Here is a 57671-nt window from a genome sequence, read left to right as displayed (position 1 = left end):
ATGATTAATTGTAAGAGGGGTGAAGATGCCATGGAAAAAAATTATTCTAAAATTCTTGTAGCTGTAGATGGCTCAAAAGAAGCTAAAAAGGCATTAAAAAAAGCAATTGAAGTTGCAAAAAAGGAATCTGCAAAAATTTACATTGCCCACATCGTTGATACGAGAAGTTTTGCTACTGTTGAGCAGTATGACCGTGCTATCGTAACTCGTGCAGAGGAATATGCAAAAGACATGCTTAATGAATACAAAGAAGAGGCCGAAAAAGAAGGTATCGAAGCTGAAGTAGTATTAGATTTCGGGTCACCAAAGGTTAGAATATCTAAAGAAATTTCTAAGAAGTATGAGATAGATTTAATTATAACTGGTGCTACTGGATTGAATACTGTTGAACGATTACTAATCGGAAGTGTATCAGAGTATATTGCTAGAAGTGCCAATTGCGATGTATTAATTGTACGTAATCAATAAAGTTAAAATTATCGAAAGAAAAGGAGGCTGGGACAAAAGTGTCTGACACCACGTAAATCCTACTAAATATAGACGTAAAGGTTTATCATATGTCTATATTTGGTGTCTAGCGGTGTCTGACACTTTGTTTTGTCCCAGCCTCTTTTTTCTTAAACTTTTTTACTCAAAGCATCTCCAGCTTTAGTTAACGCTTCTTTTACTTGCTCAAACCCTGTTCCACCAGCACTGTTTCTTCTTGCAACGACAGTTTTAGGTTCAAGCACTTGGTAAATATCTTCTTCAAACAAATCACTCGCTTCTTTAAACTCCTCCATCGATAAGTCTAATAGAAACTTTCCATTTTGAATTGAATAAAGCACTAATTTTCCAACAACTTCATGTGCAGCACGGAACGGCATCCCTTTAGAAGCAAGATAATCTGCTAATTCCGTGGCATTAGAAAAATCTTCATTCGTCGCTTTCTCCATATTTCCACCAAGAACTTTTAAAGTTTCAATCATTCCTGCAAAAATTTGCAAGCTACCTTTTACAGTACGAACTGTATCAAACATACCTTCCTTATCTTCTTGCATATCTTTGTTATACGCTAACGGAAGCCCTTTTAAAACAGTTAGTAAGCTGAAGAGGTTGCCATAAACTCGACCAGTTTTTCCACGGATCAATTCAGCCATATCTGGATTTTTCTTTTGCGGCATTATACTACTACCTGTTGCAAAAGCATCATCGATTTCTACAAATTGAAACTCTTGACTCGACCAAAGAATAAGTTCTTCACAAAGCCTTGATAAGTGCATCATTAACACTGAAGAATTGCTTAAAAATTCAACGATAAAATCACGATCACTTACTGCATCCATACTATTTTCATAAATTCCATCGAATCCTAATAATTCTGCCGTATATTCACGATTAATGGGGAAGGTTGTTCCTGCCAAAGCACCTGCGCCTAGAGGTGATATATTAATACGTTTTACGCTATCTTCGTAGCGACCGTAATCACGCTCTAACATCCAAAAATACGTCATTAAATGATGGGCAAAAGAAACTGGTTGCGCACGTTGCAAGTGAGTATAGCCTGGAATAAGTGTTTCAACATGCTGTTTACTTTGTTCAAATATCGCTTCTTGAAGATTTTTAATCGAAACGAGAATTTCCTTTACTTCGTTTCGTAAATATAAATGCATATCGGTTGCGACTTGATCATTCCTACTCCTACCTGTGTGGAGTTTTCCACCTACTTCACCAATCTCATCAATGAGAAACTTTTCAATGTTTAAATGAATATCTTCATTTTCGACATTGTATTGCAACTTACCTTCAGTAGCCTTTTCTTTAATTACTTTTAGGCCAGAGATAATTTTCTCTACCTCTTCATTTGATACAATGCCACATTTCCCTAGCATTTTAACATGAGCGATACTACCTTCAATATCCTCATTTACTAATTGTTTATCAAAGTCGATCGATGCTCCAAAAGCATCGACCCAACTTTCTGCTCTTTTTGTAAAACGTCCACCCCACAGCTTTGAAGTCACTGTTGATTAACTCCCTTCTTCGTTACCATGCTATGAACTTTTGTCGGTAAGCCCCAAAGCTTAATAAATCCAACAGCAGCACTATGGTCGAATTCATCTTCATTCGTATATGTTGCAAGTTTTTCATCATATAATGAAAATTCTGATTTACGTCCTTCTACTATTGCATGACCTTTAAATAGTTTCACACGTACAGTTCCAGTGACCGTTTTTTGTGTTTCTTGTAAAAATGCTTGAAGCGCTGGCATTAATGGAGAGAACCAAAGACCTTCGTAAATCATTTCCGTAATCTTCTTTCCTACCACAGGCTTAAAATGAGCGACTTCTTTCGTTAATGTTAAATCTTCTAGTTCTTTATGTGCTTTAAGTAATGTAACTGCCCCAGGGCACTCATAAACTTCACGAGATTTAATTCCCACTAAACGATTTTCTACGTGGTCAATTCGCCCGACACCATGTTTTCCAGCGATAAAGTTAAGCTCTAAAATTAATTGATCAAGCTCATATGCTTTCCCGTTAATCGTTTTCGGTACGCCTTGTTCAAAACCAATTTCTAAAAATTCCGCTTCGTCCGGTGTTTGTTCTATAGGCGCTGTTAATTCATACGCTCCTTCAGGTGGTGTTGCCCAAGGATCTTCTAAAATACCACATTCATTACTTCTGCCCCAAAGATTTTGGTCGACAGAATATGGATTATCTAAGTTAACAGGAATTGGGATATTGTGTTTTTTTGCATATTCAATTTCCTCATCACGACTCCACGCCCATTCACGAACTGGTGCTAAAACATCAAGATCAGGGTTTAATGATTGAATCGACACTTCAAAACGAACTTGATCATTCCCTTTCCCTGTACAGCCATGAGCAATTGCATCTGCACCAACTTGATTGGCAATTTCCACTAATTTTTTCGAAATTAACGGACGAGATAGCGCAGAAACAAGCGGGTACTTTCCTTCGTACATTGCATGACTTTGTAAAGCAGGTAGAACGAATTGTTCTGCATATTCCTTTTTCGCATCAACTGTGTAAGATTGGATTGCCCCAACTTTCAATGCTTTTTCCTTAATAAATTGTAAATCCTTACCTTCACCAACATCTAAACATACGGCAATTACGTCATAACCTTGATCACTTAACCATTTTATAGCTACAGAAGTATCTAGCCCTCCTGAATACGCTAATACAATTTTCTTTTTACTCATTACTCATTCCCCCATCTTATGAATATTGATACTTGTTTTATTATAAATATACATTCGTTTTTAAAAATAAAAGAGGCTTGCTATAAGCACTCTCATATAGTGTCACTTAATTTATATTCACTACTTTAACAACAATCCAATCTTTTTGCAATACATATTCATGAAAAAATCTAAATATTTATTAATTTATCTCCTCCAGTATTCAAGAAGTTCGGACAAAAAAATGAATAAAGATGATGTAACACTGATATCGTATGCTCCTCCATCGGTAAATGTCCGCAATGTTCGATAATTGCTAGTGTAGAATTTTTTAAAGTTTCTTTTAGAAATATCCCTTCTTCTAATGTGACAACTTGATCTTCTCTTCCCCAAAGTAAATATGTTTTATGAGTAATCTTATTTAGTTCTTCTTCCTTCATATCATCTTCACGGTCTTTTCCTAGCTTCAATACAGCCTTAATAACTTCTCTTTTTTTACACATATCGATATACGGTTTTAAAACTGTATCCTCTAAGCCCATACCACCTGACAATACTTTTGCAACTGCAACATCGACAATTTCATCTTGAAAATAAAATTGGTACGCAGCCTCATCCATATAAGGGATATAACATAACAGTCTAGCTAACCAAAAGGGTCTGCTTCGCTTAGCGGATGCTGCAATCAAAAAGAGCTTGTCAAAAAAGTTGGGCTTTAACTTCACTGCTTGTAAAGCGATTTGTCCACCTAACGAATGACCTACTAAATGAACTTTTTTTAAATTTAATTTTTCTATTAATGCAATTGTCGTTTCTCCATAATGACTTAACGTATACTTATAGTGAATAGCTGCTTTTGTTTTACCAAATCCAGGAAGATCAAAGGCAATCACCCGAAAATGTTTTTTTAACTGGTTTATTAACGGGTGCCAACTCCATGAAGAGCTTATAAATCCGTGAATACAAACTAGTGCCTCTTTATTACCACCACTATCCTCATAATAAATTTTAGAACCATCTATATGAATATAATTTTTTTCCATAAAAAAACCCCTCATCGCTTTCTACCTTAATAGAATAAGCAATTAAAGGGCGGTTGATGTAATAATTTAAAATTTACAATTTAAAATTAAAATTACTTCAATTCTTTTCGAAGATGCATTGCACCTGAAAACTAAATTTATTTTTACCAATTTCATTTTACAATCATTCAAAACTCAAAATTTTGAAATAAATTGCCTGGTCGGTTTTACATACATTGAACTTTAATTTCATTGTGTTTTTAAATTTATATATGCTAATTTTGAATTTTGAATTGTAAATTATCAAAGGTGGATTTTAGCACTGACTTCTCCATGAGAGCGGAACCATAACCAAAGATCATTAATCGTTGAAGCTAGTTCTGCTATTTCTCGATTTAATTCACATGATTTTTTAAAATCATTCTCATTATTTAATAAAGCTTGCTTTCGATTAATTTCTTGTTCTAACTCTCTTACCCGATCAGGGATATTGCCTCTAATATTTTCCCATTTCATTAGTATTTCTTCTTGTGTTTTTTTATCGTACTTTCCCCAATCTTTTTGTAGCTCTGGTATTTCTATTCCTAATCGCCCATCAAATTCGAATGAATACAACTTAAGCACCCCCAATACGTAACTATAGTTTACATCATCTTGTCACTTTATTGAAGGGAATCGCTACCTGTCTCTTCTAATAAATATCGCTTTTCGTAAAAGCGATGGGCTATTTCTGACACTTGTTTCGCTAAAAAGTAATTGGAAGCCGCACCGACAGTTATACCGAAAATAGGCAAACCGTAGATTAATTTCTTTTTTAAAAGAAGTAGTGCCATTCCTTTAGCTAGCTGTTTAATCGGTTGTTGAAGCCATGCTGTCGATTTATCAATATTATTTTCATCGAATAATAACCATTGATCTTCATAAGCTTCAAGTTCTAGTAACAACTGCTTCCAACCTTCTTTTTGCATTGTTTTTGGTAATGTTGCAACATGAAAAACCTTCAGAGCTAACATCAGTTCATACGGTTTATTTAAATCATAACCGTAGGTCAGTGCCGTTAAGTGAATTGAGCGCATATTGATCGTTAACATTAATGGTAAGTCAAGTGCTACAAAGAAAATTCCCCCAAAACCGCTGACCCCACCTTGGGTCAGTGAAATTAAGCGTTGCTTTGCTAAATTTTGTTGACTTATATAGCGAAGTTGATCGATCGTTAATCGTTTCATATCTGAGATATTTTCAACATTGGCTTCGAAAACTCTTCCAAGGTTTAAAACTTTGTCAGTCATCTGTTTGTCATAAGTACTATTTTGAGCAATCGTATGTGTATGGAAAATAATACTATCAACGATTTGTAATAATTTTATTTGTAAGTCAGGTCGCCAAGTTTCAACGCTTTTGTTAAAATCAGCTTCTAATGAATAATATCGGTTTGCTTCACTATCGATAAAATATGACTGCTCCCACTTCTCAATTTCTTCCCATATAGTCTTTTTTCTGCCTGTTAAGCCCAATCTATGTCACTCCCCACTAAAAAAGCATATAATAAGTTATGTATTCATCATGATATACATAATTTCCTGCTATTATTTTATAAGGTTCTTTTTTAAAGAATGTTGATATTAGCTTTTTTCAATAGAAAAGAGGCTGGGACAAAAGTGTCTGACACCACGTGGATCCTACTAAATATAGACGTAAAGATTTATCTTATGTCTATATTCAGTGTCTAGCGGTGTCTGACACTTTGTTTTGTCCCAGCCTCTTTGTTAATTAATTTGTTAATCTTACCGTATCTCTAGCAATCATAACTTCTTCATTCGTTGGAATGATTATCACTTTTACTGGAGAATGTGGATAGTTTAAGAATGCTTCTTTTCCTCGTACTTGGTTTAATGAAGGATCCCAATAAATCCCCATAAACTCTAGCCCTTTTAAGACGCGAGCACGAATGACATCACTGTTTTCACCAATTCCTGCTGTGAAAATAACAGCATCAACGCCATGCATACGAGACGCATAAGAACCGATATATTTATGGATACGTGAAGTAAATACTTCTAACGCTAATTCTGCTCTTTCATTACCTTCTTCTGCCTGAGTTTCAATGTCACGCAAGTCACTTGAAAAACCAGATAAAGCAAGCATTCCACTCTTTTTATTTAGAACATCTAACACTTCTGTTGCAGTTTGTCCAGTCTTATCCATAATGTAAGGAATTAACGCTGGGTCAATGTTTCCAGAACGTGTTCCCATCGTTACCCCTGCAAGTGGTGTAAAGCCCATTGATGTATCAATCGATTTCCCGCCTTCAATTGCCGCAATACTAGCGCCATTTCCAAGGTGACAAGAAATTAAACGAAGTTGTTCGATTGGTCTACCTAGTAATTCTGCTGCACGTTCACTTACATATTTATGTGATGTTCCATGGAAGCCATATTTACGGATCCCAAAGTCTTCATAATACTCATAAGGTAAACTATATAAGAAAGATTGCTCCGGCATCGTTTGATGAAACGCTGTGTCAAATACCGCTACAGCTGGAACATTGGGTAATACTTCCATAAATGATTTGATTCCAACAATGTTTGCTGGATTGTGAAGTGGAGCTAATTCAGAAACCTCTTCGATCCCTTGTAATACTTCATCTGTAATTAATACAGAATCATTAAACTTTTCACCGCCATGAACCACACGGTGGCCAATTCCTTCTATTTCATCTAAAGAAGAAATGATTCCTAAATTTGTTAACTTATCTAATAATATTTTTACAGCTTGAGAATGATCGGTAATTTCGCGCGTTTCTTTTTGCTTTTCACCTTTCACCTCAATTTGGAAAATTGCGTCTCCTAAACCAATTCTTTCAACGATACCTTTTGTCACAACTGTTTCAGTTGGCATGTCTAAAAGCTGAAACTTTAATGACGAACTCCCCGCATTAATCGCCATAATTTTTGCCATTTCCTACATCTCCTTTAAAATAAGGGATACCCCTTAACTAAATCGAATTTTTCACCTTCTCTATTTAAACATTGTTATTACTATTTTTCAATAGCAAAAAGCAATTTTTATTGAAAATTACATGAATTTTTATGAAACAGTTAATATTAAAAAATAAAACACCCTTGATATATCAATGTTTTATAATAATACAGAAAAATCTGTACTATAATATAAGCTGTCGCTGTATTACAATAGTGCTAATAGTAAAAACCCCTTAGTGTCTGACACCTTTCGTGGACAATTTGCCATTTTGTCCGTGTGGTGTGGACAAATTATGCTCGTTCATTTTAGCTTACCAAGAGACCGAGTTATTTATTTACTTAAAATCTGGTAAGTATGACGGGGACCCAGTCACCATCCAAACTGTAAAATTAATGGGAGGGCGTAGTCTAACCAATAAAATAAACAACAAACCAACCGTTTTTCCAAACAAAAAGAGCTTTTACCTCCAAAGGCTACTCACTCTTTTAGAATTTATTCTGTTAAGTGTGCATCAAACCATTGATTAATACTTTTAATCATTTCCGTTAAAGCTTGTTTATTTGAAAATGATGGTAATTCACTTAAAAGTGCTTGGTTAGGAGCTTTTATATTTTCTCCTTTTTTCCTAATAATAAATATACTTTTTGCATGTTTTTCTTCTTTAAACATCGACTTCGGTAATTGAAGTAAACCATAAATATGAGCTTGTTCCTTTAGATATGTATGAAGTTGCTTCGCTTGATCAGATTCGAACATAAAATTAGGAATCATAAAGATTAAAAATCCGCCTGACTTCGTATAATTTAATGATTGTTCGATCATCAAGTGATGCGTGTACGACATCCCCTCTTTAGCTTTTAATTCATATTTATTGGCCACTTCTTCATTTGGATAGTACCCGATTGGCAAATCAGCAACAATTATATCTACAGGGTCAATAAATATTTCCGTTAAACTATCTTGATGGAAAAATTCTATATGATGTTGCTGCAAATTCGCACTAACATAGCCTAACTGAAGCAACGTTTCATCAGGCTCAATCGCAAAACTGGAAACATGTTTATTTGCTTGGTTTAAAATGGCTGTTAATAAGTTCCCTGACCCTACAGCCGGGTCTAAAATACGAAAACTTTCCTTTGTCTCCGTTAATTTATTAACTAAATAACTTATGAAAATGGCAACGGCATCTGGTGTCATTGCATGATGTGGTTGAGTAGCTTCTTTCATACCTTTTAAAATCGCTAATTGAAAGGCTTTTCGAATTTGTTCTTTAGATAATTTTTCTAGTTCTACATTTTCTAACGCGTTTTTTATTTTCTTTTTACATATTTCGCTCAACGGTTTTGAAACTTCATTTTCAAAAAGACATTCCCCGGCAAAAACTAAAGATTCTAAATAAGTGAGCTCACTTTCATTTTGAATGATCTGTGCACTCTCATCCAAGTTCGAAAATAAAACTTCAAAGTTATCGTTATTTTCCAAAATACTTCCTCTCCTTTCTCAACTTCTCATTCTATCATCTTTTATTCCTTTATGAGTAGAAAGTTATACATTCAATGGTGAAAACAATAACCACAAACAATCACATGCCGTTAATCAGTCAACATCTCATGTGGAAAAGGCGGGTGCTTTCCCTCACTTCACCTTGACCTTCTGACGAATTTCAGACGTTCGTTCGCAAAAGCACCTACCTTTTTTCATACAAAATCTTAATAACGATTTATCGATACCCTCTAACTTAACATGTAAAAGTAAGTGTTTTCCTTACCAACTAACCACAAACCAACTAACAAACAAAAAAAGCGCAAAACTTCTTAAAGCTTTGCGCCCCCATTATATGGTTTAACGATCTTCCAATATTAAGCTAATTGCTTGGCTGCCGCTAGTGCTGCTTCGTAATCTGGATGGTTTGTCGCTTCAGAAACATATTCTACGTACGCCACTTCACCTTGTTGATTGATAACAAATACTGCTCGAGCTAGTAGTCGTAATTCTTCTATAACAAGGCCGTACGCTTTTCCAAATGATAAATCTCGGTGATCTGATAATGTTTGAACTTTATCAATCCCTGCAGCACCACACCAACGTTTTTGTGCGAATGGTAAATCAACACTTATTGTTAAAACACTTACTCCATCAAGGCTGGCAGCCTCTTCATTAAACCTTCTCGTTTGTGCATCACAAACTCCTGTATCTAAAGAAGGAACAACACTTATGATTGTAACGTTCCCTTTAATATTTTCTACAGTAAATGGAGATAAGTCATTTGCTAAAACAGAAAAATCAGGTGCTACATCACCTACTTTTAGTTCTTTCCCTAATATTGTTACTGGGTTCCCCTTAAATGTTATATTAGCCATTCCAAAATTCCTCCTTATTTTTTAAACATGAATATAGTGTTAATATAGTTAAAAAATAATAAATATTCAAGAAATATGCTTATAAGAAAAGCGCAAGTGCCTTGGTCACGAGCGAAAGGCACTGGAAGGCCTTTGACAGAAGCCGCTTTTTGGCTTCCAAATCGTGCTCCTGCGGTTACTCGTCGCAAAACTTGCACTGTAGCAATATCAGTGAAGTGTCTTGGAGCTAGACAATAAAAAAAGCCAGTACCTTTAAGAGATCTCTCAAGATCTTCTTAAAGATACTGACTAATTTATACTTATAAATTTAAATCATTTTTTGGTGGAGGCGTTGTTGTCGTATTCATCTGCCCTGCTTGGTTTTGGTTTTGGTTTTGATTTTTATTTCCATTAATCATTTGTTGAATTTTCTCGACAACTTGAGGAGCAAAATCCATTAATTTTTCATAAAGGTGAGTGTTCTCATCTAAGTGAACCATTTTTACCCCTGTTGAATTAACAATTAAAAATGCGATTGGGGTTATTGAAACACCGCCACCACTACCACCACCAAAAGGGTGGTCTGTTTCTTTCGTTTCACCAGGCTTATCTACTACGAACTGGCTTCCCCCAGCAGCAAAGCCAAAACCTACTTTAGAAACGGGAATAATAACACTACCATCGGGAGTTTCCACCGGATCTCCGACAATGGTATTTACATCAACCATTTCTTTTATATTTTCCATTGCTGTTTTCATTAAGCCTTGAATTGGATGTTCTGACATAAAGTATACCCTCCTAACTTTGAATACCGTTCTGCTCATACAAATTTTCACTAACAAACTTTGGTCTTTTCTTCCAATGTTTGAGGATTTGTAATGCTGCGACTATAGCATGCCCTAGCCGAAAGGAAAACATACACGAAACTTCCGTATGAGATGTAAGTTGCTGAAAAGTTGGTTGAACTTCAATAATCGGTTCTGCTTTCAATTTCATATAATGAGAAACTACCCCTAAAGTGCTTCCTTTAATTCCCCAAACAGAGCCTACTAATGTTCCTGTAGCAGCTGCTTCACCAACCCCAAAACGGCTTTTCCATGAAAAATGATGAATGGAAATCTTTCTTAAAAAGCGTTTTACAATTTTATGAAAACCAATAACATGGCGTAAAAAATCTTTTATTTTTCGAATATCACGAATAATAATTTCCGGGGTAATTTTTTTCGTTTTTTCATTATCACTAACTGCCGAATGTTGTTCCTCTTCTACTATAATTGACGCTGAATTTTCATCTACTTTTAAGACGGGGACACTAACTTTATATGATGCCAAGCCAAAAAAGGTGGATATTTTTACGTTTAATTCATCATTATCTTGATCATGAAAATAAGTTAAATTTACTTTTAATTTTGCAAACGGAAGCAATATGAGAAAAGACGTTATTGATATTACTACCCACCAAATCCAATGCATGTCAAAATCTCCCTTCTCTCACCATTATCACCCCGGATAAATGAAAATAAACAATGTAAACTTAAAAAAGTAGAATGTACGAAGCATCAGCTCCCTCATTCTACTTGAGAATTTCGTTATTACCGAAATTTACCACTTCACACTGTATGTAGTTGCCAACGATTTAACGAACTACACATAGTTACTTAATGGCAAAAATATCGAATGATGAAATTCATTAACTTGAGTGAATTTCATCATTACCCAAAACGAGCCACATCTCACAATATATAGTTTGCGAATGGTTTTGACGCAACTATATATTGATCTTAGTGGCGAGAATCATGAATGATGAAATTCATTAACTTACATAAATTTATATTTCTTCATGAATGACATACGTTTCGCCAACCATATCATGTAGGCCTTGCTTTTCTTTTTGAAAGGCAACAATTAGATATAGTGTGTACGTTATTGTAAATGCTTGTAAAATATAGCGACCAATAACTTCACGAAAAACAACTGACGACCACGTCAACGCGCCCTCTTTCTTATTTATTACCTTTAGACCAAAGACTCTTTTCCCTATCGTTTGACCCCATTTTTTTGTTAATAGGACAAAGTATAGAAATGTAATCATAGCGATCAACAGCGCCTCGAGCGTCATAAAAGTAAAATTTATCTCTCTAATATTAGTCACCGCTACTAACGGAGTCACTATAATCCCGTTAATACTAGCAACGATCACTAAATCTAACAAGTACGCCCAAAACCTCATCCAAAAACCGGCAAATTTATATTTCTTTTCTTCTACAATGATTGATTCAGTTTTTTCATTTTCGTCTTGGTTAAATTGCTCTTCTTTATTCGTTTTTTCATCCATCATTTTTCACCACCTAATCTGCCTTATATAAATACATTAAAGTTGGTGAATTCGTTTGACGAACGAGTTGATTTAACCCAAGTGGATCTTGATGACGTGACATCAGATTTTGCGTTGTCATCGTTAAAAAAGATGGGAAACTAAAACGTGCCTCGTATTTCACGACATCGATTTCTCCTCGGCCAATTTCTTCACGCATAACATCAATTGCTTGATCTAAATTTCCTAACTCATCGACGAGGCCTAATTCCACGGCTTGTTTACCTGAATAAATTCTTCCATCAGCAATTGTTATTACTTTCTCTCTTTCCATCTGGCGACCGTTACTAATGACATCGACAAAAGACTCATAAGAATCATCAATAATAGATTGTAAAATTTGTCTTTCTTCGTCTGTCATTTCACGCATCGGAGACATTATATCTTTATGTACACCACTTTTTATCGTTTCAGATCGAATCCCGTATTTTTCAGCTAGTTCACTAATATTAATACTTTGCATAATGACACCCAGTGAGCCAGTAATTGTTGCTTCGTTAGCAAATATTTTATCGGCTGGTGCCGCTATATAATATCCTCCAGATGCCGCCAAACTTGCCATTGAAACGTATACAGGTTTACGAAATTCTTCTTGTATTTCTACAATTAAATCATGGATTTCAGCACTTTCTACGACACCACCACCCGGTGAATTAACTCTTATAATAATACCATCGACAAGATGATCTTCACTTGCATGACGTAACTTCGATATAAAATTTCTGTGGTTATACGTAACTGTTTCAAAGAGAGAAGGTGCATCATACCGCTCTTGAATAACACCATTTACATTTAATACAACAATTTTCCCTTGACCATTTCCCTTTTCAACTTTTTTCTCGACCCAAACATCCTCTTCATCAACTGCAAATAAACCTGTCCATTGTCCAGTGGCAGTTGAGCTGATAGCACTTATTCCAATTGAAAAAAGGAAAAGTGCAAATGCTAAACCAAGCGCAATCCACCGTTTACTGCTCATAAAAAACAACTCCTTTTCTTTTTTAAAATTAATGAATTTCGTAATTCATTATTCTCGCCACAAAGATCAATATATAGTTGCGTGAAGTGGCTCATTTTTGGTAATTATGAAATTCACTCAAATGATTAAATAAAATAAGCAGGATTTTCCTAAAATAATAAAGAAATAATAGTGATAGTATGACCAAACCTTGTACAACTTAAGATGAAGGAGAGATGAAAATGGCTGATCGTAGAAATGTTTTTTTATATTACCATCCAACAAACGAAGTAGAAGAAAAATTAGCTCCCCTAATTGAGGTAGCAAAACAATATAACTTCGATATCGTTTCCAACTACCAAGAAGCAAACATCATTATTAGTATAGGCGGAGATGGTACGTTTTTACAAGCACTTCGTAAAACCGAATTTCAAGAAGATTGTTTATACTTAGGAATTAATACTGGAGATCATATTGGGTTTTATACTGATTTCACACTCAACGATATCGATTCTATCGTCGCAGCAATGAAAAATGAACAAGTGGAAGTAAGAAAAAACAACCTCATCGAAGTCAGTGTTAATGGCGAAAAACCTTTTTATTGTTTCAATGAATGCTCTATCCGCTCAAACGTTATTCGAACATTTGTCATTGATGTATACATCGATGATATGCATTTTGAAACTTTCCGCGGAGACGGATTAATCGCCTCTACACCTACCGGTAGTACGGCTTATAATAAATCTCTCGGTGGCGCTGTCGTTGACCCTCGACTAAAAGCGATCCAATTAACAGAAATATCATCACTTAATAATAACGAATATCGAACTCTCGGAGCACCTTTAATTTTGAGTGGTGATAGCACTCTTACATTAAAAGTCGTTCAAGATGGAAATGATCATCCAATTATCGGTGCAGATAACGAAGCATTAAGCATCAGACATTGCCACGATATAAAAGTAAACATAGCAGATAAACAAGTAAAAATGTTAAAACTAAAAGACAACTCCTTCTTCCAAAGAGTCCAAAAAACCTTTTTGTAAGGAAGAAAAGCGGAGGCGCCTTGGGTAGGTCCGAAAAAAACTGGAGGACATCACTAAAAAGGCGCTTTTTACCTTTTCTAGTGATGTCTGAAGTTTTCGAGGACCTAGACGCCGCAGCTGGACAAAGAAAAGCGGAGGCGCCTCCGTAACAAAAAAGCAGACTAACACTTAAAAGTGCCGTCTGCTTTTTATTTATAAGTTTTCATAATGCTTATTTAGCCACATTAGGTATGTTAATGTAGCTATTTTATTGGTATTATGAATTTACTCATTCAATTAGCTTTTTAATGCTTGCTCTTGTTCTTTCTTTCTTAATTCCACACGACGAATTTTTCCTGAAATTGTTTTTGGTAGATCACTAACAAAATCTACTTTACGTGGATACTTGTAAGGAGCTGTTAACGTTTTAACATGCTCTTGAAGTTCCTTAATTAGAGTTTCTCCTGCGATATCAGGATTTCTTAACACAATAAACGCTTTTACGACATTACCACGTACTTCGTCAGGACTAGCAACAACTGCACACTCTTTAACAGCTGGGTGCTTTGTTAATGCATCTTCTACTTCAAATGGCCCAATTGTATACCCTGAGCTAATGATGATGTCATCATTACGTCCTTCAAACCAGAAATATCCGTCTTCATCCATTTTTGCTTGGTCACCTGTTACGTAGTAATCACCACGGAACGCCATCGCAGTTTTTTCTGGATCTTTATAATACTTTTTAAATAAAGCTGGTGCATCTTTATGAACGGCAATATCACCAACTTCACCTTGAGCAACAGGTTTGCCATCTTCATTAATGATCGCTACTTCATTACCAGGAGTTGGTTTCCCCATAGAACCTGCTTTAATTTCCATTCCTAAAAGTGTTCCTACTAAAAGTGTGTTTTCTGTTTGACCGTAACCATCACGGACATCTACATTGAATTCACGCTTAAACGTGTCAATTACTTCACGGTTTAGTGGCTCACCAGCCGATACTGAACTTCTTAATTTAGATAGGTTATAGTCACTAATATTATCTACCTTTGCCATTAAGCGATATTCTGTAGGTGTACAACATAATACATTTACATCGTTGTCTTGTAAGAGTTGTAAATATTTATTCGGGTCAAATTTACCTTGGTAAACGAGTGCAGTAGCCCCTAAGCCTAAAATTGATAGGAACGGACTCCAAATCCACTTTTGCCAACCTGGACCTGCAGTAGCCCAAACTACATCTCCTTCTTTTACATCTAACCACATTTTTGAAGCAACTTCGATATGAGCAAATCCCCAACCATGTGTATGTACAACACCTTTAGGGTTACCGGTTGTTCCTGATGTATAAGATAAAAAGGCCATGTCATCACGAGTTGTCTTCGCACATTCAAATTCTTTACTTTGCTCATTAGCAAGCTCGTCAAGTCTTAAATAACCATCAACATTGTCACCTACAACAAATTTATAAGCTAAAGTAGGAATGTCTTCGTTAATATTATCAACTTCCGATACATAAAGGTGGTAAGAAATAATTGCTTTTGCTTCCCCATGGTTAATTCTATATGCTAAATCTTTTGCTCTTAGCATTTCAGAACAAGGGATAACAACGATTCCAGCTTTTAAACATGCAAAATACGTAATGTAAGCTTCAATACTTCTTGGAAGCAGAACGAGCACTCGCTCACCTTCTTCGATGCCTTGAGCTTTTAAAGCGCTTGCAAACTGGTTCGCTCTTGCAGTTAGTTCTGAGTATGTGATGGAACTTTCCTCACCTTGCTCAGTTAAAAATTTTACTGCTAAACGATCTACTTTAGTAAACTTTTCGAACTCTTGCGAAATGTTGTATGTCTCCGGAGCAATTAATTGGTTTCGATCCATATTCTTCTCCCCCTCAATAAATTAGTACAATTCCTATTATACAGAATATAATGATTTTTTTGAATATTATTTTTTAGAAAAATTAAATTTTTTTAAAAAATACATGAAACCCGATTATCTATATTAATATTATGAAAAATCTTATATAGTTTTGGCTCGTTAAAGACGCTACTGCAAAATAATTTATCCCCAAAATAAATAGAGAGGTGACATAATTGTCACCTCTCACAGCCATTTTTATTTAATTATTGTTGTTGCCCACCCATTTGCTGCTCAGCCATTTGAACTAAGCGCTTAGTAATCTCACCACCAACAGATCCGTTAGCGCGAGAAGTTGCATCTGGTCCTAATTGAACTCCAAACTCAGAAGCGATCTCATATTTCATTTGATCTAGAGCTTGTTGTACACCAGGTACTACTAATTGGTTTGAACTATTGTTGTTTGGCACTGTATCTCACCTCCTTTGTAAACATATGATGTGTACTTAGGGATGAATCAATACTTCTTTTTTCTTGGTAATTTCAAGAAAAATCAACTACAATAATTCGTCGAATTGCTCTTCCACTTTTTTGCCTGGAATAATATCAATCACTTCAATATTTTCTACTGCTTCATTGACTAACGCCTCAATGTTTAACTTTTCTTCAAACTTATTAGCTTTTTCTCGTTGTGGCTTTGTTTTCGTTTCAGGTGGTAAAAAGATCGTACAGCAGTCTTCATAAGGAAGAATTGAAAGGTCATAAGTGCCAATCTTTTTAGCTACATCAATGACTTCGAGCTTATCCATCGTTACTAACGGACGGATGATCGGCATATTCGTTACTTCATTTATAGTATGCATGCTATGCAATGTTTGGCTAGCAACTTGTCCTAAACTTTCACCATTTGCAATTGCAAATGCTTTTTGTCTACTTGCAATTTCTTCACTTATGCGAAGCATCATTCTACGCATAATCGTCATTGTATAGTTTGCCGGTATTACTTTATGAATTTCCATTTGTGTTTTTGTAAAAGGAACGACATGAAGCCGAATTTTCCCACCATATTCAGTTAAAACTTTCGTTAAATCAATGACTTTTTGCTTCGCTCGTTCATTTGTATATGGAGGGCTATGGAAGTGAATCGCTTCGATTTTTACTCCACGCTTCATTGCTAAATACCCAGCCACAGGACTATCAATCCCACCAGATAGCATTAAGACTACTTTTCCACCTGTCCCTACCGGCAAGCCACCAGATCCTTTATATACAGCACATGTAATGTACGTATCTGTTTCTCGAACTTCGACTTTTACTTCGATATCCGGATTATGTACATCTACTTTCAATTGTTCTGTATTTCTTAAAATAAAGCTCCCCACTTCATAGTTTAACGTACTAGAACTTATAGGAAATCCTTTATTAGCACGTTTGGCAGAAACTTTAAACGTCTTTTTACCTTCGAGTATTTCATGAACTGCCCTAAGTGCTCCTTCACGAATTTTATCAAGGTCGTTTTCAACTTTAACCGCTAAACTAAACGAGTGAATCCCGAAAATTTTTGAAAGCTTATCGGCGATTTGCGTATGATCTTCACCATTTAGTTGAATAAACATTCTTCCAAATGTGCGTTCAATTTTTACATTTGGAAATGATTTAAGCGCGATTTTAATGTTCTCTTGTAAACGTCTTTCAAATGTAGAGCGATTTTTTCCTTTTAATGCTAACTCAGCGTAGCGAATAACAATATGATTATAGTTCATTTTTATTACCTCATTACTTCTTTTAATTGTAAAACTGTTTTTTTCAAAGCTGAAATAAAAGCGTCAACTTCCTCTATTGTATTATGATACGAAAAGCTTGCTCTTATTGCAGATTGTGCACGTTCTTCTCCTAAACCAGCTTCCATAAGCACTCTACTTGGCTCAGCTAATTTTGATGAGCAAGCTGATTTTGTCGATACATACATTTGCTGTTCTCCTAATGATTGAATAATAACCTCTGGTTTCAATGTCGGCAGTGAAAAATTTACGATATGCGGAGCTGCCGCTTCTTTAATAGGACTATTTAAAATAACTCCTTCTACCTCGTTAAGTGACTTTATAAAATAATCACGAAGTTGTTCGAGGTGACTTTTATTTTGAACATACTTCTCCATCGACATTCTTAACGCTTTAGCCAGACCGATAACCCCTGGAATATTTTCTGTTCCAGCTCTTAAATTATGTTCTTGTACACCACCAGTGAATAAAGAAAATAACTTTATACCTTCACGGACATACAGTACTCCCGTTCCTTTCGGGCCATGGAATTTATGGCCAGAGATTGTACATAAATCGATATGACAATGTTGCAAAGAAAGTGGTACTTTACTTATTCCTTGTACGTGATCAACATGAAAATAGGCCTTCGGGTACTTTTTAACAATATCTCCTATTTCTTTAATAGGTTGAATGGAACCTAGCTCATTGTTCACATGAATTACCGAAACAAGAATCGTGTCCTCGCGAAGAGAGCTTTTTAATTGCTCTAAAGATATAATTCCAAACTGATCAACATCTAAATATGTCACTTCAAAGCCTAGATTTTCTAGTTGCTGAAATGCTTCATAGTTAGAAGCATGTTCTATTTTTGTTGTGATTAGATGTTTTCCCCGACTTTGGTGTTGTAATGCCGTTCCTTTGATTGCTAAATTATTTCCTTCTGTTCCACCAGAAGTAAAAACAATTTCTTTTTTATTGGCTTGTAGAAGTTTAGCAATTTGATCTCTCCCTTGATCCAAAAGCTTTTCTGCTTCTTTCCCTAACGTATGTAAAGATGAGGGGTTACCAAAAAAAGCTTCTGAAACTTTCTGGTAAGTCTCAATGACTTCTTTATAAGGTTTTGTTGTGGCACTATTATCAAAGTAAATCATCACTAAACTCCTTTTTATTACCTTACTTGTACTTCTTTAGTGTCTAAAATATAATATCATAACTATTTTAGGAATTAAATAGCATCACAAATAACTTAAAAAGGCTTAGCACAATTGCTAAACCTTTTCTAAAGAATAAGAATTAATTTTTTCTACGACATTAGGATCGACTTGCTCGATGGCATTATAGGCAGTTTGTAGGGCTTCCTCATATTCGTATATACGAAAAAGTTCTTCTGCCTTTTGTAGTTCATTATGAATAAACGAATAACTACTTCTAAAACGGTTTCCGTATTGAATGACTCGCTCTGCAGCTAATGCTTGTTCAATCGTAAAAGTTATTATACCATGCATATCATTTACACTTTGTAACGCCTCTTCGATTGACGAGTTAACGTCCTCAATAACAAGGGGGATTTGCTCCATTTTCTCATTAGCAGCGACTAGACTAGTTTCTGCCTCTTCCATTTTAATGAGAAGTGAATGAGGAAGTCCTGGGATATTACTTTTTTTAATTAACCGTTGCCCTTCACGAACTTTCCCTTTTAACTCGTTTAATGTTTCTCTAGCCTTTAGTTCTTCTTTACGTAATGTATTTAAACTTTCTTTACATTCATCTAAAGTGCTACGTCGTTCTGCTAATTCTTCGGTAAATTGTTCGATCGCCTTTTTTATCGTTATATAAGATTGTTTTTTATTAGCTATACAATCGTCGATCACTTTTAATTTATTCGCTAATTCCTTCATTTGCTTTTCTAACTTCAAATGAAGTTTTATTTCCTCTTCAGGAATATGATAGCTCAATTTAACGGTTTCAACTTCTGTTTTTAATTCAATCATTTCGTTTTCGAATAAGGACATTTCATCTTTTATTGTTGGAATTTCGGTAATAACGTACTGCTTAGCTAAAACTTCTTGTTCGAGAGTATCATATATTTGGTCAATCTCTTTAAACATGTCGCCAATTGGTATCGCCGCCGCTTCGATTTTTCCTTCCTCAAGAAACGGTAACATTTTGTGTAATTGTTTTTTTAAGTTTCGAATATCATTTTTAAAAGAGAAATGCTCAAGGATATATCCATCTTCTTCCATTTCTCTAATTCCTTGTGAAATTTCTTCTATCTGTGAAGGAATTTCACTTTCTATGTGTACGAGTAGTTTGGGTACTTCGTCCATCTTCCACTTTTCATGGGAAATTTCTTCTTTCATCACCATCAAAATTTCTCGAGCTTCGAAGTAGTTTCCTTCTTTTGTGGCAGTTTCAAACTCTTGAAACGTTTGCTCAATTTCCTTCATTTTGGTCTCAAAGGCAAAGGCGGTCGTTCCTAATGTGCCTTTATTTTGTGAGTAATATGTTTTTAAATCTTTAAAAAGGGAACGTATTTCGTCAATTTGCTCTCGATTATCTTCCTCGCTATGTATTAACAAATTAATCTCATCCATCATTTCTTGAAGACTAACTTCAATATCGTTCAACTCGTTTGCAATATCGCTTGCTAAGGTTTTCGCTTTGCCAAATCTATATTTATTTGCCGCTTCCTCAACATCAAACAATTTTTCTTCGAGATCAGGCAGTCTTAACGTAATAATTTCATCCCATTTATTACGCCAACTTTCAAATTTACTCTCTGTTTCACCAGACATATTAAGTCCTTTAATTTTTGCAATTTCATCTGTGATAGGTTTGTTCATTATTTGAATTTTCCATGCTTCAAGGCGGTCTACCTCATTGTATATCCTTTTTCTTGATAAGGCGCCATATATAATAATAGCTAAAAAAACTACTAAAACTCCGTAAATAAAAAACTTCATTCTAATGCCCCTTCCTGCTTCCCTAAGTTGTTTATGTAAAAAAACTATAATATTTTTATTATTATAATAATTCAATGAATTCCATAATTCATTATTCTCGCTACTTAGATCAATATATAGTTGCGTGATGTGGCTCATTTTGGGTAATTATGAAATTCACTCAATTAGTATAAATTTAGGCTATTTTATAAGGCTGTTTTCGTAAAAGAAAACAACCTTTTTACTTTAAAAAAATATAATATTTTTCGATATTAACATGATACCATGAATAAACAAATTTTGACTTATTTTTTTACTTTTTCTACAAAAAAAATCAAAAGATAATGCTTTCCTTAATTCCTATCTCTATTTTAAAAGGAATTAGGTTGGACATACCTTTCGACCTTATTTATTCGAAACTATTTTATTAAGTTTTAGTTCTTCACTTTCACTAATATCGTTATATAAAAATTCGCTTAGCCATCGCTCGATATGCTTAATATACTTTTGTACAAAATATTCTTCATGCGGTTGCAGGTGGTAGACTTCTCTAATGTACTGCGGTTGTGAATAGGGCATCGTTAACAAAGCTCGTAATTGGATGACAACGAAGTCGCAGGATAATTGCCTAAACTCTTTTTTCTTCATTCCCGCTTCAACAAGTGCTTTCACAAAATGCTTTTCTTTCATTAGATAGGTCATCATCAGTTCTCTTACTAACGTAGAATCTAAGGTTACTTCCCGATGAACAAATCTTGCCAGATGGTGATTTTTTTGTTGATATTTAAGTAAGTCGGTTACGATTGTATAAAGACAGCTTTTCGCACTAACTAATTCTAACTTTTTATAACTCTCTTCGACGATGTTAGTATAGTTTTCTAAGAAATCAATCATTAACTGCTCTAGAAGACCTTGTTTATTACCGAAATAATAAGAAATTAGCGCTCCATTCACCCCTGCTTCATTTGCAATAGCGCGTACTGAAGTACCGCTATACCCTCTTACATTAAATAAAGATACAGCTGCATCCATCACTTTACGTTTTGTTTTTTCACCTTTATCCACTGTAGAAATCCCTCCTTTTAAAAATTCGTTTTTAAAAACCACAAGTCCAATTAGCTAACGAACGACAAAATAATAACTAAACAAATTTTACATACAAAACGAGATTATTCGTCATCATCTAGAATGTAATAAATTGGAGATGGATTTTCTTTAACTTCGCTGTGACCTTCTATCGAATCTCAGAGGCTCGTGAAAGAAAATCCACCTCCAAGTATCTATTTGCATACAAAACCTCATGACGATTTACGTCACCGTCTAATTGAAAAAAGCGGGTGCTTTCCCTCACTTCACCTTGACCTTCTAACGAACCTCAAACATTCGTTGGCAAATCATCCGCCTTTTTTCTTACAAAACGCGTATAACAAAACTTCATCATCATCTAATATGGAAAAGTAAGGAAAAGTCGTAACCTAACCAACTGTCCACAATCCAACTAACCAACTATCTAACTAATTAATTATAAAACATCTAACTCCTGCCTTTTCTTCTCGACATATAGTAAAAAAAGTTCTACATTAACTGATATAACCCTACTTTAAAACTCACTATATAAATCGAAGTTTGTTAACTTTAACCGAATTATCAGTTTTTTTGTCTAACCATCAAACAAACTGCTAACTAACCAACAAAAAAAGTAATGGCTCGAATTGGATTTTCACTTCCAAATCTTAAGCCACTACTCTTATTAAAAGGCGCTTCCGCTTTTCTTAAAAAAATAAGAAGTTAATTATTTTGAACTTAGAAAGGTGTCTAGCTTCAGCGCCTAGCCCTTCGATCGTTTCGATCCACCGATGTTTATCAACTCGGAGATGCGTCTCAAGAGGAGATAAACCAGCGTTGGCTCTCCAACGCTTTTCAGGGCTGCCCAAGCCGCTTCCGCTTTTCTACATATAGCATGTATTTTCGTCAAAAACTACGACTATATTTTTTCCTGTTCGTTTTGCGGTATATAATGCTTGGTCTGCATGATTAAATAATGTTTTTAACGATTTATCTTTATCAACTTGCTTCCACTCAGAGACACCACAAGATACGGTCACTCGAGGACTCGTTTCTTGGGCTACTTTTTCACGAATACGCTCCGCAACCGTTACACCGACTTCTTGATCAACTTTCGATAAATAAACAGCGAGTTCTTCCCCACCCCATCTTGCTGCAATATCAGAGGTTTTAATATTTTTCTTTATTACATTTGCGACTTGAATAATAATATCGTCACCAACTTGGTGGCCGTATATGTCGTTAATTTGTTTGAAATTATCAATATCAATTAATATAAAACAACCATAAGCATCTTGGTTCATCGACTGTTGAACTTTTTCATCTAAATAATTTCTCGCATATAGTCTCGTTAAGTGATCAGTGATCACTAGTTTTTCTAATTCTTCATGAAGCATCGAATTCGTAAATGCTAACGTCGAATGATGAATTAAAGACTGCAAAAGCTTGAACTTGTTAAAGGAGAAATAATATGCATGTTCATGAACGATCATTACCGCGCCCTTCAATTCACCACTTTGAATCATCGGAACAGCGATAAAAGAGCGGTAAGGCTTTAATAAATGAGGCTCATTTGAAGCAAGGTCACCAATAAACAACGCATCTTTATCTTTTTTAATTCGGTCGCAAAAAGCTTTTATATCCGATAAATTCGTGTCTTTGAAAAAAAAGCTTGTGCTTCCTTCAATAACTTCTATATCTCCATTCGGCCGAAACATAAAAAAGCCAATTTCCTGAGCGCTAAAAGATGATTTAATTTGCTGGGTCATATAACTAATCGTTTCCGAAAGCCTCAGATTAGAATTTAATTGATGGGAGGTTTTATTAATGAGTTGAAGATCTTCAACGAGTTGCCTAGACTGTTGATAAAGTTCAGCATTTTCTATTGCGTTTCCTCCTGTATCTGCTAACACTTCAATAAAATCAATTTCATGCTGAGGAAATACGAAAGAATTTGTCGCCATTATTTTTAAAACCCCGTAAACACCTTGCTTTCCTCTTAAAGGTGCGTAAACGACCGATTTTCTATCTTCTATTATGTCTTCTATTTGGATTTTCCCAGTTAAATAGGCATTAGTCGCAGCATCATTCCTTTGACCATTACTGTAACACAATTGTTTAATCGGTAATTCTTCACTGACATCCCACTCATGTGATAATAAAATAGTAATATCAAATGATGGAAATACTTGCTTTAGAGCATCAATAATTTCAGCTAAAATTGCACTAACATCCATAGATGAATGGAACTTTTTGGTCACTTGTAGTAAAAGTTCTTTTAGCTTCTGTTCAATGGTTTCATTTTTTTTATAAAAATCATACTGTTGTTTACACTCTATATACTTCGCTGTCATAACAATCGATTGTCTAAAGCCAAGTAATAAAGTACGAACAGTTTCTCTGCTTGCTTCATCAACTGCTAATATAGCACCAAAATATCCTTCCCAATCACCATTACCACCTTGTAATGTGATAGGAATAGCATCTACTAAATAATCATTATCTTCAAAAGGTAGTTGATCAGCAACTAACTTTTCAGGTAGTTGATAAACGAGTTCAATTACTCCAGGGAGGTAGCCACCTATCTCACGCATTGTAATCATTTGCCCTTGATTATTTGCTAAAAAAAATATCGCAGACGGATATTTCTTTTCGAACAATTCGTCTAAATCAAATGACATATAAAATAGTTTAGAAAAATTTATATTTGATTTTGTTTCTTTCGCTTTAATCACTCATTTTCACCACCAATCATAACAACTACCGTATCCTTTAATTATAGTAAAGTCAGCTTAATATTACTATAAAAAATTACCATCTACCTACTTAAGACAAGTTTATACCATCTACACTATAATAAAGTTTGAATGAATTTAATTATACATTCTTTTCCTTGCAACAAAAGTCTAACTTTATTACTATTGTATGAAAATTTTTAGTGAACTGACTAGACAAATTATACATTCAATCTTTTTGTTAATTTTTGTTCATATTTTAATGAATTTCTTAATTCAATATCATCGCCATTAAGTAACTATATCTAGTTGCGTTAAGTCGGTCGCAACTACATATAGTTTGATATGGCTCGATTTAGGTAATTATGAAATTCACTCATTTAGTAATTATACTTGAAACCTTGACTTCGTTTATAAAAAAACATATACTATAATTTGTGTAAAATAAAGACAGCCAAGGTAAACTTCAACTGACACTCTTCTCATTTTATACCTCTTAAACTGCGGCTGAAACTTTTTGAGGTGCATTGTGTAACTTCTAGCTGTCGAAGCGAAAGTGCATGAATATAAAATGAGCTTTTGAAGGGATTGCCAAAACTGTTGTTATTTTATCAAAATCTAAAATAACAAAGGAGGAGTCATTCATGGCTCGTTATACAGGTCCATCTTGGAAATTATCACGTCGTTTAGGAGTATCACTAAGCGGCACAGGAAAAGAATTACAAAAACGTCCTTACGCACCAGGACAACACGGTCCTACTCAAAGAAAGAAATTATCTGAATACGGAATTCAACTTCAAGAGAAGCAAAAACTTCGTCATATGTATGGAATTAATGAGCGTCAATTCCGTCGCATGTTCGATGATGCTGGCAAAATGCCTGGTATCCACGGTGAAAACTTCATGATTTTACTTGAATCTCGTTTAGATAACTTAGTTTACCGTATGGGATTAGCTCGTACTCGTCGTGGAGCTCGTCAATTAGTAAATCACGGTCACGTTATGGTTGACGGTGGACGTGTTGACATTCCATCATACCGCGTAAAACCTGGTCAAACGATCAGCCTTCGCGAAAAATCTCAAAACATTACAGTAGTAAAAGAAGCAGTAGAAGTAAACAACTTCGTACCTGCTTACATCGAGTTTGACGCTGAAAAACTTGAAGGTACTTACACTCGCTTACCTGAGCGTTCAGAATTACCTGCAGAAGTTACAGAAGCTCTAATCGTTGAATTCTACTCACGTTAATAGGAAAAGCGGAAGGCGCCGCCTATCGGTGACAACCACTGGAAGGCCTGCACGTAGCGGTCAGCTCTTAGACCGCAAGGCGTGCTCCTGCGGTTACTCGTCGCAAAGCTACAGTGAAGTAATTCAAGGTAGTAGCTTGACTGAAGTGGTCGAACCGATGGTGCCTGAAGCTAGACAAAAAAAGCCACGCGAAAGCGTGGCTTTTTTTGTGTTGAGTGTTGAGTTGTTTGGAAGTGATGCTTAGTAGCACTACTTTCAGTAAACTCAAAACTCTTCACTCATAACTCATAACTAGTATTTAATCAAAAAATACTTCTTCTTTCCTCGGCGTATGATCGTAAACTGATCTTCGATACGGTCTTCTTTTGTAATTACTTTGTCGAGTTCAGTTGTACGGACGCCATTAACGTAAATTGCACCGTTTTGAATGTCCTCTCGTCCTTGGCGTTTCGAGGAAGAGATTTTCGAAGCAACTAAAAGCTCTAATAAATTAATTTCATCTTCTGCACATTGATATGAAGGAACATCTTTAAATCCTTGTTTAATTTCAGTGGCATTTAATGCAGCGATATCTCCACTAAATAAAGCCTCAGATATACGAATAGCTTGGCTTAATGCTTCTTCTCCATGAATTAACTTTGTTACTTCTTCAGCAAGTTTTCGTTGCGCACTTCTTTTTTCTGGAGCAGTTCTCACCTCTTCCTCTAAAGCATTAATTTCTTCATGTGCTAAGAAAGTAAAGTACTTCAAGAACTTAACAACATCACGATCATCTGTATTGATGAAAAATTGGTATAACTCATAAGGTGATGTTTTCTCTTCGTCTAACCAAATCGCACCGCCTTCTGTTTTACCGAACTTTGTACCATCGCTTTTTGTGACGAGCGGTATTGTAAAACCAAAAGCCTTCGCTTCTTCCGTCGTTGATTTACGAATTAACTCAAGCCCTGCAGTAATATTTCCCCACTGATCACTTCCACCAATTTGTAAACGACAATTTTCCTTCTCAAATAGTTTTAAGAAGTCATAAGACTGTAGAATCATATAACTAAATTCTGTAAAGGAAATTCCAGACTGAATGCGAGATTCTACAGAGTCTTTTGCCAACATATAGTTAATCCCAAAGTTTTTACCTACATCTCTTAAAAATGAGATCACATCTAATTTGCCGATCCAATCGTAATTATTAACGATTTGTGCAGCATTTTCCCCATCAAAGTCTAAAAAGCGAGATAGTTGACCTTTAATACGATTACTAAATTGAATAACAATTTCTTTTTCATTTAAAGTACGTTCAGCTTTTTTGCCACTCGGATCACCAATTAATCCAGTCGCACCTCCAACTAAAGCTAAAGGCTTATTACCTGCTAATTGGAAACGTCTTAACGTTAATACTGTTAATAAATGACCTATGTGTAAACTGTCTGCGGTTGGATCAAACCCACAATATAAAGTTAATTGACCTTCTTCTAACTGTTTTTGTAATCCTTCAAAATCTGTTACTTGATTAATCAAGCCACGATATTCTAAATCCTTTAATAAATCCATCTTTTTTCTCTCCTATTCTTTATGTTTAATTTGATGCTTTTACATCGAATGACTACCATCTCACCACCTAAGATGAAATTTGGGCGAGGGTCCTAACCAACTAGCCACTAACCCACAAACCACAAACCATCTTTTCCACACAAAAAAAGCCCATCCCATAAAAGGGACGAACTTTAAAGTCGCGGTACCACCCTTGTTGAAAGTATAAATTGTACTTTCCACCTCGAGAAATATAACGGTTTTACCGTCCTTTGCTACTTTTCCCTAAAAAGATACAGTGTTTGAGAAAACAGCCTTTTAAATATTGTTCACAAAGGAAGCTCTTGGAAGTAATTCATAAGCAAGTGTGTATTGGTTTGCAGCAACCACCAACTTTCTGAAACAGGGAAATGCTTACTACTATTGTCCATTCATAGCTTTGTCTTATTTAATTTATTGCATTATACAATTTTTATCAAAAAATAACAACGTTGTCAAACTAATCTTTTTAACTTTCATACATATCCATTAATCGACAATGTATGCTATAATATTTTTGATCATTTAGGAGGTAATTTATCTATGACTAATAAGCGATCTAACCGTCGATTTTCGATAAATAATATTGTTAATTATTTAAATGGAAAAAAATTATTTAAAAGTTTTCGTATCACTTACCAAGTAGTTTGGAATTTATTATTAATATTTTTTATCGGGCTAATTTCTTTAATGCTGTTTGTCGGTGCAGCAGGCGCAGGCTATTTTGCATCACTTGTGATGGACGAGCCGATTCGTAATAAAGAAGATATGAGAATGGATATTTATAATTACGAAGAAGTTTCAGAAATTTACTTTGCAAATAATGTCTTTTTAGGTGATCTTCCCTCTGATATAGAAAGAAGGGAAATTAACCTTGAAGATATATCACAAAACTTAATTAATGCAATTATTGCTACAGAGGATGAGTATTTCTTTGAACACGATGGCATTGTCCCTAAAGCGATTTTGCGCGCAACTTACCAAGAATTTTCCAATGCATCTGTCCAAACAGGTGGAAGTACATTAACACAACAATTAATTAAAAATCAAATTTTAACGAGTGAAGTATCGTTCGACCGTAAAGCAGCAGAAATTTTATTAGCATTGCGTCTTGAAAACTTTTTTGAAAAAGAAGAGATATTAGAAGCGTATTTAAATGTTGTTACATTCGGTAGAAATGCAAATGGTCGTAATATTGCAGGTATTCAAGCTGCAGCACAAGGGATTTTCGGTGTAGATGCTAGTGATTTGTCGATACCACAAGCTGCATACATTGCTGGGTTACCTCAAAGTCCATTTGGTTATACTCCTTTCTTATCTCAAGGCCGTGGTGTAAAAGAAAATTTAGAACCATCGTTAAATCGGATGAGAACTGTTTTAAATCGTATGAGAGATAAAGGCTATATCACTGAGACAGAATTTAATGAGGCACTTAATTATGATATTCGTGCAAATTTAACTGAACCTACTCAAACAACATTAGAAGAGTATCCATTTTTATTAGATGAAGTACAACGTAGAGCGATTGAAGTCTTATCAAAACAAATGATGGAACATGATGGAATTGTTATTGATGAAATTGAGGATGCTGAAAAAAGTGCGGCAACGTTACGTGAGTATCGTGAAACTGCTCGCCGTGACTTACGAAGGAATGGTTATGAAATCCATACAACCATTAATAAAGATATTTATGATGCACATCAAGAAGTCGTAACAGATCATAGTTTATTTGGTGGTGTAAATGATTTAGGTGAGCCTGAAGAAGTGGGAGCAGTCCTACTTGATAATCGAACAGGAGCCATTATTTCGTTTGTAGGTGGTCGAGATTATTGGCGTGAACAAACGAACCATGCGACAAGAAATCCGTTTCGTTCCAATGGCTCAACAATGAAATCTATTCTTGCCTTTGCTCCTGCTATTGAGGTAGGTACCGTACAACCAGGGTTTATACTCGCAGACACACCAATGAATTACAAAAATGATCCTAGCAGACAAATTACAAACTGGGATAATGAGCATTTAGGATTAATGACAGCTCGCGAAGCACTGCAACGTTCTCGTAACGTTCCTGCCGTTAGAGCATTTAACCGAGTACCGCATGATTTTGCTAGAGAATCACTTGAAAAAATGGGCTTTAACTTAGTTGGCGGTGAGCCGTATGAACCAGCTGCGATTGGAGGAATTGCCAACGGTCCTTCTGTTGAATTGAATACGAGCGCTTATAGTATTTTTGCTAATGAAGGAAAGTTAAAACCATCCTACATGATTGAAAAAATCGTCTCAAAAGATGGAGAAGTCATTTATGAACATGAACATACAGAAGTTGAGGTTTTCTCACCTCAAACTGCTTATTTAACTCTTGATATGCTACGTGATGTCCAAGTGTCTCCTGGTACAGCGTCAGGGCTGCCTGGAAGGTTAAATTTCCGAACTGATTTAGCCGGGAAAACTGGTACATCAAGCTTCACTCATGATGCATGGTATGTAGGGTTCAACCCGAATTTTTCAATGGGGGTTTGGATCGGATACGATACACAACGGACGCTACAAGGGCGTACCGGTCCACGAACCCAAGGAATTTGGGCAGCACTCGCCAATGCAGCCTATGATATTGACCCTGAATTTATAGGCACCGATGAATCATTTAAGATGCCTAGCGGAATTGTAAGACAATCATTTTGTGGTATTTCCGGGTTACTACCATCAGACCTTTGTCGTGAAGCTGGTTTAGTACAAACAGACTTATTTATTTCAAAATTTGTACCGACAAAAGTCGATGACAGCTTAGAGAGAGTTGACTTTGTCATGCTTAGTGGAAAACCTTATCGTGCTCTTGAAAGTTCACCTCGTGAATTTACAAAAGAGGGTATTGCGATAAAAAGTGAGTATTTTGATGAAGATGAAAATATATTTGACTTTCTTCCTGATCATTGGGAAAAGCTTATCCCTGACCGTGAGCCAGAAGATAACGGTAAAACACCTGAACAAATTACTAATGTAACTATTAATGATAATTATCTTTCATGGAATGAACATGAAGATGAGGACATTATCGGCTATCGAATTTACGGTGCACCAACTGGAACTGATGTTTATACCGTAATTAAGACTATTACATCAGATGAAGAACTCTCTATGAATCTACATTCTCGTCCGTATGCCTATAAAGTTACTGCTGTTGATGTAGTAGGTCGTGAGTCTGAACCTTCGCCAGTTGTTTATAACGGAGATTGGCAAGACCCAATAGAAGAGGAAGAAGACACTGAAGGCGATAATGAAAAGAAGAAAGAAGATGACGAGGACGAAGATAAACCTCCAAGTGACGGAGAAGACAACAACAATGGTGATGACAATGAAAATGGTGATGGGGAGATAATCCCTGATCCATTAAATGATGACCTTACATTTTTAAGAGAAAATCAAAAGAACCTTCACCTTGTAGTTAGTTTACAAGCATAAATTAAAACAACATTAGAAGAGGGTGTCCTGAAAGTGTTAGTTCACCAGAGACAAATTCTAAATACAAGCGAAATTTATTTGCCATTCGTCTGTATTTAGTGTCAAAGGTGACTGACAAATTTTTAGGACACCCTTCTCCATTTAGTCTTCCATCGTCGATAAATCACCTGTTGGTAAATCTAATTCCCAAGCTTTTAATACACGTCTCATAATTTTGCCACTTCTAGTTTTAGGTAGCTTCTCTTTAAACTCGATTTTTTTCGGTACAGCATGTGCAGATAATTCTTCTTTTACAAATAAACGAATTTCTTCTTCTAGATCACTAGTTGGCGTATACCCTTCACGTAAAGAAATAAACGCTTTAATTCTCATTCCTTGAACTGGATCAGGTATACCTATGACACCCGCTTCAGCAATTGCTGGGTGCTCAACTAGCTTACTTTCCACCTCGAATGGTCCGACTCTTTCTCCTGATGTATTAATGACATCATCTATTCTACCTTGGAACCAAAAGTAGCCATCTTCATCCATATAAGCTGAATCTCCAGAAATATACCAACCGTTATGCGTAAAATATTCTTTATATTTATTAGGATTATTCCAAATAGATCTCATCATTGATGGCCATCCCATCTTTAATGCTAAATTCCCCATTCGATTTGGAGGAAGTACATTTCCATTGTCGTCAATTATTGCTGCTTCGATTCCTGGGATCGGTTTCCCCATAGAACCAGGTTTTATATTTAAGCATGGATAATTACAAACCATCATTGCACCTGTTTCTGTCATCCACCACGTATCATGAATCCTTAAATTAAACACTCTTAATCCCCAACGAACGACTTCAGGGTTTAACGGTTCACCCACACTTAATATATGACGTAGTGATTTTAAATTAAATTTTTGCGTTAACTCCTCACCAATCCCCATTAACATACGAAAAGCAGTCGGAGCGCTATACCAGACAGTAACTGAGTAATCTTCGATCGTCTGATACCAGTCGTTAGGATTAAACCGCCCACCTCTTACTACATTCGTTACACCATTCAACCATGGGCCAAACACTCCATAAACAGTCCCTGTTACCCAACCGGGGTCAGCTGTACACCAATATATATCATCTTCATTCAAATCTAACACCCACTGTGCTGTTTGATATTGCTGTATCATTGCATTATGGACATGTAAAACCCCTTTTGGTTTCCCTGTTGAACCTGAAGTATAGTGTAAGAGCATTCCATCTTCACGATCCATCCACTCTATTTCTAGTTCATCACTAGCTTCCTCGAAATGTTTATTAAAGCTCACAATTTGATCGGTTTCCTCAATCTCATCTCCCACTAAAACTATCTTTTCTAATTTTGGTAATTTTTCTAAAGGGACACGGCTAACTAGTTCAGGAGTTGTTACTAAAATTTTAGCTTCACTGTCATTTAATCGATCGTAAACTGCTGCATCCATAAACGCTTCAAAAAGTGGTCCGACAATTGCCCCGACTTTTATTGCACCTAAAAGACAAAAATACATTTCCGGAGAACGTGGTGTATAGATAAACACTCGGTCACCTTTTAATACATTAAACTTCTTAAACATATTTCCTGCTTTATTTGTCATTTCCATCATTTCTTTAAACGTAAATTGTTCTTTTCTATATTCATCTTTATAATATAAAGCAACTTTATCTTTTTTTGTGCTTAGAGCATGCCGGTCAATTGCTTCATGTACGATATTGATTTTCCCAGTTTTAAACCATGAAAACTTCGCTTCTACTTCACTCCAGTCAAAATGCTCTACAGCATTTTCATAATCATTTAAATTAAAGCTCCCTCTAAGAGCAGGTATAAACTCCATGTTCATTGTGTAAACTCCCCCTTTATATACCATTTTTTTTATTGTAATATAAATTATGAATTTTCTCAATTCTTAAAATCTTTCATAATAATATGTGTCAAATTCGTTATAATGCTAAAATTATGCAAAAATTAATGTATAATAGACATTATTGAATCTTTTACTTCAAGGTGGTGTGCAAATGAAACATCAAAAAACGTACAATGCACTAGAGTTACAAACAGGACAATTCACACTAATTATCGAAGGTCCACTTTCCGCAAAAGAAATTGAAACGTATAAGTTTCATGAAGGATTAACTGCGTTTAGACCATCAGAAAAGCAAAAAAAAGCTCTTTTAGGCATTGCTGACCTTCCAGAAGGAAGAATAATCGTCGCTCGACATAACGATACAATCGTTGGTTATGCGACTTTCGTTTACCCTGATGAACTTGAAAGATGGTCACAAGGTAAGATGGAGGATTTAATAGAACTTGGAGCAATTGAAGTTGCTGCACCATATCGCGGATGTAAAATCGGTAAAAATTTACTAAAAGTTTCGATGATGGATGACGCAATGGAAGATTATATTACTATTACTACTGAATATTATTGGCATTGGGACTTAAAAGGAACAGGATTATCGATTTGGGATTACAGAAAAGTAATGGAAAAAATGATGAGTGCTGGTGGTTTAATATGGTATGCAACTGATGATCCCGAAATATGTTCCCACCCAGCAAACTGCCTTATGGTAAGAATCGGTAAGAGAGTTCCTCAAGAATCCATTCAAAAATTTGACCTTATCCGATTCCAGAATAGATTTATGTATTAAATTTTAAATTTTGAGTTTTGAGTTTTTGAGAGTTAAGCTCCGCTGCTCTTCTTTCATAAATTATAATTCAAAAGTTAAATGCAATATTGGCAAAGGGAGTGAAATTCATGATCGTTGAACAAATAATGAAGCGTAATGTATTTAGTATTGATATCACAACAACGATTCAACAAGCTATTGATTTGATGGATAATAATCGAATTCGCCACCTCCCAGTCATCAATGAAAAAAAAGAACTTATCGGAATTGTTTCTGATCGCGACATTCGCGATGCAAGACCGTCTATTTTTGATACAGATAAACATGAAGACTATTTTTTAAAACCAGTTTCAAAAATTATGGTGACCAATGTTATAACGGGGCACCCTCTTGATTTTGTTGAGGACATTTCTTCGATTTTTTATGAACATCATATCGGATGTTTACCGATCGAAGAAGACAATAAATTAGTAGGGATTATTACTGAAACTGACTTATTACACACTTTAGTACAGTTAATGGGAGCTCATCAGCCAAGTTCACAAATCGAAGTACAAGTTGAAAATGTTGCTGGAATGCTTGCTGAAATTGCTACCATTATAAAAAAGCGAAATATCAATATTACGAGTGTTTTAGTTTATCCTACAAAAGATTACGAACATAAAGTTCTTGTGTTTAGATTGCAAACAATGGATCCACGGGGGGTTATTACTGATATTGAAAAAGAAGGCTATAAAATTATTTGGCCCAATTTACCGGGGATGACACCATGAACAATGCTGCTTTTATTTATTCCCGAGAACAGCAAACGTATAAATTTAGTGATGACCACCCATTTAACCAAAAGCGTTTAGATTTAACTTTCGATCTATTAAATAAGTGTAACGCCTTAAGCAAACAAGACATTATACGACCGCGTATGGCAACCGATGAAGAATTATATTTAATCCACGATAAAGATTACGTTGATGCTATAAAAAAAGCTGGTAAAGGCGAATTAAGAACGTCTATCGCTAATACATATGGTATCGGCACCGATGACACTCCTGTGTTTGAAAATATGCATGAGGCTTCCTCCCTTTTAGTTGGTGGAACATTAACAGCCGTTGACTTAGTTATGGAGGAAAAATACTTGCACGCATGTAATTTAAGCGGAGGCCTCCACCACGGATTTAAAGGGCGAGCCTCAGGGTTTTGTATTTATAATGACAGTTCGATTGCCATTGAATATATGCGTAAAAAATATCAAGCGAAAGTTTTATATGTTGATACAGACGCCCATCACGGTGACGGGGTGCAATGGGCTTTTTACGACTGTGACGACGTGTGTACATTATCAATTCACGAAACCGGTCGCTTCCTGTTTCCTGGTACTGGAAACATTAATGAAAGAGGAAGTGGCAAAGGTTATGGTTATTCTGTAAACATACCTTTGGATGCGTTTACAGAAGATGCTTCCTGGATAGATGCCTATAAAACTTCTTTACGAGAAGTAGCCGAGTTTTTTAAGCCAGATGTAATTATTACACAAAATGGGGCTGACTCTCACTACTATGATCCTTTAACACACCTTTGTTCAACGATTGATATATATCAAGAAATCCCAAAGTTAGCTCACGAAATTGCTCATGAGTATTGTAACGGCAAATGGATTGCAGTAGGTGGTGGAGGATATGACATTTGGCGCGTTGTCCCACGAGCTTGGGCTATGTTATGGATGGAGATGACAGATAATCTAATTACAAAAGGGGCACTTCCTAAAGAATGGGTCGAAAAATGGCAAAAAGAAGCTCCTGTAGAGCTCCCGAATACTTGGGAAGACACTCCACCTATTTACCCAGAAATCCCAAGGAAAAAGGAAATCAATGAAAAAAATGCACTAACTGTCAAAAAAGCACTTTCTCATATTCGTAATGAAAGGATAAAAAGGGAAAGTAATTCATTAAACAATAAATAAGTTTTTTCACAAAATAAAAATTCAGAACATTTAAACTTAGCAAAATAAACAAAAAGTTAACTTGTGGTTTGTTGGTTTGTTGGTTAGGTCGCGTCCTCGACTTAATTTTCATATTAGATGGTGGCGGCATCCCGCCATGGGGGTTTTGTATGATAATAGCTTGGAGGTGGATTTTCTTTCACGAGCCTCTAAAATTCGATAGAAGTTTACAGCGAAGTGAAAGAAAATCCACCTCCAATTTTCATTCTAGATGGTGACGGAATATCGTTATTTGCGTTTTGTATAAAAAAAGGCGGATGATTTCGTGAACGAGCCTCTGAGATTCGTTAGAAGGTCACGGCGAAGTGAAGGAAATCGTCCGCCTTTTTCGTATGTAGAAAGCTACATTTATATATTTTCTACGATTGAATGAACAATAGAAAATGAACGTTCTGAAGCAAGCTTCGTAAACTCTGTAAAATTAACGTTTGCTTCACCATTTGCTTTGTCAGACATCGAACGAATAATAACGAATGGAATTTTATTTAACATAGCTACGTGAGCAACAGCTGCTCCTTCCATCTCAACACATGAACCACCAAAAAGTTCACCTAATTGAGCAACCTTTTCATGATCTGCTATAAATTGATCACCACTTAATATCGTTCCCTTTACTACGTTTATGTTATCTAGTTTTTTTGCTCCTTTTTCAGCTAATTGGACAAGTGCTTCGTCCGCTGGAAAAAGTGAAGGATAGTTAAACATAGGTACCTCACCTTTTTTAAATCCTAAAGCTGAAGCATCAAGATCATGCTGAAGCGCATTTTTTGAGATGACAATGTCTCCGATATTTAATTTAGGATCGACAGCCCCTGCTACCCCTGTAAAAAGAATATTAGTTACCGAAAAATCGTTAATTAAAAGCTGAGTAGTAATTGCTGCATTTACTTTACCAACACCTGATTTGCACACGACAACTTCTTTACCATGTAACTGTCCAACGTAAAACGTAATCGTTGCCTTCACTACCTCTTCCTTCACTTCAATGTTTTCCTTTAATAACTTTATTTCTTCATCCATTGCTCCAATAATTCCAATTTTCATCATATAACATCCCTTCTGAGTTTTGAGTTTTGAGTTTTGAGTGTTGAGTTTTTGGTTTTGGTTTTGAGATCAGTATGCTATATATCTTATTAAATGGTGACAACAATCCTCATGAAGGATTTAAATGAAAAAGAACGAGCGATTTCCTGAACGAGCCTCTAAAATTCGTTAGAAGGTGCTCCTGCGGTTACTCGTCGCAAAGCAGCACGGGGCCTTTGCCCAGAAGCGTGCCATGATGTGATCGAGGTCAGTAGCTTTAAAGCGAAGAGAAGGAGATTGCTCGTTCTTTTACAATGTAAATTGTACATGAACAAAACTAAAAAGAAAACCTAGGAAGATTTATCCTAGGCCGTTAAAATTAATATTCTTCAGTTTCGTTATAGTTAGGGTCTGAAATAACAATGACTACACGACGATTTTTTTGAAGGTTTTCAGCTGTTGTATTTGGAGCTACCGGTCTTGTATCACCGTAGCCTACTGCCATGAAGCGATAGGGTTCAAGGTTATTATTATTATCTAGTAAATATCGTATAACACTACTTGCCCTGGCACCTGATAGTTCCCAGTTTGAAGGATATCTAAACGTATTAATTGGACGGCTATCGGTATGCCCCTCCACTTTAACTAAGTTCGGAATTGTTTCTAACAATGTTCCAACTTTGCTTAAAAAAGGTCTAGCACCATCTAAAATTTGAGCTTCTGCTGTTTCAAATAACGCTCTCTCTTGAAGAACTAGTACTACTCCTCGGTCATCACGGGAAGCTGTAATTACTTCATTTAATTGATTTCCCTCTAAAAATTTCCGTACTTCTTCATAGAGTTTGTTTAATTCTTGGTCAGAACTATCACCTTCTGAAACATCTTTAAACGGATCATTAACATCGTCATGAGGGTCTCTTTTTACGTCTATATCCTCAGCTGGATTTTCAAAAGGGATCATTGATGGGTAAAAGTCAAATATCGCTCGTTCCTGAAAAGATTCAGCAATGGCACGAAATTTAGTCGCATCTACCACTGAGATTGAAAACAAAAGAATAAAGAATACTAGGATAAGAGTCATTAAATCAGAAAAAGTAACAATCCATTTGGCTGGTCCTCCTTGCTTTTGCTGACGTCTACGCTCCATCAACAGTGACCCCTTCCTCTTCTTCCTCTATCTTTTGTTGTGTTTTCGGTAAAAAGGCACTAAGTTTTTCTTCTAAAATTTTTGGGTTTTGGCCTGACTGAACACCAATAACCCCTTCAATAATAATTTGCTTTTCAAAAACCTCTTCTTCAGTCTTAGTTGCTAGTTTGTTAGACATAGGAATAAATACTAAATTTGCTAATAATGAACCATAAAGGGTTGTTAAAAGTGCTAAAGCCATATTAGGGCCAATCGTCGATGGATCCGTTAAATTTTGTAACATTAAAACTAATCCAATCAATGTACCGATCATTCCCCACGCTGGTGCATACTCACCAGCTCTTTCAATAATTGCTCGTCCTTTACGGTGGCGCTCTTCCATTGCAACGACTTCAGCCATCATTATATCTTTAATAATCTCTGGTTCAATCCCGTCTACAGCAAGTAAAACCCCTTTTTGAATAAATGGATCTTCAACTTCTTCAAGGGAGGCTTCAAGTGCTAGTAGACCTTCTCTCCTTGCCTTAGTTGATAAATTAACAAACGTATTGATTAGCTCTGGAAAATCTTTAGGCTCTGACCTAAAAGTCTCAGCAAATACTTTAGGTATTAGCTTTAAATCAGCTAGTGAAAAGTTAATTAATATTGCAGCAGTAAGACCACCCAGTACGATTAAAAAAGAAGCAATTTGTATAAAAAATACAACGTCAGACATACCTCTTTCTGAATTGGTAAAAATTGCAAATAACACCATTGTCAAACCAATAAAAATACCTATTGGAGTAAAAATATCAAATTTTTTCATAAACCTCTCCCTAACTACAACAAAAAACGTTCTCTTTCTTTATGTTTGTTTTGTTGATTGTCTAAATTCAATTCGATGCGGAAGTAAGACAACCTCATCTGTAACTTCTTCTTTATTCATGTATTTCGTTAATAGGCGCATTGATACCGCCCCGATATCATACATTGGTTGGACAACCGATGTTAACGTCGGACGTACCATTGCCGCTAACCTAGTGTTATCAAAACCAATGACTTCAACATCGTTTGGAACTTGTAGACCGCGGTCTTGAGCGCCATGAATGATTCCTAAGGCCATTTCATCTGTCCCAGCAAAAATAGCTGTCGGAACTTCATCGAGCTCTAAAAACTTTTCCATCGCTTCGATTCCCGAATCATATGTGTAATCCCCTAAAATGACATAATCATCATCAAAAGTGATCCCGGCTTCTTCAATAGCACGACGGAAGCCTGCATATTTTTGATAGCCATTTACAGGATCTTCTAAAGACCCAGTTAACATTCCAATCTTTTTGTGACCATTGTTTAATAAAAACTTGATCGCATCATAAGCTGCTTGTTCATAATTAATATTTACAGATGGGAAATCTTTCTCCGGATCCATAGTCGCAGATAAAACAATTGGAACTGGCGAACGTTTAAACTGCTCAACATGTTCTTCGGTAATCTCCCCGCCCATAAAAACAATTCCATCAACTTGCTTTTCTAACAAAGTGTTCACAAGATGTATTTCTTTATCTTTGTTTTGGTCAGAATTACATAAAATAATATTGTACTTATACATTGTAGCAATATCTTCAATTCCTCTTGCTAACTCAGCAAAAAAGATACTTGAAATATCTGGGATTATCACACCAACCGTTGTCGTACGTTTACTTGCTAAACCACGTGCAACAGCGTTAGGACGATACCCTAACCTTTCAATTGCTTCTAATACTTTCTTTCGAGTTGTTGGCTTTACATTCGGATTTCCATTTACTACACGTGAAACAGTCGCCATTGATACTCCTGCTTCTCTTGCAACATCGTATATTGTTGTATTCACTTTGCTTAAGTCCTCCTAATTTTTATACCAAATAATGGTTTTCACTATTTTCAAGAATTTTAATGTTATCATACGATACATTTCGGAGGTCTGCAATCTCTTTACTCAACTTATATCGACAAGAAACGGATTTTTTTTTAGTGAATTGAATTTTTTTGTCGATACTCTTTCTCCAAAAATATGATAAACAATATTTTTATTGTACAATACTTTAAGTTTAATCGTAATAAAGCTAGCTAATTATAAAGTACAGTTTTTTGAACAATCTTCGGATTTTCGCCGAGTCTCGTTTTCATGATCGTATATTGTAAACGGGTATTTACGTCTTCTCTCAAATCCATTTCTACAACACTTTGAACAGTCGTATGTAGAACTACTTTTATTGTTTTCGGATCAGCATCAAAAATACTATACCAATCGATATCATCTTCTGATACTGCTAAAAAACTGTGATTATCACTTTTACTTATGTCGGTTATTTTTCTAGTCAACGTATCTGCTAATTCATTTGATAAATATGTTTGATAATATTCAAACAAATCGTTTTTAGTCGTAAATTGCTCTGGAAAAACTTTAAATCCTTTTTCATTAACATACGCATCATGAATAGGTTTTCTCATCATTATCTCTGCTTCTTTCAAAAATGAAATCAGTTGTTCGTACTCATATTCAGTAACACCTTGATTGGTAAAATCGAAATATTCTATCGGTGTATCCATTTGCCCTTGATAATTTGCTCCTTGACACCCCATTGATAAAGCTACTAGTCCGAAAATAATAGCAATGATCCCCTTCACCCTTATCACTCCTAAGCCATTTTTTGTTAGGATAACTCGAGCTTAGAAGAAGTATACTTTTTTGTAAGCAGAAAACCTTCTACAATATTGTAGAAGGCTCTCAACATTATTAAAGCTTATATAATCCTGATTCGCGAAGGTCACCCATGAATTTTGAGAATTGACCAAAGTCCATTTGTTGGGCCGAGTCGGAAAGTGCTACAGCAGGATCTGGATGCACTTCTGTCATCACTGCATCTGCACCAATCGCAAGCGCTGCTTTTGCTGTTGGAAGTAGTAAATCTCTCCTTCCAGTCGAGTGTGTAACATCAACCACAACTGGTAAATGCGTTTCTTGTTTTAAAATAGGAACTGCTGAAATGTCTAGCGTATTCCTAGTTGCTTTTTCGTAAGTGCGAATTCCACGTTCACATAAAATAATATTGCCGTTTCCTTTAGAAATAATATATTCAGCGGCATTAATAAATTCTTCAATCGTTGCTGATAATCCACGTTTCAGTAGGACAGGTTTATCGACTGAACCTGCTGCCTTTAATAACTCAAAGTTTTGCATGTTTCTTGCACCGATTTGAATAACATCAATGTAATCAACTGCTGTTTCAATATCTTTAGGATCAACAATTTCACTAATTACAGCCATATCTTCCTCATCAGCCACACGTTTTAAAATTTGAAGCCCTTCAAGACCAAGTCCCTGGAAGTCATAAGGAGACGTTCTAGGTTTAAATGCACCACCACGTAGTAGCTTCAGACCTTGTTCTTTTAAAACTTTAGCTACGCTAGAAACTTGCTCATAACTTTCAACTGAACACGGACCTGCAATTAAACGTTGCTTACCATCACCAATCTTTTCACCTTTAACATTCACTATCGAATCCTCAGGATGCTTCTTTCGTGAAACTAATAGCGCTTTTCGATTATCGTCTTCTTGAAGCTCAAGACTGACTTTAAAAATTTGTTTAAAGATATGCTGTAATGTGGATGTTTCGAAAGGTCCTTCATTATTTTCTGCAATCAAATCTAACATTTTTCTTTCACGAACAGGGTCAAAACGATTAACCCCTTGTGCACTTTTAACCTTTCCTATCTCTTGAACTAGCTTTGCTCTTTCATTAATTGTATCTAGCAATTGCAAGTTCACATCGTCTAATTTCTTTCTCAGCTCTTCTAACTGTTCATTACCCATTCGAACTCCACTCCTTGTTTAGTATTTAAAAATTTCTAAAAATATGATACATTTCTTATAAGTTACGGATTATTATAAACGATTATAAACTACTTGTCACGAACTTTTTCTTTAATAATTAAACGCTTTTAAGTGTTAAAGTGTTTTTGTCATGCTTATTTTTCTTACAAAACGCTCATGACGGTACATCCGTCACTATCTAATATATATAATAGCCTTGTAGTATGTAAAATCAGGCAGGAACCTAACTAACAAACTAACGACTGACTAACAAACCAACTAACCAACTAACCAACTAACCAACTAACCAACTAACTTAAGAAGGTGTTTAAATGGAAACAAATCAGCAAACGCCAATTTTTGCACTTGATATTGGGACACGCTCTGTGGTAGGACTTTTATTAAAAAATAATAAAAATAACTATGAAGTACTCGATATTGAAATTGAAGAGCATGACGAACGATCGATGCTTGACGGTCAAATTCATAACGTCCTCGCAGTCACAAAAGTAATCACTTCGATCAAAGAAAAACTTGAAGAGAAACATGGTCAATTAAAAAAAGTATGTGTTGCGGCAGCAGGCCGTTCCTTAAAAACGAAACGAGCCAAAGTTGAAGCTGATATTTCCAAAAAGCCGATTTTTGAGCACGATGATATTTTACATTTGGAGCTTAGTGCGGTTCAAAAGGCTCAGTATGAAATTGCACAAGAGTTTGAAGGCAAAAGTGTCAATTATTACTGTGTCGGTTATTCCGTACTATCGTACCAACTTGACGGAGAAGAAATTGGTAGTTTAGTCGATCAAAGTGGAGAAATAGCCTCAGTTGAGGTGATCGCTACTTTTTTACCAAAGGTTGTCGTTGAGTCGTTACTCGCAGCCTTAAATCGTTCTGGATTAGAGCTTGAAGCATTAACATTAGAACCGATTGCTGCAATTAATGTCTTAATTCCACCCACGATGAGAAGGTTAAATGTTGCCCTCGTTGATATCGGTGCAGGTACATCAGATATTGCAATCACAGATATAGGAACGGTGACCGCTTACGGAATGGTTCCTGTTGCCGGAGATGAAATTACCGAAGCGATTAGCGACCATTTTTTACTCGATTTTCCAGATGCAGAAGTAATAAAAAGGCAATTATCTACTCAAGAACAAGTCGTTCTAACTGATATTCTAGGTTTTGAAACGACACATACTCGTGAGGAGGTCGTTGAACCTATTTCAGGCGCGATTGAAAATCTTGCTTACAAAATCACTACTGAAATTTTAAATTTAAATAAAAAACCACCTAAGGCTGTGATGTTAGTCGGTGGTGGTAGTATGACCCCTAATTTAGCAAAAAAGATTGCTGCATCGCTTCAATTACCTGAAAACAGAGTGGCGATAAAAGGGATTGATGCAATTAAATCTTTAACGATACGAGAAAACCTTAAAGCTGGTCCTGAACTTGTAACTCCAATCGGAATTGCTATTGCAGCGAAAGAAAGTCCAGTTGAATATGTGAGTTGTAAAGTAAACAATGAACAGATCCGGCTTTTTGATATTAAACAATTGACAGTAGGAGATGGATTACTTTCAGCTGGTGTTGAACTTTCAAAACTTTATGGAAAGCCAGGTATGGCGATCATGGTTAAAGTAAATGGAAGACTTATCTCAATTCCAGGTGAACACGGCATGCCTCCAACTTTACAAAAAAATGGACAAGGATGCAGTTTAGATACCCCTTTAGTTGATGGTGATATTATTTTCGTTGAAAGTGGTGCAGAGGGAAGAAGTGCAACAGCAACCGTTAGGGATGTCATTGAAGTATTACCAAGTAAAAAGATTACGATAAACAAAAAAGACTACACATTGAAAGCATCGATCGCAAAAAACGGCATGGAAGCACAACTTACGGACATCATTGAAGATCGAGATGATATTGTCATAAATGAAAAAGTGACGATCGAAGAAGCTTTAAATATCCTTAAGTTATATGATGCCATTCAAAGTGTGAAACCTCTCAACTTTGAACTGAATGGGAAAAACATAACTATTAGGGACGAAAGTTGTCTTTTAAAAAATAATAAGAAGGCAAATCTAGCTACAACAGTTCAGAACGGAGATACGATCACTGTCAATGAAACTTTGAAACAACAAATAACGGTTGAAGAGCTACTTCTCCATGAAAATATTCCCTTCATGCATGAAATCATGATTTATTTTAATGGTAAGCCGATTCAAATATCTCAATCACTTGTTGAAGTAATACGTGGTGATGAGCCGTTACATGAAAAAAGTTATATATATTCTGGCGATAAAATAACCGTTAATGTAAAGCAAAAAGAGCCTTTTATTTTCCAGGACATTTTCCGTTTTATCGACTTTAACTTTTCTAGTGAACAAAACAAGACACTAACAATTTTACGAAATGATAACGAAGCTTCGTTTTCGACGCAAATTCATACAGGAGACCATCTCGAGATTAAATGGATGGAGAAAGTAAAAAGCTAGGGCTTCCCCTAGCTTTTTACCTTTATTTATATGATTATTTTGTTACGCTTTTTCTATTTCGTTTTCTTCAGCAGCAGTTTCAGCTACTTCGCTTTGTTCTGTCACAACTTCGTGTAGTTCTGCTACTTCTCTTTTTACTGTTTCAGCAATTTCTGCTCCAGATTCTTGAAATTCTTCTGTTAATTCGTCAGCAGATTGGCTTAATTCTTCTACATCTCTTTTTACATTTTCCGTTAGTTCTCTTACTCGTCCTAATAAGTGAGTAGATTGTTCAGAGACAGTATCAGCAATTTCAGAAGACTTTTCTTTTGCGATCGCTGCATATTCAGTTCCTTTAACTAATGCATTTTGTGTTAAATCTGAAGTTCTTTCTTTAGCAACTAATGCTTGTGAATTCAAATCTTCTCTTAACTCTTTACCTGATTTTGGTGCTAGTAATAACGCAGATGCTGCACCTACGATTCCTCCAACTAGCGCCCCTATTATAAAATCTTTTGTATTCATATCGTTATCATTACTCATGCTTATCATCCTCCCTATTAAAATAATTAGCAATTTAATGAATTTCATAATTCATTATTCCCGCCACTAAGATCAATATATAGTTGCACCAAAACACTTTGCAACTATATATTGTTTGATGTGACTCTTTTTTAGTAATTATGAAATTCACTCAATTAACATCGGTATTTTTTTTAGCTTGTTCTGCTTCCTTTTTCGATTTCCATTTAGTATACAAATCAATAACTACATTTCCCCACTGAACCGTTTGAGCAATGTTATCTGACTGCTGTTCAGTCGTTTTTGATACTGAATCTGATACTTTACGGATCGAGTTATTTAACCCAGATAGCGAACCGCCTAAATCTTTTACAGAATCAAAAACCGTGTTTAACGATTTCGACTTTTCTTGAATATCATCAGCTAATTGATTAGTTCTATGTAACAATTCCGTCGTCTCTTTCGTTAAACCGTCCATTTGTTTGTTGAGGCCTTCCATCGTATTAGCGACATTCGTTAATGTTTTTTGCACTGCGATTAAAGTTTTAGCCACATAAACCACTAGTACTGTAAAGGCAACAGCAACAAGTGCAATACTTAAATACAAAATAATTTCCACTTTTACACCTCCTTGAGGTCCTTCCATAAATTTATCTTTTCACATTTATACCCTTAAGTAAAAATATGAAACATTGCCAAAAAGAAGGATTAAGTCAAAATTAACACGTCTAGCATCTTCTAATTTTAGCATTTCTATAAATATTCTACAAAATTTTTACTTTTCCTTTTCATTGCACATAATAAAACCAAGAAGTTTACGAAAATAGCTAAATAAATAGACGAACGTATGTATTAAGGGTACACTAATTTTTAGAATATAATTTTAATTTAATTATTCAGGAGGAAAAAAGATGAGAGATCCACGTATTCAAACACTAGCAAAAAATTTAATTAATTATTCTGTTAAGCTCAAAAAAGGTGAAAATGTTCTTATTGAAAACTTTGGTTTACAAAAAGAACTTGTAAAAGCTCTTGTGGATGAAGCATATAAAGCAGGAGGCAATCCTTTTGTATCACTTAAAGACCATGAAATAGATCGCGCATTATTATTTAATGCTAATGACACCCAAATGGATATGGTCGCTCAATTTGAAGCAAATGTAATGAAAAAAATGGATGCCTACATCGGATTAAGAGCGGGGGATAACATTAGCGAATTATCTGACGTCCCTTCAGAAAAATTAGCTTTACACGGTAAAACGGTTGGTACAAAAGTTCATAGAGAAATTCGTGTCCCTAAAACTCGTTGGGTTGTATTACGTTACCCTAGTGCATCCATGGCTCAATTAGCTAACATGAGTACAGAAGCATTTGAAAACTTCTACTTCGATGTTTGTAACTTAGATTACGGTAAAATGGATAAAGCAATGAATGCCTTAGTCGAGCTTATGAATAAGACAGATAAAGTAAGAATTACTGGTGAAGGAACGGACTTAACATTTTCGATTAAAGACATTCCAGCGGTGAAGTGTGCTGGTGAGCTGAACATTCCAGATGGAGAAGTATATTCAGCACCAGTTAAAAACTCAGTTAATGGGACCATTACATATAATACACCTTCTCCATATCAAGGCTTTACATTTGAAAATATTAAGTTGACGTTTAAAGATGGAAAAATTGTTGAAGCTAGTGCCAACGATACAGAACGAATTAACAAAATCTTTGATACGGACGAAGGAGCAAAATATATTGGGGAATTTGCCATCGGTGTAAACCCTTATATCAAACATCCGATGAAAGACATTTTATTTGATGAAAAAATCGACGGTAGTTTTCACTTTACCCCAGGCCAATGTTATGACGATGCTTATAATGGCAATAAATCATCTATCCACTGGGATATCGTTAATATTCAACGCCCTGAATACGGCGGGGGTGAAATCTACTTCGATGACGTCTTAATTCGTAAGGACGGACGTTTTGTTGTTCAGGAGTTAGAGGCATTAAATCCGGAGAATTTGAAGTAACTCAAAAGTAAAAGGGCGACCTCGGGTCGCCCTTTTACTTTACACTTTCATATGCTTGTTGAAATTTTTGAATATCGCCTGCGCCCATGAATAGTAACACACTCGATTTATGTGCTTTTAATTGCTTCATTTCACTTTCTTTAATTAGCTTAGCATTAGGAATTAAATCTTGTAAGTCTTTTATCGTTAATGTACCACTGTTTTCTCTTGCAGAAGAGAAAATGTCACAGAGATATACTTGATCAGCTTTACGTAAACTTTCCGCAAACTCCTCTAAAAACGCTTTTGTTCTTGTAAACGTATGTGGCTGAAAAATCGCAACGACTTCTCGATTCGGATATTTCTGTTTTGTTGCATTAATCGTTGCCGAAATTTCAGTTGGATGGTGTGCGTAATCGTCAATTAAAATTTGCTCTCCAAATGGCTTTTCACTAAAGCGTCGTTTAACTCCAGGAAATGTTCTTAATTGATCTGAAATCACTTGCATTGGAACATCTTCATAGTGGCAAAGAGCAATAACTGCTAATGCATTTTTTACATTATGGTCTCCGTACCCGGGGATCGTAAACGTCCCATAAAAAGTATTGCGAACAGAGACATCAAATGTTGTTCCTTCACTAGACACATGAATGTTCGTTCCTTGAAAATCATTATCTTCTTCAAGACCATAAAATACAACGGGTACTTGGGCTTGAATTTTTTGTAAATGGACATCATCGCCACAAGCAATGATCGCCTTTTTCACTTGCATCGCCATTTCTTGAAACGCATCAAAAACATCATCTACGTCTTTAAAATAATCAGGATGATCAAAATCAATATTCGTCATAATTGAATAATCCGGCTTATAATGCAAAAAATGTCGACGATATTCACAAGCCTCAAATACGAAATATTCGCTATTTTCTTCTCCTTTACCTGTTCCGTCACCAATTAAATAAGACGTAGGTTTAGCTGCTCCTAAAACATGCGAAAGTAAGCCTGTCGTAGACGTTTTCCCATGAGAACCTGTAACGGCGACACTCGTAAAGTTTTCAATAAACTCCCCTAAAAATAAAGGATATTTGTGAACCGGCATCGATTTTTCAAGAGCTTCTGATATCTCCTCATGTTCCTCATTATAAGCAGGAGAAGCGATGATCGTTTGCCCACTTTGAACATTGCTTTTGTCAAACGGTAAAATATTAATTCCCTTTTGTTCTAAAGGTTTTTGCGTAAAAAATACTTTATCAACATCAGAACCTTGTACTTTAAATTTCATATCATGTAACACTTGAGCTAAAGCACTCATCCCAGATCCTTTAATTCCGATAAAATGGTAGACTGTCATATATTGGACCCCCACACTACTTTATTAACCTGTTTATTGTTAAGCTGCATACTAACCTGCATAAGCTTAAATAATGAATAATTATTACTCCACATTAAAATTCCTTAATTAAGTATATGCCTATTATGTATAAATGTTATTTTTTTGAACACATTCTGACTTATTATAACAGAAAATACTTTTTGTCACCACGTTTGAATGTTAATGCAAGTTATATAATATTTACACCCTTAATTGGAACTAATTCTAAAGACTTATTTTCTATTATTATTTTAACCAATATTGGGAAGATTAATTATTCACGTTAATGAATTTCATAATTCATGATTCTCGCCACTAAGATCAATATATATTGGCGTCAAAACCATTCACAAACTATATATTGCATGATGTGGCTCATTTTTGTAATTATGAAATTCACTCACGTAATAAAATTAAGTATGTTTTAAAAAAGTATGCATTTAATAAGTCCTAAAAAACAAAAATGTTTACGAAAAAAGCCTTTTAAAAATTAAAAAGAGGGTGGGACAAAAGTGTCTGACACAACAAGGATCCTACTAAATATAGACGTAAAGATTTATCATATGTCTATATTCGGTGTCTAGCGGTGTCTGACACTTTGTTTTGTCCCACCCTCAATCAACTAAATTTATATGAAAGTATGTCACAACCTCCCACTATAATTTGTGGGTTGCTTACACTACTTTGGAGCTTTAATTATTGCTTTCAAACCTTCTATCTTTGTGACGTAGCTTCTACTTGTCGCTCAGCTAATTCGTCTAAAGAATTAATTCGAATGTGACTAAGAGATCCTTCAAATAATTGTTCTTCATTTAAATAAATTCGCGCTTGCTCATGATCGAATTGTTCACGTAGGTTTGCACCTACTCCATGGACAATTAATGATTTTAAACTTTCCTTATCGATATTATTTTTTTCATAAGCTTTATTTATATCACCCTTTAAATGAATAACTATTTTTCCATCTCGTTCTTCAATGGTATCAAATGAAAACTTCGATAAATCGATTTCTACTTCTGTAATCGCCTGTGTATGGAGGCTAAAAAAATCAGCAAATATATCTTCTATTGAATAAGTAGGAGGAAAATATTGTCTTAAAAATATCCCCTTTTCCGTACTTATCGGTAAATATACGGCACTACGATCCGCTAATAATGCGCTATTACGATCTAGTGGTACATCAATAATGTCAAAGTCCTCTCCTTCATGAGAAAATGGTTCACCATCTCCATAGGCGGTATAATGTGTTACTTTATCACTGAAATTCGTAGCAAACGTGTTGATACTAAATAACCCCATTCCTACTCCTGTAGACCCTCTTATATTCATCAAATCGTCTTTTTTAAAATATAAGTGTAAATGCTCATCTTCTATTTCATACGATTGCAACGGAATATCGGAACGTGCAAACCTTAATCCGTATTTAATGTTTAAATTACTATTAGAAGTGTACTCAAAATTAACGTGTTTCAAAATATCAATAGTCATTCTCGAACTAACAGGTATATAATACATGACATTTGAATCCGTCATTGCTATTGTAAAGTAATCTTCACTAGCATTTATAGTGCCGTAATAAAATAACCTTTCTTCATCTTCTGTTACAACATCGGGCTCTTCGATTAATTCTTGCTCTTCTAATAATTCAGGTTCTTCTACTAAGTCAATTTCTTCTTCCTCAATTACTGCTGGAGTCTGTTGTTGTTCAAATAGGGAAAAGTTATAGCCAACAAAAATAACTGCGAAAAATAATGCTAAACTTGCCACATACACAAATGCGTGCTTAAACTTCTTTCTTCTTTCCAGTTGATCAATATCATTCATCAGTTTTTGATGTAGATTACGTTTCCTGTCTTCACTCCAACTAACCTTATTCAATTTACTATAAGAATGTTCATCCCAATGCTTTTTCATTTTCGTACCCCTCCTTCGCTAAGCGTTGTTCGAATGTTTTTAATGCTCTAGATAACGTTGATTTCACTTTGCTTTCTGACCAACCTAAAATTTCAGCTGTATCCTTAATTGAGAATCCCTTAATTTTTCTTAAAATAATTACTTCTCGATATGAAGGTTTCAAACTTTGTAAAATACGATAAATTTCATTTACCTCTTCTTTAATTTCTAATGCCTCTTGAGGAAGTGGTTTTGAGTCTTGTGTAAAAAAAATAGTTTTAAAGAAAACGAGCGGTTTCTGTTTCCGCATATAATCGACAGTGACATTACGAGCTATTGTAAAAAGCCAAGTTTTTGGACTAGCATTTTGTTGAAAGGAGTCATAATATTTATAAGCGTTAATAAATGTTTCATGGGTTAAATCTTCAGATTTTTGGTAGTCATGGGTCATCATCAAAATAAATTTAAAAATAGATTCACTATGTTGTTCATACCAATCACTAATTTCCATTTTCTTATTGACCACAACTCTACCTCCCTTCCTTTTGTATTTCACTATTTAGACGTAAACACAACACTAAAAGTCGCACGAAAACAAATATTTTTTGATTTTATTAGGTAAACTTTCAAACCTCAACCATAGTTGAATACAGAATATTAGAAGTATAAGAAAAGTGATGGCTTCGAGAATGAGGGGGTAACAAAAAAAGGTAATGCACATTATGGGGAGAGTGCGCAGTAGTTGGGCGGACATGTACTGTGGGGCATGGTGAGGATTTTGCGTTATCTTTTGATGGGTGTGGCACTCGGTTGGGTCACGCGAGAAGATCTCGCGTTACCTTTTGAGTGAAGTGACGCTTCGTTCGGGCACGCGAGAAGGTCTCGTGTTACCTTTTTGGGGGATGTGACGCTTTGTTCGGGCACGCGAGAAGGTCTCGCATTACCTTTTGGGGGATGTGACGCTTTGTTCGGGCACGCGAGATCTTCTTGCGTTCCCTTTTAGGTGATGTGAAACTCGGTTAGGTCACGCTAAAAATTCTTACGTACCCTTTATCTGTAACCGTCAAATCATCCACACCTTCTAAAGATAATCTGTTTATGCGAAAAAAACTGATTACTCTTCCTAACTTAAAACTAGAGAAGAGTAATCCAAACGCCCGAATGATTACTCTTCTCGACTCAAAACCAGAGAAGAGTAATCCAAACACTCGAATGATTACTCTTCTGAGTTCAAAACATGAGAAGAGTAATCCAAACACTCGAATGATTACTCTTCTGAGCTCAAAACATGAGAAGAGTAATCGAAACCCCGAACTGATTACTCTTCTCGGCTCAAAACTAGAGAAGAGTAATCGAAACCCCGAACTGATTACTCTTCTGAGTTCAAAACATGAGAAGAGTAATCCAAACACTCGAATGATTACTCTTCTGAGCTCAAAGCAAGAGAAGGGGAATCGAAAGCTTAAAGTGAGCATTTTGCTCTCTCTTTTATATTGCAATTGCGCACTCCCCCCATGTTCTGCACCAAGCCTTTTTGTGCAGTTTCCCATACTGCATAAAAAGTGGTGAAGGTAGAGTTACATTACAGCATTTGTAACCCCCTAAACTTATAACGTATTGTTTTTCGCCTGGTTTTGTATTTTTTGTGAAAATAACGTAATGCCATAGGCAAAGAAGGCAACGATAAGATAAAGAATGATATAAAATAATGCAGATGAATTTAAAAATAATAAAATAATAGAAAAAAATGATAACGTTGATACAGCAACTGCTAATAATAAATTTCCCTTCCCAAACGCACATGCACAACCTTGTCCTATAAAAAGTAATGGAAAAATGAGTAATAACCCTATCACAAATAACCCTTTACCATCCTCAATAGTAAATATATTTGTAAAAGATACTAAGGCAAACATCAACATGATTATCGTTGGTACAAATGTAGTAATTAAACTTATTTTCGTAAATTTCACCTATATTCCCCCACTTAATTCTATCACTCATTTTTAAGTTTCTCTTAAAAGATAAAAAAGGCAGTCCCATCGTTAAATTTCAGTCACCTAATACTAATAGCTTGTACACCGTCATCTTCTTACCAAACTAATTGTACGGTTAATAGGTGAGCTGCATTTAGGGACAGCCTCGTTCGTATAAAAATTTTTAATCAATTTTTTCAAGGCGTGGATTAGGGCGATATTTACGACCTGTTTTCGCTTCATGCTTGCCATTTAAAAGCACATTATCTCCAGTGAAACCAATATGGATCTTTAGTAAGCTACTTCCAACACCATAGATATCGACAGGAACTCCTCTTTTTTCATACTCCTCAATTCGTTTCGCATCAAATCCGCCAGAACCAATGATCTTTACATGATGGAAACCTTCATCATCTAAAGCTTTTCGAAGCGCAAAAATCAGCTCAGGGTTTGCACCACGTGGGTCAAACGAACCTAGTACATCAGGATTTCTAAAGAAGTATTGATCAACCATTGTTTTCGATGTATCAATTCGTACCCCTTTTAACTCCTCACCAAACTCACGTGCTACACTTAAGGCGTCAGTTATTACATCGTTGTTATAATCAACAAGTGCCATTAAATCATCTTCTGGAAATGTTTCTTTGTATGCATGAGTTGCTGCGACAACATCTCCTTCAAAAAGTTGAATCAATGCATGTGGCATCGTTCCCATTCCTTTTTTACCCCACCATTCATTCATCGCATGAGTCGCTTGGGCAATAGAACCACCGATATATGCAGCATACCCATCTCCAGCTTGTTGCGTAAAATGATCATCACGATCTCCCATGAAGATTACAGGTTTTTTTACACCAGAAAGACTTGCCGCTTTAACAACATTGTACACATTCGTAGCCACCGAGGTTCTGCGCGCTAAAATACCATCAATAACCCCTTCTAAATAGCCAAAGTTTTGATAAGGTCCAGTGATCGTTAAAACTGTTTCAAACGGCTTAATTTTATCACCATCTTTTAATGAATGAATCTCAAGCTCGTCCACATTTTTCGCAAAAGTTTTAATAAGTGCAATGACTTCATCAGTTCCGCAAAGTACTGCATCTGTTTTTTGAAAAAATTGCATCGTTACCGTATTATCTTTTTTTAATTTCTCGACAATCTCTTTCGTTTTCAAAAAATAAACAGCAGAAAACCAGCCCTCTTCGACTCGTTCATCAAATTTAAATGTTTTATTTGTTAACCTTTTAATCTTACCTTCTAATTTTAGTTTGATTTCTTTCATTATGATACCCCTCGTAGTTTGCAACGGCTTTTTTAGTTATAATGCCCGTGATGGACATAAATCCTGTCACGGGCACAGTTTAAACATTAATGAAAAATATTTCCTTTATTATGCTGCTCTACTATTGCTGCTTCTACAATTTCTTGCACGTCACACTCGTCTAAATTGGCGAATCCGTGTTTTAGAACAATGAGCATATTTTGCTCATCTTCTGTTAATAAGGAAAGCCATTGTGGAGAAATAGATTTTACTAAGCTTGATAATTGAATCTCTTGCATCGTGACCACTCCTTATAAAAAGTATGGTATAGCTAGACTCATATTACTAAATGACTTATAGTAAATCTTTCGTCTTTCTCACTTACAAATCGTCCTTATTCAATTATTACCAATAAAGCACCAACATATTAATCATATAAAACCTTTTGTCAGAAAACAAGGTATATTTTCAAAGAAACATACCTTATATATACTATTTTATATTAATATCAAACGTGATACTAGCATTGTTTTAATTTACAATTCACAATTCATAATTAAAAATTTATGAAAGAAGCGCTTCGAAGCAACTCCCTAGCCCTAATTTTCAATTTTAAATTGTAAATTATTAATTTACTAAATTAACTCCGAAAGTTCTTCTTCTGAAACGAGGACGTTTCTTGGCTTTGAGCCCATCGCTTCTGAAATAATCCCTCTTGCTTCCATCATGTCAATAAGGCGAGCTGCACGGTTGAAGCCGATCCTAAACCTCCGTTGTAAACTAGATGATGATGCCCCACCTTGCTCGACGACGTAATAACAGGCTTCTTCAAAAAGATCATCCTCTTGATCTATCGCCTCATTTCCTCTAACAAGGTTGTCCTTATCGAACAAATAGTTAGGTTTACGCTGTTGTTTTACTAACGCAATCACTCGATCTATTTCTTCGTCTGAAACAAAGTTTCCTTGAACACGAACTGGCTTAGATGCCCCATTTTCAAAAAGGAGCATATCCCCTTTTCCTAGCAAGCGCTCTGCACCACCAGAGTCGATAATTGTTCTTGAATCGGCTTGAGAAGAAACTGAAAAAGCAACCCTCGTAGGTATATTTGCTTTTATTAAGCCTGTAATAACGTCTACAGAAGGTCTTTGCGTTGCTATAAGCAAGTGTATCCCACATGCCCTAGCTTTTTGAGCAATACGACAAATCGCATCTTCAACATCTTGTGGCGATACCATCATCAAATCTGCTAATTCATCAATAACAATGACGATATAAGGCATTGCTGGAGTTGTTTCGTCCTCTTTTTTCATTACTTGATTATATCGTTTAATATCACGAACGCCGTTTTGAACGAACAATTCATAGCGACGTTCCATTTCTTCAACTGCCCACTTTAAGGCTACAGTTGCCTGTTTTGCATCTGTAATTACAGGGGTAATAAGATGCGGAATGTCATTATAAGGGGCCAGTTCAACCATTTTAGGATCAACTAACATTAGCTTCACCTCATCAGGTGTCGCTTTAAACATAATACTAATTAAAATTGAATTTATGCATACACTTTTCCCTGAACCTGTTGACCCTGCAATTAAACCGTGAGGCATTTTTTGAATATCTGTGACTACGGGATTTCCAGAAATATCAAGCCCCATCGCAACCGTCAGTGGAGAAGGATTTTTTTGGAATTCACCACTACGTAAAATCTCTCTAATAACAACAGGCTCACTGACGTCATTTGGCACCTCAATTCCTATCGCATTCCTTCCAGGAATCGGAGCTTCGATACGAATGTCTTTAGCAGCTAAACTTAATTTAATGTCATCTGTTAGTCCTGTTACTTTACTAACTTTCACTCCCGCTTCCGGCTGGATTTCAAAACGAGTAACTGAAGGACCTTTCGTAACACCGACCACTTTGGCGTTAACATTAAAATTAGCAAGTGTCATCTCAAGGATTTCCTTTTTCTCATCTAACCACAATTGACTATCTTCTTGTTTTTTCTCTGGTATATTTAATAACTGTAACGTCGGAAAACGATAGTTTCTTTGCTCATGATCTTGATTTTTTTTATGAGCAACACGGTCTTTTTGAAGCATGAGCACATTAAATGGAACAACTGTTTTGCTCGAAACTTGTCCTTTATCTTCATGAAGTGTTTCTTCAATTTCAGCTTCCTCTTGAAATGCTTCTTTTTCCTGCTCAACTTCTATTTCGGGCTCAGTTGTTGCTAACTCTACTTCTATTTCCGCTTCAGTTAACTCTTCTTCGACTTCAATTTCCTCATGAGTTGCAATAATCTCTTCATTTTTTATTTCTGCTTGAAATGTTTTAACTACTTCAGTTTCTATTTCTTCTTGGACTGTTGCGGCAACTTCAGTTTTTATCTCTTCCTGTGCTGTTGAGACTACTGCAGTTTCAAGCTCATTCTTTACTGCTGTAGCTACTTCCATCTTTTTTTGAAAAGTTGACATTTCTTCTCGACCAAACGGTTGGACCTCGAGGCTATTTTCCTGTACAGGAACCTGTGTAATTTTTGTAGTAACGTCGTTTCGCTCTAAACTATTTGTTTTAGATGAAACATTTACGTCTTCATTTTTTTCATCCCGGTTAACCTTTAATGTTTGTTTCTTAAAAGCATGTACGGGGGATGGAATTTCTTGTGCTTTAAAATTAACACCTTGAAATTTTTTGCGTTTTTCATTTTTCTCAGTTACCACTTCTTTTTGTTCTAAATTCCTTTTAGGATGAATATTAGTAACTACTTTTTCTCGTTTTTTTTCTATTTTTCTTGTCGGATTTGATACAGCAGTCTCTTTATGTATAGATTTTTGGCGTACCAACTTGTTTCCCTCTTCATCGGAGATGATCGGAAAACGAAAATTTCCTTGCTTAGGATATTGATGAATCATCCGTGCCTCAGTATCATTGTCACCTTTAATTCGACCATAATAAAGCTTTCTTTCTTGTCGTGTATGAATATGTTCACTTTCTTCTCCAAATAAAAACGAATGAACTTTTTGGTAGGCTATTTTTAACTTCTTAAACATGAAAATCACCTTTTCTATATTGTTGAATTTACGATGTAGAATTTTGATTTCGGGGTATTATACATGTTGCATCTCCTTCATCTCATTCAAAAGTTTAAATATAACATATGCTAGTTTAATAATAACTTAAAAAAGGAAAAAACCACTAGTTTTTTCTAGTGATTAATGGGAGATTGTGAAATTATACCTAATTTAGCCATAATAGAAAAGGGAGTTTAAAATATTTTCTCATATATTTATTATAGAAACATAGTGTCAGACAGAAAAGATGACTGACACCTTTAAACTTACTCTTCTTCGAAGTATTTAATTAATTTCCATTTCTTTTTTCCATTTTTATCTTTAATTAACTTCCATTTTTTCCTTTTGTCTTTTTCATTTTCTTTATTTTCTTCATCCACTTTCTCTTCATTATTTTCTTCGTTATTATTCTCTATATTTACTTGATTACCGAAAATAATTTCATCTCCAATAATAATTTCACCTGCATCAATTTTGGCATTTGCTTGATGACCTTTATGAATTGAAGGCCCAAAATTAATAGAAGCTCCGTCAGCAACATGATTAATTTTTATATTAATATTAGGCGGAATCCGAAATTTCTTCACCGTCGTTCCTCCTTTCGCTACTCTCCTTAACAGTGTATGTGCGTGAGGACAACCTAGTTTGGATATAATCACTATTAAACAAGAAATGTATTTTCGTCTAACTAAATAGCTTTTTACATACAAAACCCGCATGACGATATTCCGTCACCATCTAATATGGAAAAGGAGGGTGCTTTCCCTCACTTCACCTTGACCTTCTAACGAATCTCAGACGTTCGTTCGCAAAAGCACCCGCCTTTTTCATACAAAACTCACTTGACGAATAATCGTCACTATCTAATTATGTAAAAATCAAGGGCTTTCCTTTCCAACAAACCAACTGTCCACTAACCAACTATCAACTACACAAAAAGAAACTAACACAATAACACAATGTCAGTCTCTCTCATAAAAAGGGAGTTATCCCCTTATTCTTCTTTCGGTTTTTTTTGCGCTAAAATGAAAACTGGTTCCAAATGGCCTTTTTCATAAATAAAAGGAAGTGCAGTGATCGGCGTTCGTCCATTAGTGAAAAATTGAAACACCATTTGGCCTAAAACATCATACCCCGCTTCATTTTTTATGTCAGCGATGATTAAAACATCCTGATGCGGTACAGCAACGGCTAATTCCCCTTCTGCATTGTTTTGATAATGTTTTAATAGTTGTTCGTTCAAAATTTTGCTAGCATCATAACCATCGTTTGAATTAATAAAGTAAAATGTATTGCCGGCGACTTCATCTCGTTTCGCATCTGTTTTTAATGAACGAACATTAAACATCGCTATTTCTTTTATTTTTACTAAACTCATCTCTTCTTTTTCGATCATTTCCTTCGTCACTAACGAGAATGTCGTTCCTCGATCAATTGCATAATATATTCTCGTTTCAGCAGTATGCTCTTCCCATAGAAGTTCCTTTTCATTTGCCGCAGTAGGAAATGACGTTGAACGAATAACCGGAAAAATTCTTTTCTCATTTCCACTAAGTGTTACTGGTGTTGCCATTGCTCGTAATGCTTCTTCTACGTAATGTACCGCTTCCGTTAATGCCGCTTCTTTTTTCGCTTCCCATTTAACTTGAAGTTTCGAAATTGATAAAGTGACTCCTTTATTAACGGTTGTATTTTCTATTCTTAACTTTTGCTCATCTCGGTCATAGGAAAGTCTTCTATCCGGAGCTGCTAACCTTTTTTCTAGCTCACGTTTTAACTGTAATGGCTTCATCTTTATAAAGCCTCCCTCTATAAATATTGATATACCAACGGTTTGAGCCGTTGGAGAAGTACCAAAAAAATATTTTTCGACACGACCTCTAACATTATTTTTATAATATGTGAAACTATGCCAATTGGTGGGTACGCT

47 protein-coding genes and 1 other annotated feature are annotated in these 57671 nt (G+C 35.5%); of the genes, 9 read left to right on the top strand and 38 right to left on the bottom strand.

The features are described 5' to 3' along the window. Nucleotides 1-30 precede the first annotated feature (30 nt). Entirely contained in the window at nt 31-468 is a 438-nt protein-coding gene (locus BKP35_RS12680) for a universal stress protein (protein WP_071313727.1), read from the top strand. Between the two features lie 149 nt (nt 469-617). Here the strand turns inward: BKP35_RS12680 and argH are convergent, their stop codons facing one another. The 12 genes from argH to sppA form a co-directional block, all read right to left on the bottom strand. Next, nucleotides 618-2003: an argininosuccinate lyase gene (gene argH, locus BKP35_RS12675; RefSeq protein ID WP_071313726.1), complete on the bottom strand. Its 1386-nt coding sequence runs from the start codon at nt 2001-2003 to the stop codon at nt 618-620. Continuing rightward, the gene (locus BKP35_RS12670; protein WP_071313725.1) at nt 2000-3208 is read right to left on the bottom strand and encodes an argininosuccinate synthase; all 1209 of its coding nucleotides are present in this window, start codon (nt 3206-3208) and stop codon (nt 2000-2002) included. Before BKP35_RS12670 ends, argH begins: the two co-directional genes overlap by 4 nt. A gap of 170 nt (nt 3209-3378) precedes the next feature. Continuing rightward, on the bottom strand, nt 3379-4230 hold the full coding sequence (locus BKP35_RS12665) for an alpha/beta fold hydrolase (RefSeq protein WP_071313724.1): 852 nt from the start codon (nt 4228-4230) through the stop codon (nt 3379-3381). A gap of 282 nt (nt 4231-4512) precedes the next feature. Then, entirely contained in the window at nt 4513-4824 is a 312-nt protein-coding gene (locus tag BKP35_RS12660) for a hypothetical protein (RefSeq protein WP_211274628.1), read from the bottom strand. Between the two features lie 47 nt (nt 4825-4871). Then, nucleotides 4872-5723, bottom strand: coding sequence for an EcsC family protein (locus BKP35_RS12655; protein WP_071313723.1), 852 nt, complete (start codon nt 5721-5723; stop codon nt 4872-4874). 256 nt (nt 5724-5979) lie between these two features. After that, complete coding sequence (locus BKP35_RS12650; protein ID WP_071313722.1) at nt 5980-7167, bottom strand: acetate kinase; 1188 nt, start codon at nt 7165-7167, stop codon at nt 5980-5982. Between the two features lie 516 nt (nt 7168-7683). Further along, a complete protein-coding gene (locus BKP35_RS12645; RefSeq protein ID WP_071313721.1) occupies nt 7684-8673 on the bottom strand; it encodes a class I SAM-dependent methyltransferase in 990 nt (329 codons plus the stop codon). A 377-nt stretch (nt 8674-9050) separates the two neighbouring features. Then, nucleotides 9051-9551: a thiol peroxidase gene (gene tpx / locus BKP35_RS12640; protein WP_071313720.1), complete on the bottom strand. Its 501-nt coding sequence runs from the start codon at nt 9549-9551 to the stop codon at nt 9051-9053. Between the two features lie 299 nt (nt 9552-9850). Further along, on the bottom strand, nt 9851-10315 hold the full coding sequence (gene ytfJ / locus BKP35_RS12635; RefSeq protein WP_071313719.1) for a GerW family sporulation protein: 465 nt from the start codon (nt 10313-10315) through the stop codon (nt 9851-9853). A 13-nt stretch (nt 10316-10328) separates the two neighbouring features. Further along, nucleotides 10329-11003 carry a DUF2953 domain-containing protein gene (locus tag BKP35_RS12630; RefSeq protein WP_071313718.1) on the bottom strand — a complete coding sequence of 225 codons (675 nt, stop codon included), beginning with the start codon at nt 11001-11003 and terminating at the stop codon, nt 10329-10331. 355 nt (nt 11004-11358) lie between these two features. Next, nucleotides 11359-11868, bottom strand: coding sequence for an RDD family protein (locus tag BKP35_RS12625; protein WP_245741963.1), 510 nt, complete (start codon nt 11866-11868; stop codon nt 11359-11361). A 10-nt stretch (nt 11869-11878) separates the two neighbouring features. Next, nucleotides 11879-12883 carry a signal peptide peptidase SppA gene (gene sppA, locus BKP35_RS12620; protein WP_071313716.1) on the bottom strand — a complete coding sequence of 335 codons (1005 nt, stop codon included), beginning with the start codon at nt 12881-12883 and terminating at the stop codon, nt 11879-11881. Nucleotides 12884-13104: 221 nt separating this feature from the next. Between sppA and BKP35_RS12615 the strand changes: the two genes are divergently transcribed. Next, nucleotides 13105-13905 carry an NAD kinase gene (locus tag BKP35_RS12615; RefSeq protein WP_071313715.1) on the top strand — a complete coding sequence of 267 codons (801 nt, stop codon included), beginning with the start codon at nt 13105-13107 and terminating at the stop codon, nt 13903-13905. Nucleotides 13906-14181: 276 nt separating this feature from the next. Here BKP35_RS12615 and mbcS read toward each other — a convergent pair whose 3' ends face one another. From mbcS to BKP35_RS12580, 7 genes are all read right to left on the bottom strand, one after another. After that, nucleotides 14182-15768 (bottom strand): acyl-CoA synthetase MbcS, encoded by a 1587-nt coding sequence (gene mbcS, locus BKP35_RS12610; RefSeq protein WP_071313714.1) that lies wholly within the window; start codon nt 15766-15768, stop codon nt 14182-14184. Between the two features lie 245 nt (nt 15769-16013). After that, complete coding sequence (locus BKP35_RS12605) at nt 16014-16217, bottom strand: alpha/beta-type small acid-soluble spore protein (RefSeq protein ID WP_071313713.1); 204 nt, start codon at nt 16215-16217, stop codon at nt 16014-16016. Nucleotides 16218-16304: 87 nt separating this feature from the next. After that, on the bottom strand, nt 16305-17510 hold the full coding sequence (thiI, locus tag BKP35_RS12600) for a tRNA uracil 4-sulfurtransferase ThiI (RefSeq protein ID WP_071313712.1): 1206 nt from the start codon (nt 17508-17510) through the stop codon (nt 16305-16307). Between the two features lie 5 nt (nt 17511-17515). Next, nucleotides 17516-18661 carry a cysteine desulfurase family protein gene (locus BKP35_RS12595; protein WP_071313711.1) on the bottom strand — a complete coding sequence of 382 codons (1146 nt, stop codon included), beginning with the start codon at nt 18659-18661 and terminating at the stop codon, nt 17516-17518. Between the two features lie 117 nt (nt 18662-18778). Then, on the bottom strand, nt 18779-20473 hold the full coding sequence (gene ezrA / locus BKP35_RS12590; protein ID WP_071313710.1) for a septation ring formation regulator EzrA: 1695 nt from the start codon (nt 20471-20473) through the stop codon (nt 18779-18781). 384 nt (nt 20474-20857) lie between these two features. Continuing rightward, nucleotides 20858-21517, bottom strand: a complete 660-nt coding sequence (refZ, locus tag BKP35_RS12585) for a forespore capture DNA-binding protein RefZ (RefSeq protein WP_245741962.1) — start codon at nt 21515-21517, stop codon at nt 20858-20860. A gap of 884 nt (nt 21518-22401) precedes the next feature. Further along, complete coding sequence (locus tag BKP35_RS12580) at nt 22402-24252, bottom strand: sensor domain-containing diguanylate cyclase (protein WP_245741961.1); 1851 nt, start codon at nt 24250-24252, stop codon at nt 22402-22404. Between the two features lie 644 nt (nt 24253-24896). Here BKP35_RS12580 and rpsD point away from each other — a divergent pair. Continuing rightward, the gene (gene rpsD / locus BKP35_RS12575; RefSeq protein WP_071313709.1) at nt 24897-25499 is read left to right on the top strand and encodes a 30S ribosomal protein S4; all 603 of its coding nucleotides are present in this window, start codon (nt 24897-24899) and stop codon (nt 25497-25499) included. Nucleotides 25500-25790: 291 nt separating this feature from the next. Here rpsD and tyrS read toward each other — a convergent pair whose 3' ends face one another. Then, on the bottom strand, nt 25791-27047 hold the full coding sequence (tyrS, locus tag BKP35_RS12570) for a tyrosine--tRNA ligase (protein ID WP_071313708.1): 1257 nt from the start codon (nt 27045-27047) through the stop codon (nt 25791-25793). Between the two features lie 159 nt (nt 27048-27206). After that, nucleotides 27207-27470, bottom strand: a binding site (T-box leader). A gap of 138 nt (nt 27471-27608) precedes the next feature. Between tyrS and BKP35_RS12565 the strand changes: the two genes are divergently transcribed. Continuing rightward, complete coding sequence (locus tag BKP35_RS12565) at nt 27609-30524, top strand: transglycosylase domain-containing protein (RefSeq protein ID WP_071313707.1); 2916 nt, start codon at nt 27609-27611, stop codon at nt 30522-30524. Nucleotides 30525-30665: 141 nt separating this feature from the next. Here BKP35_RS12565 and acsA read toward each other — a convergent pair whose 3' ends face one another. Continuing rightward, the gene (gene acsA / locus BKP35_RS12560) at nt 30666-32381 is read right to left on the bottom strand and encodes an acetate--CoA ligase (RefSeq protein WP_071313706.1); all 1716 of its coding nucleotides are present in this window, start codon (nt 32379-32381) and stop codon (nt 30666-30668) included. A 175-nt stretch (nt 32382-32556) separates the two neighbouring features. Between acsA and BKP35_RS12555 the strand changes: the two genes are divergently transcribed. From BKP35_RS12555 to BKP35_RS12545, 3 genes are all read left to right on the top strand, one after another. Continuing rightward, on the top strand, nt 32557-33189 hold the full coding sequence (locus BKP35_RS12555) for a GNAT family N-acetyltransferase (protein ID WP_071313705.1): 633 nt from the start codon (nt 32557-32559) through the stop codon (nt 33187-33189). 107 nt (nt 33190-33296) lie between these two features. Then, the gene (locus tag BKP35_RS12550) at nt 33297-33941 is read left to right on the top strand and encodes an acetoin utilization AcuB family protein (protein WP_071313704.1); all 645 of its coding nucleotides are present in this window, start codon (nt 33297-33299) and stop codon (nt 33939-33941) included. After that, nucleotides 33938-35125, top strand: a complete 1188-nt coding sequence (locus BKP35_RS12545) for an acetoin utilization protein AcuC (protein WP_071313703.1) — start codon at nt 33938-33940, stop codon at nt 35123-35125. Before BKP35_RS12550 ends, BKP35_RS12545 begins: the two co-directional genes overlap by 4 nt. A gap of 387 nt (nt 35126-35512) precedes the next feature. Here the strand turns inward: BKP35_RS12545 and BKP35_RS12540 are convergent, their stop codons facing one another. From BKP35_RS12540 to BKP35_RS12515, 6 genes are all read right to left on the bottom strand, one after another. Then, the gene (locus tag BKP35_RS12540; protein WP_337959647.1) at nt 35513-36211 is read right to left on the bottom strand and encodes a 5'-methylthioadenosine/adenosylhomocysteine nucleosidase; all 699 of its coding nucleotides are present in this window, start codon (nt 36209-36211) and stop codon (nt 35513-35515) included. Nucleotides 36212-36566: 355 nt separating this feature from the next. Further along, nucleotides 36567-37334 carry a flagellar motor protein MotS gene (motS, locus tag BKP35_RS12535; RefSeq protein ID WP_071313702.1) on the bottom strand — a complete coding sequence of 256 codons (768 nt, stop codon included), beginning with the start codon at nt 37332-37334 and terminating at the stop codon, nt 36567-36569. Continuing rightward, the gene (gene motP, locus BKP35_RS12530; protein WP_071313701.1) at nt 37324-38139 is read right to left on the bottom strand and encodes a flagellar motor protein MotP; all 816 of its coding nucleotides are present in this window, start codon (nt 38137-38139) and stop codon (nt 37324-37326) included. The genes motS and motP overlap by 11 nt, the downstream gene beginning before the upstream one ends. 39 nt (nt 38140-38178) lie before the next feature. Beyond that, nucleotides 38179-39183, bottom strand: coding sequence for a catabolite control protein A (ccpA, locus tag BKP35_RS12525; protein WP_071313700.1), 1005 nt, complete (start codon nt 39181-39183; stop codon nt 38179-38181). A gap of 236 nt (nt 39184-39419) precedes the next feature. Further along, nucleotides 39420-39980, bottom strand: coding sequence for a hypothetical protein (locus tag BKP35_RS12520; protein WP_071313699.1), 561 nt, complete (start codon nt 39978-39980; stop codon nt 39420-39422). Between the two features lie 109 nt (nt 39981-40089). Next, nucleotides 40090-41166: a bifunctional 3-deoxy-7-phosphoheptulonate synthase/chorismate mutase gene (locus BKP35_RS12515; RefSeq protein ID WP_071313698.1), complete on the bottom strand. Its 1077-nt coding sequence runs from the start codon at nt 41164-41166 to the stop codon at nt 40090-40092. A gap of 332 nt (nt 41167-41498) precedes the next feature. On the opposite strand from BKP35_RS12515, the gene pilM reads away from it, so the two are divergent. Then, the gene (gene pilM / locus BKP35_RS12510; protein ID WP_071313697.1) at nt 41499-43661 is read left to right on the top strand and encodes a cell division protein FtsA; all 2163 of its coding nucleotides are present in this window, start codon (nt 41499-41501) and stop codon (nt 43659-43661) included. A 42-nt stretch (nt 43662-43703) separates the two neighbouring features. Here pilM and BKP35_RS12505 read toward each other — a convergent pair whose 3' ends face one another. Both BKP35_RS12505 and BKP35_RS12500 read right to left on the bottom strand, forming a co-directional pair. Continuing rightward, nucleotides 43704-44183, bottom strand: a complete 480-nt coding sequence (locus BKP35_RS12505) for a YtxH domain-containing protein (protein ID WP_071313696.1) — start codon at nt 44181-44183, stop codon at nt 43704-43706. Between the two features lie 151 nt (nt 44184-44334). After that, nucleotides 44335-44781: a DUF948 domain-containing protein gene (locus BKP35_RS12500; protein WP_071313695.1), complete on the bottom strand. Its 447-nt coding sequence runs from the start codon at nt 44779-44781 to the stop codon at nt 44335-44337. Nucleotides 44782-45073: 292 nt separating this feature from the next. On the opposite strand from BKP35_RS12500, the gene BKP35_RS12495 reads away from it, so the two are divergent. Then, nucleotides 45074-46189: an aminopeptidase gene (locus BKP35_RS12495; protein ID WP_071313694.1), complete on the top strand. Its 1116-nt coding sequence runs from the start codon at nt 45074-45076 to the stop codon at nt 46187-46189. Between the two features lie 34 nt (nt 46190-46223). On the opposite strand, the gene murC is transcribed toward BKP35_RS12495, so the two are convergent. The 9 genes from murC to BKP35_RS12445 form a co-directional block, all read right to left on the bottom strand. Next, the gene (gene murC / locus BKP35_RS12490) at nt 46224-47519 is read right to left on the bottom strand and encodes a UDP-N-acetylmuramate--L-alanine ligase (protein WP_071313693.1); all 1296 of its coding nucleotides are present in this window, start codon (nt 47517-47519) and stop codon (nt 46224-46226) included. Nucleotides 47520-48254: 735 nt separating this feature from the next. Further along, nucleotides 48255-49454, bottom strand: coding sequence for a hypothetical protein (locus BKP35_RS12485; RefSeq protein ID WP_071313692.1), 1200 nt, complete (start codon nt 49452-49454; stop codon nt 48255-48257). Further along, nucleotides 49435-49959, bottom strand: coding sequence for an RNA polymerase sigma factor (locus BKP35_RS12480; RefSeq protein ID WP_245741960.1), 525 nt, complete (start codon nt 49957-49959; stop codon nt 49435-49437). Before BKP35_RS12480 ends, BKP35_RS12485 begins: the two co-directional genes overlap by 20 nt. Before the next feature lie 1081 nt (nt 49960-51040). After that, nucleotides 51041-51406 carry a hypothetical protein gene (locus BKP35_RS12470; RefSeq protein ID WP_084031636.1) on the bottom strand — a complete coding sequence of 122 codons (366 nt, stop codon included), beginning with the start codon at nt 51404-51406 and terminating at the stop codon, nt 51041-51043. A gap of 187 nt (nt 51407-51593) precedes the next feature. Further along, on the bottom strand, nt 51594-52691 hold the full coding sequence (locus BKP35_RS12465; protein ID WP_071313690.1) for a nicotinate phosphoribosyltransferase: 1098 nt from the start codon (nt 52689-52691) through the stop codon (nt 51594-51596). A gap of 86 nt (nt 52692-52777) precedes the next feature. Continuing rightward, nucleotides 52778-52969: a hypothetical protein gene (locus tag BKP35_RS12460; protein ID WP_071313689.1), complete on the bottom strand. Its 192-nt coding sequence runs from the start codon at nt 52967-52969 to the stop codon at nt 52778-52780. A gap of 336 nt (nt 52970-53305) precedes the next feature. Further along, a complete protein-coding gene (locus BKP35_RS12455) occupies nt 53306-55720 on the bottom strand; it encodes a DNA translocase FtsK (RefSeq protein ID WP_071313688.1) in 2415 nt (804 codons plus the stop codon). 287 nt (nt 55721-56007) lie between these two features. Further along, a complete protein-coding gene (locus tag BKP35_RS12450) occupies nt 56008-56328 on the bottom strand; it encodes a hypothetical protein (RefSeq protein WP_071313687.1) in 321 nt (106 codons plus the stop codon). A gap of 407 nt (nt 56329-56735) precedes the next feature. Continuing rightward, nucleotides 56736-57671, bottom strand: a 936-nt coding sequence (locus BKP35_RS12445; RefSeq protein ID WP_337959646.1) for a DUF1444 domain-containing protein, incomplete at its 5' end; no start/stop codon positions are given.

The organism is Anaerobacillus arseniciselenatis (assembly GCF_001865995.1).
Lineage (GTDB): Bacteria > Bacillota > Bacilli > Bacillales > Anaerobacillaceae > Anaerobacillus > Anaerobacillus arseniciselenatis.
Note: the sequence above shows the minus strand (reverse complement) of the source record. Positions and strands in the feature narration are given on the sequence as shown.

Coding starts and splice junctions, on each gene's coding strand:
- BKP35_RS12680 (WP_071313727.1), top strand. CDS start 31: ATGGAAAAAAATTATTCTAAAATTCTTGTAGCTGTAGATGGCTCAAAA.
- BKP35_RS12670 (WP_071313725.1), bottom strand. CDS start 3,208: ATGAGTAAAAAGAAAATTGTATTAGCGTATTCAGGAGGGCTAGATACT.
- BKP35_RS12665 (WP_071313724.1), bottom strand. CDS start 4,230: ATGGAAAAAAATTATATTCATATAGATGGTTCTAAAATTTATTATGAG.
- BKP35_RS12650 (WP_071313722.1), bottom strand. CDS start 7,167: ATGGCAAAAATTATGGCGATTAATGCGGGGAGTTCGTCATTAAAGTTT.
- tpx (WP_071313720.1), bottom strand. CDS start 9,551: ATGGCTAATATAACATTTAAGGGGAACCCAGTAACAATATTAGGGAAA.
- ytfJ (WP_071313719.1), bottom strand. CDS start 10,315: ATGTCAGAACATCCAATTCAAGGCTTAATGAAAACAGCAATGGAAAAT.
- BKP35_RS12630 (WP_071313718.1), bottom strand. CDS start 11,003: ATGCATTGGATTTGGTGGGTAGTAATATCAATAACGTCTTTTCTCATA.
- BKP35_RS12625 (WP_245741963.1), bottom strand. CDS start 11,868: ATGATGGATGAAAAAACGAATAAAGAAGAGCAATTTAACCAAGACGAA.
- sppA (WP_071313716.1), bottom strand. CDS start 12,883: ATGAGCAGTAAACGGTGGATTGCGCTTGGTTTAGCATTTGCACTTTTC.
- BKP35_RS12615 (WP_071313715.1), top strand. CDS start 13,105: ATGGCTGATCGTAGAAATGTTTTTTTATATTACCATCCAACAAACGAA.
- mbcS (WP_071313714.1), bottom strand. CDS start 15,768: ATGGATCGAAACCAATTAATTGCTCCGGAGACATACAACATTTCGCAA.
- thiI (WP_071313712.1), bottom strand. CDS start 17,510: ATGAACTATAATCATATTGTTATTCGCTACGCTGAGTTAGCATTAAAA.
- BKP35_RS12595 (WP_071313711.1), bottom strand. CDS start 18,661: ATGATTTACTTTGATAATAGTGCCACAACAAAACCTTATAAAGAAGTC.
- ezrA (WP_071313710.1), bottom strand. CDS start 20,473: ATGAAGTTTTTTATTTACGGAGTTTTAGTAGTTTTTTTAGCTATTATT.
- rpsD (WP_071313709.1), top strand. CDS start 24,897: ATGGCTCGTTATACAGGTCCATCTTGGAAATTATCACGTCGTTTAGGA.
- tyrS (WP_071313708.1), bottom strand. CDS start 27,047: ATGGATTTATTAAAGGATTTAGAATATCGTGGCTTGATTAATCAAGTA.
- BKP35_RS12565 (WP_071313707.1), top strand. CDS start 27,609: ATGACTAATAAGCGATCTAACCGTCGATTTTCGATAAATAATATTGTT.
- acsA (WP_071313706.1), bottom strand. CDS start 32,381: ATGAACATGGAGTTTATACCTGCTCTTAGAGGGAGCTTTAATTTAAAT.
- BKP35_RS12555 (WP_071313705.1), top strand. CDS start 32,557: ATGAAACATCAAAAAACGTACAATGCACTAGAGTTACAAACAGGACAA.
- BKP35_RS12550 (WP_071313704.1), top strand. CDS start 33,297: ATGATCGTTGAACAAATAATGAAGCGTAATGTATTTAGTATTGATATC.
- BKP35_RS12545 (WP_071313703.1), top strand. CDS start 33,938: ATGAACAATGCTGCTTTTATTTATTCCCGAGAACAGCAAACGTATAAA.
- BKP35_RS12540 (WP_337959647.1), bottom strand. CDS start 36,211: ATGATGAAAATTGGAATTATTGGAGCAATGGATGAAGAAATAAAGTTA.
- motS (WP_071313702.1), bottom strand. CDS start 37,334: ATGGAGCGTAGACGTCAGCAAAAGCAAGGAGGACCAGCCAAATGGATT.
- motP (WP_071313701.1), bottom strand. CDS start 38,139: ATGAAAAAATTTGATATTTTTACTCCAATAGGTATTTTTATTGGTTTG.
- BKP35_RS12515 (WP_071313698.1), bottom strand. CDS start 41,166: ATGGGTAATGAACAGTTAGAAGAGCTGAGAAAGAAATTAGACGATGTG.
- pilM (WP_071313697.1), top strand. CDS start 41,499: ATGGAAACAAATCAGCAAACGCCAATTTTTGCACTTGATATTGGGACA.
- BKP35_RS12505 (WP_071313696.1), bottom strand. CDS start 44,183: ATGAGTAATGATAACGATATGAATACAAAAGATTTTATAATAGGGGCG.
- BKP35_RS12495 (WP_071313694.1), top strand. CDS start 45,074: ATGAGAGATCCACGTATTCAAACACTAGCAAAAAATTTAATTAATTAT.
- murC (WP_071313693.1), bottom strand. CDS start 47,519: ATGACAGTCTACCATTTTATCGGAATTAAAGGATCTGGGATGAGTGCT.
- BKP35_RS12485 (WP_071313692.1), bottom strand. CDS start 49,454: ATGAAAAAGCATTGGGATGAACATTCTTATAGTAAATTGAATAAGGTT.
- BKP35_RS12465 (WP_071313690.1), bottom strand. CDS start 52,691: ATGAAAGAAATCAAACTAAAATTAGAAGGTAAGATTAAAAGGTTAACA.
- BKP35_RS12460 (WP_071313689.1), bottom strand. CDS start 52,969: ATGCAAGAGATTCAATTATCAAGCTTAGTAAAATCTATTTCTCCACAA.
- BKP35_RS12455 (WP_071313688.1), bottom strand. CDS start 55,720: ATGTTTAAGAAGTTAAAAATAGCCTACCAAAAAGTTCATTCGTTTTTA.